This is a genomic window from Corynebacterium curieae (assembly GCF_027570035.1).
GTDB classification, from domain to species: domain Bacteria; phylum Actinomycetota; class Actinomycetes; order Mycobacteriales; family Mycobacteriaceae; genus Corynebacterium; species Corynebacterium curieae.
The window spans coordinates 57,152-114,822 of the sequence record NZ_JAKMUU010000005.1 but is presented as its reverse complement, the minus strand read 5'-3'; the positions used below and the strand labels follow the sequence as shown (position 1 = coordinate 114,822).

General features: G+C 59.8%; 48 protein-coding genes and 1 tRNA gene (2 of these 49 running past the window's edge). 26 read left to right on the top strand and 23 right to left on the bottom strand.

All coding sequences use genetic code 11. The features are described 5' to 3' along the window. The 5 genes from exaC to dnaK form a co-directional block, all read right to left on the bottom strand. Nucleotides 1-233, bottom strand: partial view of an acetaldehyde dehydrogenase ExaC gene (exaC, locus tag L8V01_RS09455; protein ID WP_269946817.1) — the start only. It extends 1,288 nt beyond the left edge of the window; 233 of the gene's 1,521 nt are visible here — the first part of the coding sequence; the start codon lies at nt 231-233; its stop codon lies beyond the left edge, outside the window. A 242-nt stretch (nt 234-475) separates the two neighbouring features. Then, entirely contained in the window at nt 476-925 is a 450-nt protein-coding gene (locus L8V01_RS09450; RefSeq protein ID WP_269946816.1) for a heat shock protein transcriptional repressor HspR, read from the bottom strand. Nucleotides 926-945: 20 nt separating this feature from the next. After that, on the bottom strand, nt 946-2,151 hold the full coding sequence (gene dnaJ / locus L8V01_RS09445; protein WP_269946815.1) for a molecular chaperone DnaJ: 1,206 nt from the start codon (nt 2,149-2,151) through the stop codon (nt 946-948). Nucleotides 2,152-2,249: 98 nt separating this feature from the next. Further along, nucleotides 2,250-2,957, bottom strand: coding sequence for a nucleotide exchange factor GrpE (grpE, locus tag L8V01_RS09440; protein WP_269946814.1), 708 nt, complete (start codon nt 2,955-2,957; stop codon nt 2,250-2,252). Then, complete coding sequence (gene dnaK / locus L8V01_RS09435) at nt 2,957-4,807, bottom strand: molecular chaperone DnaK (protein WP_269946813.1); 1,851 nt, start codon at nt 4,805-4,807, stop codon at nt 2,957-2,959. Before dnaK ends, grpE begins: the two co-directional genes overlap by 1 nt. Nucleotides 4,808-5,254: 447 nt before the next feature. On the opposite strand from dnaK, the gene L8V01_RS09430 reads away from it, so the two are divergent. The 5 genes from L8V01_RS09430 (at nt 5,255) to L8V01_RS09410 (ending at nt 13,204) form a co-directional block, all read left to right on the top strand. Then, nucleotides 5,255-5,431 carry a hypothetical protein gene (locus tag L8V01_RS09430; RefSeq protein ID WP_162837062.1) on the top strand — a complete coding sequence of 59 codons (177 nt, stop codon included), beginning with the start codon at nt 5,255-5,257 and terminating at the stop codon, nt 5,429-5,431. Between the two features lie 192 nt (nt 5,432-5,623). Next, entirely contained in the window at nt 5,624-6,802 is a 1,179-nt protein-coding gene (locus L8V01_RS09425; RefSeq protein WP_269946812.1) for a sensor histidine kinase, read from the top strand. A gap of 227 nt (nt 6,803-7,029) precedes the next feature. Further along, nucleotides 7,030-7,716: a response regulator transcription factor gene (locus L8V01_RS09420; RefSeq protein WP_269946811.1), complete on the top strand. Its 687-nt coding sequence runs from the start codon at nt 7,030-7,032 to the stop codon at nt 7,714-7,716. Nucleotides 7,717-8,282: 566 nt separating this feature from the next. Then, nucleotides 8,283-11,726, top strand: a complete 3,444-nt coding sequence (locus L8V01_RS09415; protein ID WP_269946810.1) for a bifunctional proline dehydrogenase/L-glutamate gamma-semialdehyde dehydrogenase — start codon at nt 8,283-8,285, stop codon at nt 11,724-11,726. Between the two features lie 104 nt (nt 11,727-11,830). Beyond that, nucleotides 11,831-13,204, top strand: a complete 1,374-nt coding sequence (locus L8V01_RS09410; protein WP_269946809.1) for an AI-2E family transporter — start codon at nt 11,831-11,833, stop codon at nt 13,202-13,204. Between the two features lie 53 nt (nt 13,205-13,257). Here the strand turns inward: L8V01_RS09410 and L8V01_RS09405 are convergent, their stop codons facing one another. Both L8V01_RS09405 and L8V01_RS09400 read right to left on the bottom strand, forming a co-directional pair. Then, complete coding sequence (locus tag L8V01_RS09405; RefSeq protein ID WP_269946808.1) at nt 13,258-13,848, bottom strand: nucleosidase; 591 nt, start codon at nt 13,846-13,848, stop codon at nt 13,258-13,260. Between the two features lie 23 nt (nt 13,849-13,871). Then, on the bottom strand, nt 13,872-14,435 hold the full coding sequence (locus tag L8V01_RS09400) for a hypothetical protein (RefSeq protein WP_269946807.1): 564 nt from the start codon (nt 14,433-14,435) through the stop codon (nt 13,872-13,874). A 149-nt stretch (nt 14,436-14,584) separates the two neighbouring features. Between L8V01_RS09400 and L8V01_RS09395 the strand changes: the two genes are divergently transcribed. After that, on the top strand, nt 14,585-15,352 hold the full coding sequence (locus L8V01_RS09395; protein ID WP_269946806.1) for an LppP/LprE family lipoprotein: 768 nt from the start codon (nt 14,585-14,587) through the stop codon (nt 15,350-15,352). A 388-nt stretch (nt 15,353-15,740) separates the two neighbouring features. Here the strand turns inward: L8V01_RS09395 and L8V01_RS09390 are convergent, their stop codons facing one another. From L8V01_RS09390 to L8V01_RS09380, 3 genes are read right to left on the bottom strand one after another with little or no spacing between them, the layout of a single operon-like run. Then, nucleotides 15,741-17,024 (bottom strand): sulfate adenylyltransferase subunit 1, encoded by a 1,284-nt coding sequence (locus tag L8V01_RS09390; RefSeq protein WP_269946805.1) that lies wholly within the window; start codon nt 17,022-17,024, stop codon nt 15,741-15,743. Then, nucleotides 17,024-17,923: a sulfate adenylyltransferase subunit CysD gene (gene cysD, locus L8V01_RS09385; RefSeq protein WP_086588811.1), complete on the bottom strand. Its 900-nt coding sequence runs from the start codon at nt 17,921-17,923 to the stop codon at nt 17,024-17,026. The genes L8V01_RS09390 and cysD overlap by 1 nt, the downstream gene beginning before the upstream one ends. Next, the gene (locus L8V01_RS09380) at nt 17,923-18,708 is read right to left on the bottom strand and encodes a phosphoadenylyl-sulfate reductase (protein WP_269946804.1); all 786 of its coding nucleotides are present in this window, start codon (nt 18,706-18,708) and stop codon (nt 17,923-17,925) included. Before L8V01_RS09380 ends, cysD begins: the two co-directional genes overlap by 1 nt. 172 nt (nt 18,709-18,880) lie before the next feature. On the opposite strand from L8V01_RS09380, the gene L8V01_RS09375 reads away from it, so the two are divergent. The 3 genes from L8V01_RS09375 to L8V01_RS09365 all read left to right on the top strand — a co-directional run bounded on the left by L8V01_RS09375 (nt 18,881) and on the right by L8V01_RS09365 (nt 23,065). Beyond that, nucleotides 18,881-19,300, top strand: coding sequence for a methylenetetrahydrofolate--tRNA-(uracil-5-)-methyltransferase (locus tag L8V01_RS09375; RefSeq protein WP_269946803.1), 420 nt, complete (start codon nt 18,881-18,883; stop codon nt 19,298-19,300). Nucleotides 19,301-19,385: 85 nt separating this feature from the next. Beyond that, on the top strand, nt 19,386-21,128 hold the full coding sequence (locus L8V01_RS09370) for an ABC transporter ATP-binding protein (RefSeq protein ID WP_269946802.1): 1,743 nt from the start codon (nt 19,386-19,388) through the stop codon (nt 21,126-21,128). Beyond that, nucleotides 21,128-23,065: an ABC transporter ATP-binding protein gene (locus L8V01_RS09365; RefSeq protein ID WP_269946801.1), complete on the top strand. Its 1,938-nt coding sequence runs from the start codon at nt 21,128-21,130 to the stop codon at nt 23,063-23,065. The genes L8V01_RS09370 and L8V01_RS09365 overlap by 1 nt, the downstream gene beginning before the upstream one ends. A gap of 18 nt (nt 23,066-23,083) precedes the next feature. Here the strand turns inward: L8V01_RS09365 and L8V01_RS09360 are convergent, their stop codons facing one another. The 3 genes from L8V01_RS09360 to L8V01_RS09350 are packed head-to-tail and all read right to left on the bottom strand — an operon-like array spanning nt 23,084 to nt 24,703. Further along, a complete protein-coding gene (locus L8V01_RS09360) occupies nt 23,084-23,677 on the bottom strand; it encodes a hypothetical protein (RefSeq protein ID WP_269946800.1) in 594 nt (197 codons plus the stop codon). Then, on the bottom strand, nt 23,674-24,138 hold the full coding sequence (locus L8V01_RS09355; RefSeq protein ID WP_269946799.1) for a DUF6114 domain-containing protein: 465 nt from the start codon (nt 24,136-24,138) through the stop codon (nt 23,674-23,676). Before L8V01_RS09355 ends, L8V01_RS09360 begins: the two co-directional genes overlap by 4 nt. Beyond that, on the bottom strand, nt 24,128-24,703 hold the full coding sequence (locus L8V01_RS09350) for a DUF6230 family protein (RefSeq protein WP_269946798.1): 576 nt from the start codon (nt 24,701-24,703) through the stop codon (nt 24,128-24,130). The genes L8V01_RS09355 and L8V01_RS09350 overlap by 11 nt, the downstream gene beginning before the upstream one ends. Nucleotides 24,704-24,952: 249 nt before the next feature. Between L8V01_RS09350 and L8V01_RS09345 the strand changes: the two genes are divergently transcribed. From L8V01_RS09345 to L8V01_RS09325, 5 genes are all read left to right on the top strand, one after another. Continuing rightward, nucleotides 24,953-27,646: a (Fe-S)-binding protein gene (locus L8V01_RS09345; protein ID WP_269946797.1), complete on the top strand. Its 2,694-nt coding sequence runs from the start codon at nt 24,953-24,955 to the stop codon at nt 27,644-27,646. A gap of 34 nt (nt 27,647-27,680) precedes the next feature. Next, the gene (locus L8V01_RS09340) at nt 27,681-28,955 is read left to right on the top strand and encodes a cation:proton antiporter (RefSeq protein WP_269946796.1); all 1,275 of its coding nucleotides are present in this window, start codon (nt 27,681-27,683) and stop codon (nt 28,953-28,955) included. Nucleotides 28,956-29,051: 96 nt separating this feature from the next. Next, complete coding sequence (locus tag L8V01_RS09335; protein WP_274707421.1) at nt 29,052-29,654, top strand: DUF1707 domain-containing protein; 603 nt, start codon at nt 29,052-29,054, stop codon at nt 29,652-29,654. A gap of 55 nt (nt 29,655-29,709) precedes the next feature. Then, entirely contained in the window at nt 29,710-30,939 is a 1,230-nt protein-coding gene (locus tag L8V01_RS09330; protein WP_269946794.1) for a pyridoxal phosphate-dependent aminotransferase, read from the top strand. Between the two features lie 49 nt (nt 30,940-30,988). Next, nucleotides 30,989-32,251 carry a YibE/F family protein gene (locus L8V01_RS09325; protein ID WP_269946793.1) on the top strand — a complete coding sequence of 421 codons (1,263 nt, stop codon included), beginning with the start codon at nt 30,989-30,991 and terminating at the stop codon, nt 32,249-32,251. Nucleotides 32,252-32,338: 87 nt separating this feature from the next. On the opposite strand, the gene L8V01_RS09320 is transcribed toward L8V01_RS09325, so the two are convergent. Together L8V01_RS09320 and dcd are read right to left on the bottom strand one after the other, a co-directional pair. Beyond that, entirely contained in the window at nt 32,339-33,667 is a 1,329-nt protein-coding gene (locus L8V01_RS09320) for a UDP-glucose dehydrogenase family protein (RefSeq protein ID WP_269946792.1), read from the bottom strand. A gap of 42 nt (nt 33,668-33,709) precedes the next feature. Next, nucleotides 33,710-34,273, bottom strand: coding sequence for a dCTP deaminase (gene dcd / locus L8V01_RS09315; RefSeq protein WP_269946791.1), 564 nt, complete (start codon nt 34,271-34,273; stop codon nt 33,710-33,712). A 65-nt stretch (nt 34,274-34,338) separates the two neighbouring features. Between dcd and L8V01_RS09310 the strand changes: the two genes are divergently transcribed. Continuing rightward, nucleotides 34,339-34,412 (top strand) — tRNA-Gly (locus L8V01_RS09310). Nucleotides 34,413-34,446: 34 nt separating this feature from the next. On the opposite strand, the gene L8V01_RS09305 is transcribed toward L8V01_RS09310, so the two are convergent. The 3 genes from L8V01_RS09305 to L8V01_RS09295 are packed head-to-tail and all read right to left on the bottom strand — an operon-like array spanning nt 34,447 to nt 37,643. Then, nucleotides 34,447-34,746, bottom strand: coding sequence for a hypothetical protein (locus L8V01_RS09305; RefSeq protein ID WP_269946790.1), 300 nt, complete (start codon nt 34,744-34,746; stop codon nt 34,447-34,449). Nucleotides 34,747-34,759: 13 nt separating this feature from the next. After that, nucleotides 34,760-36,448: a VanW family protein gene (locus tag L8V01_RS09300; protein WP_269946789.1), complete on the bottom strand. Its 1,689-nt coding sequence runs from the start codon at nt 36,446-36,448 to the stop codon at nt 34,760-34,762. A 34-nt stretch (nt 36,449-36,482) separates the two neighbouring features. Beyond that, complete coding sequence (locus L8V01_RS09295; protein WP_269946788.1) at nt 36,483-37,643, bottom strand: glycoside hydrolase family 3 N-terminal domain-containing protein; 1,161 nt, start codon at nt 37,641-37,643, stop codon at nt 36,483-36,485. Between the two features lie 58 nt (nt 37,644-37,701). Between L8V01_RS09295 and L8V01_RS09290 the strand changes: the two genes are divergently transcribed. The 3 genes from L8V01_RS09290 to L8V01_RS09280 are packed head-to-tail and all read left to right on the top strand — an operon-like array spanning nt 37,702 to nt 41,499. Further along, on the top strand, nt 37,702-38,208 hold the full coding sequence (locus tag L8V01_RS09290; RefSeq protein ID WP_269946787.1) for a universal stress protein: 507 nt from the start codon (nt 37,702-37,704) through the stop codon (nt 38,206-38,208). A gap of 22 nt (nt 38,209-38,230) precedes the next feature. Further along, nucleotides 38,231-38,428: a DUF2613 domain-containing protein gene (locus L8V01_RS09285; protein ID WP_005325448.1), complete on the top strand. Its 198-nt coding sequence runs from the start codon at nt 38,231-38,233 to the stop codon at nt 38,426-38,428. Nucleotides 38,429-38,430: 2 nt separating this feature from the next. Next, nucleotides 38,431-41,499, top strand: coding sequence for an alpha-(1->3)-arabinofuranosyltransferase domain-containing protein (locus tag L8V01_RS09280; protein WP_269946786.1), 3,069 nt, complete (start codon nt 38,431-38,433; stop codon nt 41,497-41,499). Here L8V01_RS09280 and L8V01_RS09275 read toward each other — a convergent pair. Beyond that, a complete protein-coding gene (locus L8V01_RS09275; protein ID WP_269946785.1) occupies nt 41,420-42,580 on the bottom strand; it encodes an acyltransferase family protein in 1,161 nt (386 codons plus the stop codon). The two genes, L8V01_RS09280 and L8V01_RS09275, sit on opposite strands and share 80 nt — an antisense overlap. A gap of 9 nt (nt 42,581-42,589) precedes the next feature. On the opposite strand from L8V01_RS09275, the gene L8V01_RS09270 reads away from it, so the two are divergent. Beyond that, on the top strand, nt 42,590-43,744 hold the full coding sequence (locus tag L8V01_RS09270) for a PorA family protein (RefSeq protein WP_269946784.1): 1,155 nt from the start codon (nt 42,590-42,592) through the stop codon (nt 43,742-43,744). Beyond that, nucleotides 43,704-45,152 (top strand): MmpA family trehalose lipid delivery protein, encoded by a 1,449-nt coding sequence (locus L8V01_RS09265; RefSeq protein WP_477100059.1) that lies wholly within the window; start codon nt 43,704-43,706, stop codon nt 45,150-45,152. Before L8V01_RS09270 ends, L8V01_RS09265 begins: the two co-directional genes overlap by 41 nt. On the opposite strand, the gene L8V01_RS09260 is transcribed toward L8V01_RS09265, so the two are convergent. Next, entirely contained in the window at nt 45,067-46,176 is a 1,110-nt protein-coding gene (locus tag L8V01_RS09260) for a glycosyltransferase family 4 protein (protein WP_269946782.1), read from the bottom strand. The genes L8V01_RS09265 and L8V01_RS09260 overlap by 86 nt on opposite strands. A gap of 24 nt (nt 46,177-46,200) precedes the next feature. Between L8V01_RS09260 and L8V01_RS09255 the strand changes: the two genes are divergently transcribed. Then, nucleotides 46,201-46,944, top strand: coding sequence for a class I SAM-dependent methyltransferase (locus tag L8V01_RS09255; RefSeq protein WP_269946781.1), 744 nt, complete (start codon nt 46,201-46,203; stop codon nt 46,942-46,944). Between the two features lie 45 nt (nt 46,945-46,989). On the opposite strand, the gene L8V01_RS09250 is transcribed toward L8V01_RS09255, so the two are convergent. Beyond that, on the bottom strand, nt 46,990-48,813 hold the full coding sequence (locus L8V01_RS09250) for a phosphoenolpyruvate carboxykinase (GTP) (RefSeq protein ID WP_269946780.1): 1,824 nt from the start codon (nt 48,811-48,813) through the stop codon (nt 46,990-46,992). A 348-nt stretch (nt 48,814-49,161) separates the two neighbouring features. Here L8V01_RS09250 and trmB point away from each other — a divergent pair, with 348 nt between their 5' ends. The 5 genes from trmB to L8V01_RS09225 are packed head-to-tail and all read left to right on the top strand — an operon-like array spanning nt 49,162 to nt 54,041. Beyond that, nucleotides 49,162-49,938 (top strand): tRNA (guanosine(46)-N7)-methyltransferase TrmB, encoded by a 777-nt coding sequence (gene trmB, locus L8V01_RS09245; protein ID WP_269946779.1) that lies wholly within the window; start codon nt 49,162-49,164, stop codon nt 49,936-49,938. Beyond that, entirely contained in the window at nt 49,939-50,532 is a 594-nt protein-coding gene (locus tag L8V01_RS09240) for an NYN domain-containing protein (protein WP_269946778.1), read from the top strand. 12 nt (nt 50,533-50,544) lie between these two features. Continuing rightward, nucleotides 50,545-52,698, top strand: coding sequence for an MMPL family transporter (locus tag L8V01_RS09235; protein ID WP_269946777.1), 2,154 nt, complete (start codon nt 50,545-50,547; stop codon nt 52,696-52,698). Continuing rightward, entirely contained in the window at nt 52,699-53,715 is a 1,017-nt protein-coding gene (locus tag L8V01_RS09230) for a lysylphosphatidylglycerol synthase transmembrane domain-containing protein (protein ID WP_269946776.1), read from the top strand. Next, nucleotides 53,712-54,041, top strand: a complete 330-nt coding sequence (locus tag L8V01_RS09225) for a DUF3054 domain-containing protein (protein WP_269946775.1) — start codon at nt 53,712-53,714, stop codon at nt 54,039-54,041. The genes L8V01_RS09230 and L8V01_RS09225 overlap by 4 nt, the downstream gene beginning before the upstream one ends. 188 nt (nt 54,042-54,229) lie before the next feature. Here L8V01_RS09225 and L8V01_RS09220 read toward each other — a convergent pair whose 3' ends face one another. Then, the gene (locus tag L8V01_RS09220) at nt 54,230-55,786 is read right to left on the bottom strand and encodes an acyl-CoA carboxylase subunit beta (protein WP_269946774.1); all 1,557 of its coding nucleotides are present in this window, start codon (nt 55,784-55,786) and stop codon (nt 54,230-54,232) included. Then, a protein-coding gene (locus tag L8V01_RS09215; RefSeq protein WP_269946773.1) for a type I polyketide synthase crosses the window boundary here: on the bottom strand, nt 55,761-57,671 show its end. Its footprint extends 2,799 nt past the window's final position; only the last 1,911 of its 4,710 coding nucleotides appear in the window; the start codon falls outside the window, past its right edge — the gene reads right to left on this strand; it ends in the stop codon at nt 55,761-55,763. The genes L8V01_RS09220 and L8V01_RS09215 overlap by 26 nt, the downstream gene beginning before the upstream one ends.

Below are 57,671 nucleotides of genomic sequence, written 5' to 3'. Positions count from 1 at the left end.
GGGCTGGTTTTACCGAAGGTCTCGAAGGCCTTTTCCGCGGCGTCGATAGCCAGGTTAATATCGGATTCTTTGCCGCGAGCTACCTGGCAGAATGCCTCGCCGTTGACCGGGCTGATGTTGTCCATGTATTCACCATCGACGGGCGCCACCCACTGGCCGCCAATGTAGTTGTTATAGCGTTCACGGTAGTCAACGATGGAGCCTTCAGTTCCCGGGGCTGCATACAGGGTCATGGTGCGTGTCCTTTCTGGAGATAATACAGGGAGGGGTGTTGTGTGGCACTATCGCTAACTTATGTGCTGTACATCACCCTCTTGCTAGACATCCTAACCCCAGACTTTGCAACGCGCACTGATTACGGTTACCCCCTTCGCAAATATTCACATGGCACCACCAGTATGCAGGCAGAAGAAAACCCCGCATCCAGCGAGAAACTGGTTGCGGGGTTGGGTTGTACTCGTCTGCAGAGCGAGAACTAGTCGAGCCCTTGGCCACGGCCGCGGGCGCGTTTGCGCTCGCGAGCGGTACGCGGGCTCCACATAACCACGGAGGTGGACCGTGGGACATGAACAAGCTCACCGCTGCGCTGGGAGCGACGGCCGGCGGCCTGTTCACGCAGGGCCCGAACTTCCTCGGCTAGGGCATCGCGCTCGGCCTCGAGCCGGTCACGCTCTTCGGTCAGCTCAATGATGGACTTGATACCGGCAAGATTGACGCCATCGTCTTGGGATAGCGCCTGAATCTTGCGCAATAACTCGATGTCCCGGTCGGAGTAGCGGCGGCCGCCACCACGGGTGCGAGCCGGGGAAACCAAACCCATGCGGTCATAGGTTCGCAGGGTTTGGGCGTGCATCCCGGATAGCTCCGCCGCTACGGAGATGACGTAGACCGCGGTGCCGGAATCTTCTGCCTTTCCAGTGCTCATTTCTTAACACACCTCCTGCCTTAAGCATTCTCGGCTCCGGCCCACCCCGCACGCGGGTTGAAGCCGGAGTCCTTTTCCGCTTGAGCATAGGTGCGCAGGGCGCTGGAAGCAGCGGCATCGAGCTTGGTGGGCACGGTTACCTGAACGCTAACCAGCAGGTCCCCGGAGGTGCCACCGCGCTTGGCGATGCCCCTTCCGCGCACCCGCAGCGTGCGCCCATCCGGAGTGCCAGCCGGGATCTTCACGCGAACCGGGTTATCCAAGGTAGGAACCGTGATGGTATCGCCCAAAGCGAGCTCCGTGAAGGAAACGGGAACGGTGACATGGAGGTCATCGCCTTCGCGGGTAAAGACCTTGTCCGGCTTGACGGTCACTGCAACGAAGAGGTCTCCGGCCGGGGTGCCGTTGGGGCCTGCTTCACCTTGGCCGGCGAGGCGTACCTTTTGGCCATCGATAACACCGGCCGGGATGCGAACGGTGATATTGCGGGTGCGGTGGACCGTACCGGTGCCGTGACAATCCTTGCACGGATCCGTGATGCGGCGACCGGTGCCATCGCAATCCTTGCATGGGGCGGAAAATCCAAAGACACCGCGGTTTTCAGACGTATAGCCTGAACCATTGCACGTGCCGCAGGTGGAGGTTTTACCGGAAGCAGACCCTGAGCCGTGGCACGTTGTGCACGGTGCGTTGCCGCTCAGTGCCAAAGGAATGGTGGTTCCCTTAGCGGCCTCACGGAAGTCAAGGGTTATTTCCGTTTCGACGTCGGCCCCCCGCGACGGTTTAGCTGAGTGGCCAGCACCACCGCCGCGGTTGAAAACGCTACCGAAGATATCCCCAACACCGCCGCCTTGAGCCGCTCCTCCAGCGGATCCTCCGAAGAGGTCCGAGAGGTCGAATTCTTGCGCACCTTGTCCACCCATGCGCGTGGATCGAAACCCGCCGGGAAACCCGGCGCCTCCCATCCGTCCAAAGCCACCGCCATTGCGCAGCATTGCCTTGAACTGGTCGTATTCCTTGCGCTCAGCGGCGTCGGAAAGCACGTCGTAGGCTTCCGCAACCTTTTTGAACCTTTCCGCTGCTGCGGGGTCGTCCGGGTGGGTATCGGGGTGGTTTTCGCGGGCTAGTTTGCGGTAAGCACGCTTGATTTCGTTCTGTTCTGCGGACGAGGAGACCCCCAGATCCGCATAATAATCTTTGTCTGCCCATTCGGGTTTAGCGCTCACTGGGCATCTCCTCCTTTCAAAGAGAATCGATAGAAGTTAAGTAAAAAGGGCGCCACGGGAAGGTAAAAGTTAAGTTCCCAGGGCGCCCTTTAGGTTAATTATTCGGAAGCTTCCGAGCTGCCGGCCTCATCGCTGGGGTCCGCGATGATGACCATGGCATTGCGTACCAACCTCTCGCCCACGCGGTAGCCCTTGCGCAGCACGGTGCCGAGCACCTGCTCATCACCGGTGGACAAGTCCTGCACGGCCTCATGAACCTCGGGGTCGAAGGCATCGCCTTCCTCACCAAAAGCGGCGAGGTCGTGCTTTTCCAACGTGCCGTGGAGCTTGTCCGCGAACGCCTTGAGCGGGCCCTCCAAGTCACCGTGCTCACGAGCCAGCTCCAAGTCATCAAGGACAGGCAGGAAATCTGCGATGACCTTGGCCTTGGCGGTCTCGATTACGGCTTGGCGGTCGCGCTCGGTACGGCGGCGGTAGTTGGTGTATTCCGCATTCAGACGCTGGAGGTCTTCGGTGCGTTCTGCCAACTGTGCTTCCACGTCGCTGGCGCCAGAACCGGCGGGCTCTTCGCCCGCGGCTTCGGCGTCTACCTCATCAGCGTTGACATCTGCCAGTGCTTCTTCGAGGTCAGCATCGAGAGAGGGATCCAGCTCGGCTTCTTCGGTGGCGTCAGCCTGCGCTTCTTGCGCGGCCTGGGCCTCCTCAGCCTGCTCGGCGGCAGCCTCAGCGCGGTCAGCCGAGGTAGCCTCCGGATCCGTGTTTTCCGGGTCGCCTGGGTTTTGCGGCATTCCGCTGTCCTGAGTCATTACTTGTCGCCATCCTTGTTCTCATCTTCGTCAACGACCTCAGCGTCGACGACATTCGGATCGCCCTGAGCAGCGCCTGCATCGGCAGCACCTTCGGCGCCGGCCTCAGCAGCCTGTGCCTCGTAGATCTGCTTGCCCATCTCCTGGGATTCGGTGGACAGCTTCTCCACTGCGGACTTGATGGCCTCGAGGTCATCGCCCTTCAGGGCTTCATCGACGGCGTCAGCAGCCTCGGTGACCTTGGTCTTCACGTCCTCGGATACCTTGTCAGCGTTGTCATCCAAGAACTTGCGGGTCTGGTAAGAAGTGGACTCTGCGTTATTGCGCAGCTCCTGCTCCTCGCGGCGCTTCTTGTCCTCTTCGGCATGCTGCTCGGCGTCCTTGACCATACGGTCGATCTCTTCCTGGGACAGGCCGGAACCATCCTGAATCTTGATGGTGTTTTCCTTGCCGGTGCCCTTGTCCTTTGCGGTCACGTGGACAATGCCATTGGCATCGATGTCGAAGGTGACCTCAATCTGCGGAACGCCACGCGGTGCCGGAGCGATGCCGCCAAGCTCGAAGGAACCGAGCAGCTTATTGGCGGTAGCCATCTCGCGCTCGCCCTGGAAGACCTGAATCTGCACGGAAGGCTGGTTGTCTTCCGCGGTAGTGAAGGTCTCGGACTTCTTGGTCGGAATGGTGGTGTTGCGCTCGATGAGCTTGGTCATCACGCCACCCTTGGTCTCAATGCCAAGGGACAACGGGGTGACGTCAAGAAGCAGCACGTCCTTAACCTCGCCGCGCAGCACGCCTGCCTGCAGGGCAGCGCCCACTGCAACAACCTCGTCTGGGTTAACACCCTTATTGGCATCCTTGCCGGTCAGTTCCTTGACCAGGTCAGATACGGCCGGCATGCGGGTAGAACCACCAACGAGAACAACGTGGTCGATATCGCCAACGGAAAGGTCAGCGTCCTTGATGACCTGGTTGAACGGAGCCTTGGTGCGGTCCAGCAGATCCTGGGTGATCTTCTGGAACTCGGTGCGGGTCAGGGTCTCATCCAAGAACAGTGGGTTCTTGTCGGAGTCAACGGTGATGTACGGCAGGTTGATGTTGGCCTGCTGGGAGGAGGACAGCTCAATCTTGGCCTTCTCTGCAGCCTCGCGCAGACGCTGCACGGCGCGCTTGTCCTTGGTCAGGTCAACGCCCTGGGAGGTCTTAAAGCGGTCTACCAGCCAGTCAACGATGCGCTGATCCCAGTCATCGCCGCCCAGCTCGTTATCGCCGGCGGTTGCCATAACCTCAACCACACCATCGCCGATTTCCAGCAAGGAGACGTCAAAGGTGCCGCCACCCAGGTCGAATACCAGGATGGTCTGCTCCTGCTCGCCCTTTTCTAGGCCGTATGCCAAAGCGGCGGCGGTTGGCTCGTTGACAATACGCAGCACGTTCAGGCCTGCAATCTGGCCGGCTTCCTTTGTGGCCTGGCGCTGTGCATCCTCGAAGTAAGCCGGGACGGTAATAACGGCGTCGGTAACGTCCTCACCCAAGTAAGACTCCGCATCGCGCTTCAGCTTCATCAGCGTGCGAGCGGAGATCTCCTGGGAGGTGTAGTCCTTGTCATCAATGTTGATCTTCCAGTCAGTGCCGATGTGGCGCTTGACGGAGCGAATGGTGCGGTCAACATTGGTCACCGCCTGGTTCTTAGCGGACTGACCGACTAGGATTTCGCCATTCTTTGCAAAAGCAACAACGGAAGGCGTGGTGCGGGAGCCCTCAGAGTTTGCAATAACGGTGGACTCGCCACCTTCCAGTACGGAAACGACGGAGTTCGTCGTACCAAGGTCAATACCTACTGCGCGTCCCATGATTTCTTCTCCTTTTATCTTGGGGTAATTAATAAAGTTGACTGTCAGTGACTCAACTTCTCGTTGTGTCCGAGCGCTACTGTAACAGAATTTCCACGTCCGGTCACACAACCTTGAGTCTGTGTCACTCAATCCTTACAACCGGAAGCCTACAAAAGTTATTCCCCGCGACTCAACTTTTCTCAACATTCCTTCTTTTGCCCAGCTCAGCACAGCTCTTTCCGACGCCCCCTTGCCCACCCTCTGCAGATTTACCCCCGCGGCCCAGCCCGTACCCAAATGGAGTTCCTTAAATATTACTAAGAGGATCCAAAAGTTACCTCAGAAAGGATCCAAAAGAGGATTGGCAGCCCGCTTCCGCTACCGCATACTAGGAATCACAGCAGCCAAGAGCTGCTGCCCCAGAGAGAGATTGTAGTTTACTCCGCCTATTCGAAAGGAAAATATATGTTCGATTCCCTCGCAGACCTCAGCTCCGCCATCGACTTCGAGGCACTCGTAAAGGGCATCAAGGGCCTCATCGAGACCTCCTCCGAGTCCAACACCGATTCCGAGGGCCTGTCCTCCGTATTCGAGGGCCTGTCCTCCAAGGATGACGCAGAGGCTGCTGCAGAAGCTAAGTAATTAGCAATCCGCACTCCTTCATGAAGACCAGCTAACCCCCTCACCTTCTTTTCCGCCCGGAATCCACCTAAGGACCCGCGCACGAAGGTGCGGGGGTTTGGCTGTTTTCAATGGCTACTCCGCGGCCGTTGTACTTACACTAAGGAGACAAACCCCATCAATCTTTAGCAACCAGGAAGCGTGTGCCGCACCGTGCCTAAACTTTCACAGCCGCATATTTACCAACGCATTCGCGCGGCCATGACCTTGCAGCGGACAGCTGCTCTTACTGCGGTAATTTGTGTAGCGCTCACTCTTCTCGGCGCGTTTTTCACCCCTACAGAACACCAGCTTTCGGCCGCCGTCTTGGGTCTTATTTTGACCGTCACTACTATTTTGGCATTCCGCCACCCGCTCCTGATGTCGGTATTTTTTGTGGCGGTGTGGATGGGGTCTACTTTCGCCGTAGGTACTCCCTACCTCTGTTACATCTTTTTAACCCCAATCTTTATCGCCGTGATCGCGTATCACGGTAAGAATTGGCAGACATTTGGAATAGGCGCCGTCTTTTGGGCCGCAGGCCTAATCGATCCCAGCACCGCACAAATCAGCGTAAATCCTGCGCCAGCCTTTGCATGGGCAATGTTCATTGGAGTCGGCGCGGTCATCGGAGCGACTTTTGCCCATTCTGCTCAGCGATACAAGACAGCCATGGTCGAGTGGAACGCCGATGTTCAACGGAGACAATCAGATCTCGCCGAAACACTGCATAACTCCGTAGTCTCCAGCCTGACGGTTAACACCATGCAGCTAGAAGCCTTAAGTCTCGAGTATTCCAAAAACCAAGAACTTGCTCGACGCCTGGATGAACTCAGCGATTCCATGCGCTCCTCCATGTCCGAGGTTCGCGCGCTGACTAAGGTTCTCCGAAACAACATCGAAGGCATTAACGACGGCATAAGCTTCGGTTCCACAACCAAGCCAGATACTTTTGCCCAGCTTCTTTCCCGAGAAGAAAGCCGTCTATCTAAGTTAAACCGACAACCAGTAATGGAGGTGAGTACCGAAGAGGTCGCCCCACGTTTTCCTCCAGAAACGCTAAACTCCATTGCTGCAATCACTACCGAAGCCTGTTTAAACGCAGTCAAGTACTCTCCACCAGGCGCGGAAATCGTAATCTCGGTGCGCCCACATTTGGGATGGACTGTCATAACAATTTCCAATCCCGTTTCTAAACCGACTAGTACAAATGCCGATATGTCATCGGGCATTGGTATGGCATCAATGTCACGAATAGCCGCAACAATCGACGCCCGCGTTGATACCAAATTTGAAAACAATCGGTGGGAACTTTCGCTTTCGCTTCCACCCTCCGCCCAAAAAGCACGTTAAGTGCAACACGTCTCCTAGCAAACCTGGAAAGCATACACTAAGCTATCGCTTGTTTCTGACTAAAACAGTTTTTATTAAAGGACCACGCATATGCAGGCCGCACTTGCTAGTTTTCTCGCGCCATTTTTGTTGTCATCCTCCCTCCTAGGGGGACTGACCCCTGGTGATCTATCCCCACACACGGAATATCAATCGCCGGTCGAATTGGTCTTTGGCTGCCCATCACCATGGTGCGTGAAGTAAAGACTTCCCTTCTGGTCGTCGATGACGACCCACTTGTCCTCGAAGCCTTGGGGCGCTACTTCGCCTCAGCGGAGGACATGGAGGTGCGCGCTACCGCAGAAAATGGCAAGGTCGCCCTCAAATTACTGCAAGAGCAAGAATTTGATGTCATTGTCGCGGACATCCATATGCCTGAAATGGATGGCACTACCCTCTTGCGCGAGGTCAATAAGATGGATAACCCACCCGTCTTTGTCGCGATGACCGCAATGGACAATGATGAGACCCTCAAAGAGGTCATGTCCAATAAGGCGGCGGCCTATATTCTAAAGAGCTCAAAACCGGTCTATATCTTGGATACCGTGCGCGAGGCCGTGCGCGGTGGCACGGTTGTTACCCCACAATCCCTCACCCGCCTTTTTGAGCAGCTTCCTGGTTGGAACTCGGAGCAAAGCAGCACCAATAGGGCGAGTGATGCCGCTAAGCTCAAGGACAATCATCACATTTCTCCTGCTTTAGAGCAGGTCCTAGATTTAGTCTGCCAAGGAAAGTCGAACGAAGAGATTGCCAAGAGCACACATTATGCACCGGGCACGGTGAAGAAATATGTTTCCACCCTCCTTAGCGAGTTTCACGCTAAGTCCCGTCTTGAGCTGGCGGTAAAAGCCTTGAAAGCCGGCTACGGTTCCTAGGCCTTGGTTGTTAAACAATCTCGGGGGGTAGGCACCCCCGGTTGCGTCAATACCCCCTCTAAACCCCACATGCTGGGGTTTATTTTTTGTTTTTCTACCCCCGTAGACCATTTTCCAAAAGAGACTAGCATCACGTTTATTGCTTTCCTATAATTGCGACAACACACAAGTTCATAGTATTTCCCAGGCAACATTAGGGACCTGCCCAGCAGGGATGCCGCACGTCAGAGCGCTACAGTGCCCCGCATCCCCCCTTCCCATAGTCACGTCATAGAAAGCAGGTGAGTGTTGAAAACCAACCTGGCGCGCGTTCGTCGCAGCAGCGATAGGCCTCCCGTCCGCACACGGCCCGTATAACGGCCTGCTGAAAATCGAACTATTACCTGCGAACCCCACACTGCGTCGCGCCACTGCGTGTTCGCTCCTCACCCGACTGCACCCCTGCAGCACCACATAGCTCACCGCTTACGCCCCAGACGCCGAATCGGCCGGCAGCCCACTGTCCGGCACAAATACTGCTAGCGGCTACTGGGATGTGACCCGTTTGAAGAAGAGGTAGACCCCATATGACTTCTCTTGCTAATACCCGCTTGCCCATCTCTGATGATGTGGAAGCAGTCCTGCCTGCTGCCATCAGCCGCGCACACGACTGGTTGAAGTCCACTGCGGACGAAGAAGATAAGGCCACCGAGCAGCTCGCAGACCTGCTGCGCGATGAAGATGGCGTCAAATTCACCATGGACTTTGTGGACCGCGTTATGCGCCCAGAAGATGACAAGGTTGCCGCGCACGCGCTGAAGGATATTTCTTCTCACTATGACCCGTCATTCCTGGGCAGCATCAATGGTGCGCTCGTTGGCGCCGGTGGTTTCTTCGGCCCCATCCTGCCGAACCTGGTCATGCCGGTGGCCCGCCTATACATGCGCAAGATGGTAGGCCACCTAGTTCTGGACGCCGAGTCCGATGCCCTCAACAAGATCCTGGACAAGGCCGCCGAATCCGGCGAGCAGCTTAACCTCAACCTGCTGGGTGAGGCTGTGCTCGGTGAGGCTGAAGCAAAGTCCCGTGCTGAGCGCACCCTCAAGCTCATCCAAAACCCACGCGTGACTTACGTATCGGTCAAGGCTTCTTCCATGGTCGCCCAGCTCAACCAGTGGGATATCGATGGCTCGGTAGAACGCCTCAAGGAGCGCCTGCGCCCGCTGTACCAGGCTGCGGCGGACCGTACCGACAAGGTCTTTATCAACATGGACATGGAGGAGTACCACGATCTCCACCTGACCATCCGTCTTTTCAAGGAGCTGCTCAGCGAGCCGGAATTCCTCACCCTGGATGCCGGCATCGTGCTGCAGGCTTACCTCCCGGATACCTTTGATGCGCTCAAAGATGTCGCCGACTTTGCCAAGGAACGCGTGGCTAAGGGCGGCGGCAAGGTCAAGGTGCGCATTGTAAAGGGCGCGAACCTGTCCATGGAGACCGTGCAGGGCGAGGTCCACGATTGGCCGCTTGCTACCTACACCAACAAACTCGATGTGGATGCTAACTACTATCGCCTGCTGGATTTCATCCTGCGTGAGGAGTACGCCGATAGCGTGCGCATCGGTGTAGCCACCCACAACCTCTATACCGCCGCAATGGCCTACGAGCTGGGCAAGAAGCGCGGCGTGCTGCACATGATGGACTCGGAGATGCTGCAGGGCATGTCCCCAGCCCAACAGGCTGCGGTACGCGAAGTCTTTGAAGGCCGACAGATCCTCTACACTCCCGTAGTTCATGCGGAGGACTTCGACGTCGCCGTGTCCTATCTAGTGCGCCGTTTGGAAGAAAATTCTGCACCGCAAAACTTCCTCTACGCCCTCTTTGCCCCTGGCGAAGAGCCGTTGGCGGACCAGGAAGAGACGTTCCGTCGGGCCGTCGCCAAGCGCTGGGAAACCTTCGCTGGCGCCCGCCGCACCCAAAACCGCCTCGAAGAGGAAGGCCGCCAGGCACCCCGCACCGGCCGCTTCACCAATGAGGCCGATACTGACCCAGCACTCGCGGCCAACCGCCAGTGGGCGCAGGAGGCTCTCAAGCGCAACCCTGGCGAGCACGGCATCGCTGAGGTCACCGATCCGGCCGCTGTGGAAAGCCACATCGCCCGCGCCAAGGAACTAGGCACCGAATGGGGCAAGCGTCCTGCCGCCGAACGCGCTGCAGCCCTGGAGGCCGTGGCAGACCAGATTGCCTCCCAGCGCGGCAAGTTCATCTCCGTGGCTGCGTATGAGGCTAATAAGACTGTCACCCAGACCGACCCAGAGGTCTCTGAGGCGATTGACTTCTGCACCTACTACGGCCAGTCCGCCCGCCTGCTCGAGGAATCCTACTCCAAGTTCACCCCGCACACCGTCACCGTGGTGACCCCACCGTGGAACTTCCCCATTGCTATCCCTACTGGTGGCATTGCGGCGTCCTTGGCGGCGGGTTCGGCCGTCATCGTCAAGCCAGCCCCACAGGTGGTTCACTGCGGCAAGCTCGTGGTGGAAGCCTTCCGCACTGCCCTGGAGGCGCAGGGACTGGACCCGGACTTGGTCCAGCTCGTGCTTACTGATGAAGGCGACGCCGGCAAGGCCCTGCTTTCCCACGACGACGTGGATAATGTCATCCTCACCGGCGCCTCCGATACCGGCGCGCTATTCCGTTCCTGGAAGCCGAAGATGAATATCATGGCGGAGACTTCCGGCAAGAATGCGCTCATCATCACCCCAGCCGCGGACCCGGACCTGGCTATCGATGATCTCTACAACTCCGCCTTCGGCCACTCCGGCCAAAAGTGCTCGGCGTCCTCCCTGGTCATTTTCGTCGGTGCGGCCGGCAAGTCCGAGCGCCTGCGCAACCAGCTGCTGGATGCCGTCAAGACCCTCAAGCCAGGCCCTGGTTTCGACATCACTACCACCATGAATGGCTTGGCAGAAGAGCCGAGTGAAAAGCTCCTGCGCGGCTTGACCCAGCTTGAGCCGGGCGAGAAGTGGCTGCTCAAGCCGGAAAAGCTCAACCAGGAAGGCACCCTATGGTCCCCGGGCATCCGCGATAACGTGCAGCCGGGCTCCTGGTACCACAAGAACGAGTGCTTCGGCCCCATCCTTGGCATCATGTACGCCGATACCTTGGAAGAGGCCATCGCTTGGCAAAACGACACTGGTTACGGTCTGACTGGCGGCATCCACTCGCTTGACGACGCCGAAATTGAGTACTGGATCGACAATGTCGAGGTCGGCAACGCCTACGTCAACCGCGGCATTACCGGCGCGATTGTCCAGCGCCAGTCCTTCGGCGGTTGGAAGAAGTCCGTCATGGGACCTGGTGCCAAGGCCGGCGGCCCGAACTACGTGGCGCAGATGGGCGAGTGGGCCGATGGTGAGCTCAAGCCACGCAATGTGGACATCGCCCCAGCTAGCCTCGCCGCACTGCACCGCCTGCGCGATAACCTTTCCGGCAAGCTCTCCGAGGACGATATCTCCTGGCTGTGGCGCGCCGCTGAGCTAGACCAGGTGGCCTGGCAAGAGGAGTTTGGGCGCAACCACGACCGCACCGGTTTGGTCTCTGAGGCCAATATCTTCCGCTACCGCCCGCTGTTGAACAAGCTGCGTGTGCGCGTGGGCGAAGGCTACGAGCTGCGCGAGGTTGCCCGCCAGGTGCTGGCTGCCGCAATCACCGGCACCACCACGGAAATTTCTGCCACCCCGGAGGTAGCCACTCAGCTGCAGGACCTCGGCTTCGACGTTAAGGCAATTACCGACGAGGCCTTTGCCACCGCCGTGGCTAATGACCAGTCCTCGCGCGTGCGTGCGCTGGGCACCGTGCCGGATTCCATCTACGAGGCCGCGGTGCGCTCCAACTCCGTGGTGCTCGACCAGCCCGTGCTTGCCGATGGCCGCCGTGAGCTCATCCCTTACCTTCTTGAGCAGGCAGTCTCCGTAACCATGCACCGCTTCGGCATCATCCGCAACGTGGGCAACCTACGCGACGAGTAATATCCAGCCGCGCAAAAGCACCAATAGAGGTAGCGCCTCCTTCCTAGGGCGCTACCTCTTTTTCGTGTATGCGCTGCGGGTTCTATGTGGCATAGTGGTAGGCAATGTCTACATCACATGATTCGTCTTCTCGCGACGAGGCCCATCACCCGTCCGCGCAGGAAAAGGGAACCGCAACACAAATCCAAAAACCCGGCGAGGAAGATGCGCACACCCTCGTCTCTTATGATGACGCGCACCTTGGCGCCGAACTCGCCAATGAACACCCCGCCGAGCACGATAATAAATCCGCCATCTTGGCCAAGGACTTTCGTTCCATGGCTAAGATTTCGGTAACCTTCATCCTCATCGTCGCCGGCTTGGCGCTTGCCGGCTACCTGCTCAAATTCATTTGGGTAGGTCTACTGCCGGTCTTGCTCGCCGTTTTGGTATCCACAGTGCTCTACCCGGTCAGCGCTTGGCTGCGTGGTAAGGGATTCCCGCGCTCGCTTGCGGCCGTGAGCACCTTGCTCGGTCTCATCATTATTTTCTGCGGTGTTTTCGCCGCCATGGCCCCGGTTGTCACCAACCAAAGCCAAACTCTCATCGACCAAGCTGAAGATGGCATCAATCAACTCACGGACATGGTGGAAGAGTCCCCCATCGATATCCGAAGCGACCAGCTGCAATCCGTGCTGCAAGATGCGGTTAAGTTTGCCAAGGGCCAAGCATCAACCATTGCCACCGGCGTCATTTCCGGCTTTTCCATGGCCAGCTCCATCGTCGTGGCCGCACTAATCATGCTCTTTGTCACCTTCTTCATTATCAAAGACGGCGACAAATTCTTGCCTTGGCTGCGCAAGTACACCGGAAATTCCACCGGCTGGCACGTCACGGAACTCAGCTCCCGCATCTGGAAGACCTTGTCTGGCTTTATCCAGGCGCAGGCCGCGGTGGCCATGGTGGACGCAGTCCTCATCGGCCTTGGCCTGTGGGCGCTGCAAGTTCCGCTTGCGCTCGTCATCGCCGTGGTGACTTTCTTCGCCAGCTTCATCCCTATCATCGGTGCCGTCACCGCTGGTGCTTTGGCAGTTATTATCGCCTTGGTATCCAATGGCCTGACCAATGCACTATTGGCCTTGGCCCTTATCATCATCGTCCAGCAGGTTGAAGGAAATCTCCTACAACCACTGCTGCAATCCAAGGCCATGGGACTGCACGCGGCCGTCGTCCTTCTTTCCGTCACCGTCGGCTCTACCCTGGCAGGCATCGTCGGCGCCTTCCTCGCCGTTCCCGTGGCCGCCACCATTGCCGTTGTTGTGCGCTACCACGCCGAGATGGCCGCTCTTCGCTCCGGCGAGGTTGAGCCCTCCCATATAGACATCATTACTGGCTCCAAAGACGACCCCGAGGACGTCAGCGACGTCGTCCACGAACACGACGAGACCCCACGCGACAAGGTAGAACAGCTCTACCAGTCAATGAGCCCGTTGAGCTAAACACTCAACCACATAAACAAGCGCGCCGGCGCAAGCCGGCGCGCTTCTTTTTTCTAGCGTAGGAAACCAAGGTCCGTGGCGGCCGAGGCCAGCTGGCGCGCGCCTCGGTCGAGGACGCCAGCCCAGGTGCCCATCGATTCCTCATTGGCGGAGTCGGATACCTGCTTGAGCAGGGTGCAAGGCACGTCGAAGCGCTGGCATACCGCAGCGATGGAGTAGCCTTCCATATCGCAAAGCTGAGACTTCTTGGCCAGCTCGGTACGCAGGGCGGTATCGGAGACGAACATGTCCCCCGTGGCCAGTCCGCGCACCGGCAGGCGGCCGGAGGTCTCAAGTTCGATGGTCTCTGGCAGCAGATAGCGGTTGATATCGGTAAGCACCTCTAGCTTGAAATCGTGCTTGGTGACCTTATTGACTTCGAAGACACCAGCCATGCCGTCGACAAGCGCGCCCGCCGTGCCAATGTTGACAACACGATCGGGAAGGGCGCCGTTAGCGCGGGCGTCGGCAAGAGCTTCCGTTAAGGCAATGGCCGCCGGAACCGTACCGATTCCGGTAATGAGCAAAGGCTCGCCTTCCGGAATATGGGCGGCTTCCGCATCCACAGCGGCGACGAAAAGGGTGCGTCCGTTGAGATTATCCATGCCTGCGAGAATACCTGCCCGCCCTAGTCAAAGTTCAACGTGCGGTTCTTTTGGCGCAGGCGAATCGTAATATTCTTCTGGCCGGCGCCCAAGGCGATGATTCGGCCGGTAAGTGTGCGCGCAACGGCTAAGTCTTCCTCCGTGGGCGCTTCGCCCGCCACCCGCGCCGTGGGCAGCCAAGCATCATTCGGATCCGGGGCACCGAGGTGGATGAGGCGTTCGCGCTCCACATCTATCCAATAGCCTTCCGTAGCCATGAAACGATCATGGCTCCCCTCGAAGGAATCGCGGCGCCATCCGCCCTCGGCCACGCGGAAGACAAAGGGGCAATAGCCAAAGCGCGAGGGCACGATATAGCGCGTCTGTGGGCTTACGCGCCATTGGCCGCGCGCGGAACTCCACACTTGGCGGTAGGTATCAGCCAGGCTCATGCCTAGCCGCAGGCGCTGCTGCCTATCCTCACCCAATCCGGCACCTTCTACCTGGGTGTTTAGCTCGCCGAGCCGCGTGGCATCGGCCACGTACATCCCCAACCACGCCTCCTCCGGCGTGGTGTACGGACCGGTGATATCGCGGTGACTTATCACTGGCCAGGTGAAGGCAATGCCAACCGCTCGGGTACGACCAATGCGGGCTTGCGCTGGGATGAAGGCCAGCAGAAAGTCATCATGTTTAGAGACGTTCCGCCGACTGGATAAAGTGCGCTCGCAATCGTCATTTCGGCATCTCTTGGTAGATGCTGTTGCTGCTCTCGGGACTAACCCGACTTCCTTCTAAAAGCTCCATGAAAGGAAACTCGACCATGCAAAACATCCGCCACCGTTTCTTGCTTCCTCTGCGTTCCGCAGCAGCAGTGACTAGCGCCGGTGTCCTTTGCCTGTCCTTAGCAGCTTGTGGAAGCGATTCTGCGGATTCAGGAGATTCACCTTCTTTTTCTGCCGCTAAGGAAAGCACTCCAGAAACGAATGAAGCTACCCCTTCCTCTGATAAAAGGACCGAAGAAAAGCCCGCGCGAAAGACCACTACAGTAGTCGAAGCTCCTCCAGAGAAGAAGCAAGAAGAGAGCACACTAAGCCGCGGTAAAGACAATGGTGGCTCTTCTGAGTGTAACTCTGACAATGACGAAAGTGCCTATGAAAAAGCAATCGCTCAGGTCGAACCATATCCAGGACTTGATAGACCGTGGAGGCCTTTTGACTCCAATTTCGACCCGTGCGCAGCTCTTTCATGGATAACCGTCACCCTTGAAGGAGCGACCGCTTCCTCGCCTTACCACATCCTGCTTTTCCACAATGGCGAATACCTAGGAACGGCCACCGCCAAGGCATACGGGTTTGCGCCAAAGGTCAGCCGAGTGGATAATTCCGAGATTGCAGTTACCTACCGCTGGCCAAAGGAGGGTGAGGGCAACGCTGAAGCATCGGGGACAACACAAGCCGGTTTCCGTTGGGATGAAGATGCACAAAAGGTAGTCATGTCCGGCGACGTTCCACCGATGCAGTAGGTCGATGTAACACAAGCACGTTTCGCTAAAATGTCACCAGCTTGGCGGCGAAACGTGCTTGTTTTGCGCGCTCTGTGTGACGCCAAGCGGCGGTGGGGCTTCAAGGTGCGCGCGGAAGCCAAGAAATAGCCGCGTTCTGGGCATTCGCGGGGAGCCAGAGGCGGCTATCGTGGCCACAACGTAGCCGAAGGAAAGATAGGAATGAGCGAGAAGACGTTTCAACAGAAATTCCGGGCTTTCGCGCTGGTGGCGGCGGTTGTCCTGTTGATCGTGAACCTGACCGTAGCGGAAGCTACAGTGCTGGCATAACTTCGCCGCTGCTGCTCGGCGTCACCGGCCTCATTACGATGCACGGCGACAAGAGCTACAGCAGCGGCGCGAAGAATAACTACCGCAGGCGGTGGCCCACGAAGCCGGCGGCGAGGGTGTTGCCGGTGGATTGGTCGATGAGCAGGAAATTGCCCACCGCGCCGCGGGCGGCGTAGTCCTCAACGGGGAGCTCGGCCTGGGTCTGGATGGTGATGTGGGCGATGTCGTTCATGGCGACAGATTCGGGGTCTTCCACATCGGAAACGCCATCCAAGTCCAAGGTGCGGGTGACGGCGGCGACGCGGGCCTTGACCAGGGAGGAACCGTAGCGCAGCTTGAGCATCTGGCCGGGCTTGATGTCCTTTTCAGTCAAGCCTACAACGGTGGCGTCGAATTCGCGGGTGGCCGCGGGGCGTTGGGGGCCGGCGAGGAGATCGCCGCGGGCGAGATCGATGTCGTCGGCAAGCAGGAGCGTGACGGAGTCACCGGTAGCGGCGGAGTCGGCTGGGCCGTCGGCACTGTCTATCTGGGTGACGGTGCTGGTGCGGCCTTCGGGCAGGCGGACCTCGTCGCCCACGGAGATTGATCCCGCCTTCACGCGACCGGCGTAGCCGCGGTAATCGGAAGCGTGCTCACGGATGACGTACTGGATGGGGAAACGGAAGTCCAGCTCATCGGCGCGGCCGGAGGCCACGGGGACGGTCTCGAGAACCTCGAGGACGGTCGGGCCGGTATACCACAGCATATTCGCTGAACGCTCAACCACGTTATCGCCCTTGAGCGCGGAAATCGGCACAACGGTGGTATCGGTGATCCCCAGGCGCGCGGCAATCTGGTTGAACTCGGACTCGATATCGCGGAAGACCTGCTCGTCATAGTCCACCAGGTCAATCTTGTTCACCGCGAGGACCACGTGGCGCACGCCGAGGAGGGCGGCCACGTTGAGGTGGCGGCGGGTTTGTTCGACAACGCCATGGCGGGCGTCGATAAGAAGCACCACCACCTGAGAGGTGGACATGCCGGTGACCGTATTGCGGGTGTACTGCACGTGGCCGGGGGTATCGGCGAGGATGAAGGTGCGCTTATCCGTAGCAAAGTAGCGATAAGCCACGTCGATGGTAATGCCCTGCTCGCGCTCGGCACGCAGGCCATCAACAAGCAAAGAGAGGTCCATGCCATCGAAGCCGCGGTCGGTGGAGGTGCGCTCCATGGATTCGACCTGATCCGCGAGAACGGACTTGGTGTCATAGAGCAGGCGGCCGACGAAGGTAGACTTGCCGTCATCGACGGATCCGGCGGTGCACAGGCGCAGGGTATCGCGCTGCTTGAGGGCGCCGACATTCGGCGCGAGGGTAGTCGTCATCAGAAGTAGCCTTCCTTCTTGCGGTCCTCCATGGCGGACTCGGAAAGTTTGTCATCGGCGCGGGTGGCGCCGCGCTCGGAAAGGGTGGAAATGGAGATCTCCGCGAGCACCTCGTCCGGGGTCGATGCGGTAGATTCCACGGCGCCGGTACAGGACATATCGCCCACGGTGCGGTAGCGCACGGTGCGGGTTTCCAGCTCCTCCCCCTCAGCGGGGCCGCCCCATTCACCAGGCGCTAGCCACATGCCATTGCGCTTGAATACCTCGCGCTCGTGGGAGTAGTAAATGGAAGGCAGCTCCAGTTCGCGGGCGCCGATGTATTCCCAAATATCGGACTCGGTCCAGTTGGAGATAGGGAAAACGCGAACGTTTTCGCCGGCCATCTTGCCGCCGTTGTAAAGATCCCACAGCTCGGGGCGCTGGCGGCGGGGATCCCAGCCGCCGAAGGAGTCACGGATGGAGAAGATGCGCTCCTTGGCGCGGGCGCGCTCCTCATCGCGGCGGGCGCCACCGCAGACGGCGTCATACTCGCGCTCGGCGATGGTCTCTACCAGCGGCACGGACTGCAGCGGGTTGCGGGTGCCATCGGGGCGCTCTTGCAGGTCGCCACGGTCGATCCAGTCCTGAACGCGGGCGACGTGCAGGCGGGCGCCGGATTCTTCCACGAGGCGGTCGCGGAAGTCGATTACCTCGGGGAAGTTGTGCCCGGTATCGACGTGGAGCAGCTCGAACGGCACCGTGGCCGGGGCAAAGGCGCGGCGGGCTAGCTCGAAGACAACGACGGAGTCTTTGCCGCCCGAAAAGAGGATGCCTACCTTGTCGAACTGCCCGGCCACCTCGCGCAGGATGTGGATGGACTCGTTTTCTAGGTCTTTTAAGTGTGGAGAAAGTGTGCTCATTATTCGTGTAACCCGCATTCTGTCTTGCCGTCTGCAAATACGCGCCCGGACCGGGCATCGTCGCCTTCACCAACCGGGAAGGTCAGCGGTGCGCAGCCGATGGAGCGGTATCCCTGCAGGGTGAGTGGGTGGATGATGAGGTCGTTGTCCTCGATATAGCGGTCCGTATCGTCGAGATCCCAGGTAATGATGGGCGAGATCTTCAATCGGCCGGTGCGGTCGAGGCTCAGCGCCGGGGCGGTGGCGCGGTGCTCGGAATCGGCGCGGCGCAAGCCGGTAACCCAGCCGGCATAAGGGTCCATGGCCATGTTCAGCGGCTCGACCTTGCGCATGCGGTTATAGGCCGCGGTATCGCGGGCGTAGAGGCGCGGGCCGTACACCTCGTCTTGTTCTTCTGGGCTGAGCAACGGGAGCACGCGCACTAGGGGCAGATCCGGGTAGCGCTTTTCTACCTCGTCGGCTACCTGCAGGGTTTCCGGGAAGTTCCAGCCAGTGTCGATGAAAAGCAGGTCTGCATCGAGCCCGGCGCGGTGAGCGAGCTCGGCCAAGACTGTGTTCTCCATGGACATGGTCACGGCCAGGCGGCCGGGGGCGTGCTCGGCGGCCCATTCGGTAATGGTTTCCGCTGAGGCGTCATAAAGCTTATCCGCCCACTGGTCCACCAATTGCTGGTTGCGCGCGGCTACCTCGGCGTCCAGCGGCACAGTATCGCGCGTGCCTTCCGGGGAGATGCTGGGGTCGCGGTAGTTCTTGCCGCCGTCCAGCAGGTTCGTCGTTGGGTTCATGCCGTCACACATTAGGCAAAACACCTTGGCGCCGCAGGAGATTATGTGCGAAAAGCCGCTGAGCTTGGCGGGAGCTGCGAATAAAAAGTTTCCAATCCGTACCAAGCGGACTAGATTTACAGACAAGATAGTCTATTGTGGGCATCTGCACCCCGCACGAGGAGGAACTTTCATGCAGCGTATAGCCATCATCGGGGAGGGGCCGGCAGCCCTATCCACCGCCGAGAAGCTTATCAGCGCTGGCATGTGTGTGGACCTTATTACCCAATGCACCGCACCATTCGGTCTACTCCGCCGCTTTGCAGGTTTGGCCGGTGTGCTTGGCGATGCCGTCTCTGCCGCCCACTGCGGCCCCGGAACCACTCCCCGGCTCCGCCTTATAGGCAATGTCCATGTGGGCGCCGAAGGCGATATCACGCATAACGAGATCCATCGCCTTTCTGCCGCCGGTGACCGCGAGCTGCTCATACTCGAGCTCAAGGCCCGCGGCGTGGCCGTAACCACATGGGAGGGCCTGTGCACCCCACTGCAGAATTTTGAGGACTGGAACAGCGTCATTACCCGCGCGCAGCTGGCTCACGTGGGGATTTAACAGGTCTCTCGCACTAGCGCCCCGCCCACCACAGGTATAAACTTGCACGGCTACCCAGCCACGGCAAGGAAAGGGGCGCGAGTCCATGGATCTGGTCCGCATTCTCATATCACGGTCGGCGCCGTATACGCCGTATTTCATCGCGGTACTCGTATTGCAGGCCTTATCTACGGCCGCCACACTGTACCTCCCATCGCTTAACGCCAAGATCATTGATGAAGGCGTGGCCCAAGGCGATGTCAGCTTCATTTGGCGCACCGGTGGGATCATGCTCGCCGTTGCGTTTGCCCAAGTCATCACCGCCATTGGAGCGGTATGGTGCGGCAGCCGCACCGCCATGGGTGTGGGCCGAGACCTGCGCGGCGAGGTTTTCCGCCACGTAAATTCCCTGTCCACTGAGGACATGAGCCACTTTGGCACGCCTACGCTAATCACCCGTGGCACCAATGACGTCCAGCAGGTGCAGATGGTCTACATGATGATGCTGAACTTCATGGTGACCGCACCCATCATGTCCATCGGCGGCATCATCATGGCCGTGCGCGAGGACGCCGGTTTGTCCTGGCTGGTATGGGTGTCCGTGGCAGTTTTGCTCGGCGCTATCTCCGTTATTATCTCTCGCCTTATGCCGCTGTTTCGCATCATGCAGGACAAGTTGGATTCCATTAATGGCACATTGCGCGAGCAGATCACCGGTATTCGCGTGGTGCGCGCCTTTGTGCGTGAGGCCTATGAAACCGAGCGTTTTACGCAGGCCAATAAGGAAATTACCCGCCTGTCCTTGAACATCGGCCGACTTTTTGTGGTCATGTTCCCGCTTATTACGGTGATCCTCAATGTGGCCACGGGCGCGGTGCTGTGGTTTGGCGGCCATCGCGTGGATGATGGGTTGGTCAACGTCGGCTCGCTCACGGCTTTCCTACAGTACCTGCTGCAGATTCTGGCGGCAGTCATGATGGGCACTTTCATGGCGATGATGCTGCCGCGCGCTATCATCTGTGCGCGCCGTATCACTGAGGTGCTCCGCCATGAACCATCCATTACCCCGCCCAGCACCACGACCACCCCAGAGACCTCTACGGGCACGGTGGAATTCCGCAACGTGGGCTTTTCCTATGCCGGTGCGGATGCGCCGGTGCTAGAAAATATCTCCTTTACCGCCCAGCCCGGCACTACTACCGCCATTATCGGTTCGACGGGCTCGGGCAAAACCACCCTGGTTTCCCTCATCCCGCGCTTGTACGTCCCCACCGAAGGCCAGGTGCTTATCGACGCCACCCCTACCACCTCCCTTGCGCGCCAGGACATCGTCCAGCGCGTGTCCCTTGTTCCACAAAAGGCCTACCTATTTAGCGGCACGGTGGCCTCCAACCTGCGGCTCGGACGGCCCGAAGCCACCGATGAAGAGCTCTGGGAGGCACTGCGCGTGGCCCAAGCTGACTTCGTTGAGGACCTAGATATGCCTATCTCTCAAGGCGGCACGAATGTCTCCGGCGGCCAGCGCCAGCGCCTGTCCATCGCGCGCATGCTTGTCGCCCAGCCTCTGATCTACCTCTTTGATGATTCCTTTTCCGCGTTGGACGTGGCTACCGATGCCAAGGTGCGGGCGGCAATGCGCGCCTCGTTTGCCGAGCGCGAAAAGCCGGTGACCAGCATTATCGTCGCCCAGCGCGTGGCATCCATCCGGGATGCCGACCAAATCCTGGTGCTGGACGCCGGCCGCATTGTTGACCGCGGCACACACGAGGAGCTCCTCGGCCGCTGCGCGGTCTACCAAGAAATCGTTGATTCCCAAGAAACCGCCGGTGTTGCAGGAGGCGAAAACTAATGGCTGAGAACACCACTTCTACTGCCGAGTCCGCTGATACCGGTTTTGATCCCATGGGCGGCTCTGCACCCCATCAGGCCAAGAATTTCTGGCCATCTACCAAGCGACTTTTCTCCTTGCTCGCCCCCTTTAAGCGCCGCCTGTGGGCCGTAGCAGCGATGAATATCGTCTGCATTTTCCTCGCCGTTGTGGCCCCGAAAGTCATGGGTAAGGCCATGGACGTCATCTTTGCCGGCGTCATTTCGCGCAATCTGCCCTCTAATATCTCCGCAGAGCAAGCGATTGCGGGCATGCGCGCTCAGGGCCAGGACCGCTTTGCGGACATGGCCTCTGCGATGGATTTCATCCCCGGTGAAGGCATTGACTTTAGCCGCCTGGGCACGCTCATCATCACGGTGATCGCGATGTATATCATTTCCTCCGGCTTCCAGTGGTGGCAGGGGGCCATTCTCAACAAGGTAAGCATGGATACCGTGTTTGACCTGCGCGAGCGCGTGGAGGCGAAGGTGAACTCGCTGCCGCTGAACTACTTTGATTCGCAGCAGCGCGGCGATATCCTCTCGCGCACCACCAATGACATCGACAACGTGCAACAGGCCCTGCAGCAGGCGCTATCGCAGCTGTTTTATAACGCACTCTTGATCATTGGCATCACCGTCATGATGTTTAGCGTCTCCTGGCAGCTTGCGCTGGTTGCGCTCCTGTCGTTGCCGCTTACCGGCTTGGTCATCGGTGTCATCGGCGGGCGCTCGCAGCGCCAATTCAAAACGCAATGGCGCTCCACCGGCCAACTCAATGGCCAAGTGGAAGAATCCTTCTCCGGCCACGACCTAGCCATCGTCTTTGGCCGCACGGAGGCCATGACGGAGGAATTCGACAAACGCAACGAAGAGCTCTACCACTCCGCTGCAAAGGCACAATTCCTCTCCGGCATCATGATGCCGATCATGCAGTTCCTGTCCTACTTGTCCTATGTAGCCATCGCGGTTTTAGGCGGCCTGCGCGTGGCCAATGGCCACATGACTCTGGGCGCTGCCACTGCCTTCATCCAGTACTCCCGCGAGTTCAACCAGCCGTTAGGCCAGCTCGGCGGCATGATGCAGCAGGTCCAATCGGGCGTGGCCTCGGCCGAGCGCGTCTTTGAGCTTCTCGACGCCGAAGAGCAATCCCCCGATACCACCGACGAGGACCTTCCCGGCCGCGCTCAGGGGCTCGTAGAGTTCCAGGACGTTGACTTCTCCTACTCGGAGGACAAGGAACTCATTACTGGTCTCAACCTGCGCGTGGAGCCCGGCCAGACCGCGGCCATCGTCGGCCCCACCGGTGCTGGCAAGACCACCCTAGTCAACCTGCTCATGCGCTTCTATGAGTTGAACGGCGGCCGGATTCTCATAGACGGCCACGATATCGCCCGCATGCCCCGCCAGACGCTGCGCTCCCAGGTGGGCATGGTGCTCCAAGACGCCGTGCTCTTCAAGGGATCGATCATGGAAAATATCCGCTACGGCCGCTTGGATGCGACGGACGAAGAGGTCATCGCCGCTGCAAAGGCAACCTATGTGGACCGCTTCGTCCACGCCCTGCCCGATGGCTACGACACCATCATCGACCAAGACGGCGGCGCAATCTCAGCCGGCGAGCGCCAGCTCATCACCATCGCCCGCGCCTTCTTGGCCCAGCCTGCGCTGCTCATCCTGGATGAAGCCACTTCTTCGGTCGATACCCGTACCGAGGTGCTCGTCCAAGAGGCAATGAACGCGCTGCGCGCGGATCGCACTTCCTTCGTCATTGCCCACCGCTTGTCCACCATTCGCGATGCTGACCTCATCCTCGTTATGGAAAGCGGCACCATTGTCGAACAGGGCTCGCACGATGATCTTCTTGAGGCCCAAGGAGCATACTGGCGTCTGCATCAATCCCAGTTCGCCCAAGGATAAGCCTTGCTTGACGGAGAGTTATTCTAGACCTATTGATACGGTGGGCGCACTGAAATGCGCCCCGGTGAGATTCACCAGCTCAAGTGTGACATCGCGCAGCTCGAGATGGTCCATGACTACGTCTGGCACCTCGGCATCGGGGACGGGGTGCGGCTCTGGAACCCCGAGTTTATCCAGCACCGCATTGATATCGTCGCGGCTTAAGTCAATATCTGCTGGGGGTGCTGAAACATCGCCAACCGCCGGGGTGGCTTTAAGCTCGGTGGCCTTGATGGTCACCGGTCCGCCACGTACCTCGGTGGTATCCCCACCCGTGGTTAACATGCCATCGCCATAGCGGCCCGGCAGCGTGATCCCGAGGTTATCAATGTCGAGGTTGTCGCCTTTTAGCTCCAGTACCCGCACATCGCCAGTGGCGGTGGGAAAGGTACCCAACGACACAGTGACATTCTTCCTCAGCGTCACCTTATCCGCGAATACAGTGCTGAAGTACGGAACCGCTGGAGCGTCTTGCGCATTAACCCGCTCGGAACCGCTGGCACCAGCAACCACCAGCGCACAAGTCAGCACAATTAGGCAGCCGCGCGCCGTTCGAGGCAACGCCCTCATCATTGATCCGCTGCTTCCTTAGTACGGCGCTTCTTCTCCCCTGGCTGCCACGCAAAGGTAAAGGCCCCGCCAATGATGCCGAAGAGGGAGCCGATGACAAAGCCGCCCAGATTGGACGTCGGCAAGGCAATAATGGCCACAATGATGCCCAGCACGCCGACATAATTCGAGGTTGCCGGCTGGAACCACGCGCCGAGGCCGAACATGACCAGCAAGACGCCAATAAGCAGCGTAGATACGCCAGAGATGGTGGAAATCATGACCAAAAGGTCAGAAATGTGGATGGTGATATAGGCCGGCGCGGCGATAATAATTCCGGAAAGGATGAGCAACAGCGCCGGCACAAAGGGCCGGCCAGAACGCCACCGGCGGAAGCGCCGCCACACGCCAGGCTTAGATTCTTCACCCGCTGCCTCTGCTGCTGGAAGGGTCCGGGTTTCTTCCGCTGTAGACTCAGCAGCCATTTTCGGAGCCCTTCCGCACCGTTACTCCCACATTCTTGGCGGAAAGGCGTTGCGCGCCTACGGAGGTGGCCTTCACATCATCCGCTTTGAGGGAGACCTGCTTTGAGTACAGGCCCCACGCGCCGGGATCGGCGGTATCGCTCAGCTGATTTGCATCGATGCCCACGTTGACATCCTGCATCACCAGGGAGCCATCAACGTCGGTCGCACCGACCAGCAGGCTATCGGACTCTGTACTGCCCTCGCCTTCCGCCTTGAGCGCGAGCGTCGCCTCCCCCACGCCGGGCACCTTGGGGACAGTCACCGAAAGACAAAGGTCAGAGACCTTGGCATGGTCCAGTTTGATACGCGCGACGGGAAGGTGTTCTTCGCCCTTTTGATCATCATCGACAAACAGCGAAAAGCCCTCGCCATCTAGGTGCCCCATGGTGATTTTGAAGAAGCTACCTGAAAGCGCCAGGTTGGCAGTCAAGCCGCCCTGGGCCACGGCGAATCCGGTAACGCCAAAGGTGGCAAGGCCTGCGGTCAAGGCCACCGCGGCCTTGGTGATATTGGTTTTGCCCATGACGGTCTGCCCTTTCTGCGGCGGTGTACTTCTCATCTTGCCAAGCTCGCGCGTCCTGCGGCCACTGGCATTGGTCCTACTCCACCGTCTTTTACAGCGCGTTTAGGTGGATTAGGCGGCCGAGTTCTTCATTTTGACAGTCTACAGCCCACCCCACCGCGATACCGCACTGAATGCAGACTCTGGGATTTTCACCCCAAGGCCTTAAGGTAGATAGCAACGTGGAGCATCAGTAATAAAGGAGCACGCATGACCACCGTGTTCGGTTGGATCGCTATAGCCGCATCGATTCCGGTGTGGCTGTACTTTTTCACCCGCGTATGGGCCCTCTTTAAGTTCATCCGTTCGGGCGGACCCACCCAGCTCAAGCGCACCGATAGCCTGGGCAAACGCCTATGGCGCGTTATTGCAGAGGTCTTTGGCCATTCCCACTTCAAGGGTAAACCGCTGGTCAATGCCGCCCACTGGCTGGTGATGGTGGGCTTCCTCTTTGGCATCTTGGTGTGGTTTGAGGCCTATATCCAAACCTTCGCGCCGGATCAGGGTTGGCCGTGGCTTAGCCATTGGTCGGTGTACCACTTCATTGAAGAGGTTTTAGGCATCGCGACGGTCCTAGGAATCGGCTTCCTCATCGGCGTGCGCCTCAAACTCGGCGATACCGAGCGCGGCAGCCGCTTCTTCAATTCCCAGACCGCCTCGGCGCGCTGGGTAGAGTTCATTGTCTTTTCTGAGGGACTCGGCATGATCTTGGTGAAGTCCACCAAGATCGCCACCTACGGCGGTGGTTCCGCTTGGGCAGATTTTTTGAGCATCCACTTGGCCAAGCTCTTCCCCGAGTCACCGGCGCTGGTGAGCTTCTTCGCCCTCTTCAAGCTGCTTTCCGGTCTGCTGTTTATCGTCTTTATCTCCCGCAAATTCCAGTGGGGTGTCATGTGGCACCGCTTCACCAGCTTTTTCAATATCTTCTTCCAGCGCAACGTCACCGGTGAGAAGGCACTACAGTCCTTGCCCACCCCGGACTTGGAAGAAGACATCACACCGGGCAGCTGGAAGATGCTGCTGGATTCCACCTCGTGTACCGAATGTGGCCGCTGTCAAGAACTATGTCCTGCCTGGAATACCGAGAAACCGCTAAGCCCCAAAAAGGTCATGATGGACCTGCGCCAGGGTGCACTGGATAATTACAACCCACACGAGGGCCTAGACGTGCTGTCTATGGCCGGCGTTATCGATGATGACGTGTTGTGGTCCTGTACCAACTGCGGTGCGTGCGTGGATCAGTGCCCTACCGATATCGAGCACATCGATCACATTGCGGACCTGCGCCGCTTTAAGGTGCTTGCGGAATCGGACTTCCCTTCCGAGCTCACCGGCCTGTTTAAGAATATGGAAAACAAGGGCAACCCGTGGGGCCGGAATAATTCTGAGCGCCGCGCCTGGATCGATGAGGCCCGCGCCGATGGCATCGACGTCCCCATCATCGGTGAGGACGACGCCGACTTCTCCGATATGGAATACCTGCTCTGGGTCGGCTGCGCTGGCGCCTATGATGACGATGGCCGCCGCACCACCCGCGCGGTAGTGGACCTGCTGCATACAGCAGGCGTGAAGTTTGGCGTGCTCTCCACGGGTGAGACCTGTACAGGTGATCCTGCCCGCCGCGCCGGCAACGAGTTCCTCTTCCAGATGATGGCGCAGCAAAATGTGGAGACCCTTAACAACGCATTCGACGGCGTGCCGGAGGGCCAGCGCAAGATCATCACTACCTGCCCGCACTGCTTTAACACCATACGCAACGAGTACCCAGACTTTGACGGGTATTTCGACGTATTCCACCACACCCAGCTGCTCAACCGCTTGGTCCGCGAGGGATTGCTCAAGCCGGTTCCGCGCACACCGGAGAATCGCAAGCCAATTACCTACCACGATCCGTGCTTCCTCGGACGGCACAATAAGGTCTTCGATCCCCCGCGCGAGCTGCTCGAGGCCACCGGCGTGGAGCTGCGCGAGATGGACAAGAACCGCGACGAGGCCTTCTGTTGTGGCGCCGGCGGCGCCCGCATGTTCATGGAGGAAAAGCTCGGCACCCGCATCAATGACTTCCGCACCGAGCAAGCCCTAGAGACCGGTGCTGAGGAAATCGCCACCGGCTGCCCCTTCTGTAATGTCATGATGACCGGCGGCGTGAAGTCCTTGTCGCAGGATTCTACGCCCACCACCAAGGTCAATGACGTGGCGGTTATGCTGCGCAATTCCATTTCCCTCGACGAGTCCGGCACCCTGCCGGAGCCCAATCCCAAGGCCTTCCTCGCCACCCCGGTGCGCCACCAAAAGTCCGCGGGCACCAATGAAGCCCCGCTTGCCGACGCCCCCACTTCCGGCGCCCCAAGCACCACCCCCGCCCCGGCCGCATCGGCACCAGCGCCAGCCCCCGCCGCTCCCGCGGCACCGAGTGCGCCCACCCCTCCGAGTACTCCAGCAGCTCCTGCGCCAAAGGCACCCACGGCACCAACACCGTCAAGCGCACCCGCGGCACCGGCAGCCCCAGCAGCTCCTGCACCAAGTGCACCTTCTGCTCCTTCGGCACCAACGCCGCCTGCAGCCCCAGCCGCTCCGACGCCACCAAGTGCACCCGCGGCACCAGCTGCTCCCGCGGCGCCAAACGCCCCTACTCCTCCGAGTGCTCCAGCAGCTCCTGCGCCAAAGGCTCCCGCCGCTCCAAATCCTCCAAGCGCACCCGCAGCACCTGCGGCACCGGCCGCTCCTGCTGCGCCAACGCCGCCTGCAGCTCCGAAGCCGCCACAGGCACCCGCTTCGCCCGAGCCGCCAAAGGCTGATCCGCCGAAGGTTGAGCCGCCATCCGCGCCTACCCCACCAGCACCTCCGGCGGCTCCGGCACCGCCGGCGTCGGAAAGCGTGCCAAAGCCGCCTGAATCTGAGTAGGCGCGCAAGGGCATTGGTGCGTACGCTGTAGTCCATGCATTTTCATGCGGCACTGCCCACCGATGCCCTGCTGCTGGCGGCGGGATCTACCGAAAACACAAACTCTCTCGTCTCTTTCGCTTGGATTATGGCCGCGGCGCTACTCGCGCCGCTGGTCTCTTATATGCTGGGCTACCGTTTGCCCTCGGTGGCCCTGCTGCTGATTTTCGGCATGATTATTGGTCCTTCGGTATTGGACGTAGCTGCCGAGGATGAGGGCATAGAAATGCTTAAGGAACTCGGCGTGGGTGCGCTGTTCCTCTTAGCAGGCTTCGAAATTCAAATTTCCACGCTCAAAACCAAAGAAGCCGGAACGGCACTATCCACGTGGGCCATCTGTGCCCTCGCCTGTGGAGTGGGTGCCTACTTTTTGGTAGATAACGTGCCAGGTGCCATCGTGGTTGCCTTGGCACTAACATCAACGGCGCTGGGCACTCTGACACCGATGCTGAAACAGGACCGCATTCTGGGCACCAAAGTTGGCAATTCGGTGATGATTCATGGTGCCATCGGTGAGGTCGCCCCCATTACCGCTATGGCGCTTTTGCTAGGTACACGTTCCACGCTGACAACGATGATCATCTTGTTGCTCTTCATCATCATCGCTGTAGCCGTTGCCATCATGCCGGGCGCCATCGCTACGACGATTCCCTGGGTGAAGGCAGCCTTTATCTCCGGCGCAGGTTCAACCAACCAGACGATTCTGCGCCTTATTATTTTGATTCTGGCCATCCTCATGGCCGTAACCGCAGTCTTTGAACTCGATATCGTGCTCGGCGCCTTTGCCGCCGGCATTATCTTGAATCGCATCATCCCAGATGAATTCCACCGCCGCCTAGAGCACCGCCTTGATGTGGTGTTTTATTCCATGCTCATCCCAGTTTTCTTCGTGGTCTCTGGCATGAGCATTAACTGGGATACCATTGCCAATAATCCGTGGAAGGTGCTGGGCATTCCAGCCCTCATCCTGGTTACGCGTGGCCTGCCAGTCTTCCTGCGCGAAAATGTAGCGCATACCGGCTCCGATATTGAAACCTTCCGCGAGCGCCTCCAAGTGGGCTTGTATTCCGCCACCGGTCTGCCCATCATCGTGGCGGTGACCACCTTGGCGGTGAACTCGAAGATCATGGAACCGGAAAATGCATCCATCTTTGTCTCCGGAGGCGCGCTCACCGTCGCCATCTTCCCGTTGCTAGCCAGCTTGGTTGGAGGAAAGAAGTCCGAGAAAAGTGGAGAGGAAGACCCACAGGAAAACGCCAAGGAACTCTAGGAAGCGTTCGCTAAGAGCACGTCCCTAGCAGGGCAGAATTTTCCTAGACTGTAAAGCGTGAGTAATAACTTTGGTTCTTCCCCCATCGATCGGACCATGCGCCTGTCCGATTCCGAGCGCAACGATGCCATCAATGACCTCGCCCGCGCCGTAGGTGAAGGCCGGTTAACCATGGAGGAGTTCGAGGATCGCTCGGATGATGTCTTGCGTGCTAGCACCCACCAAGACCTCGTGCCCGTCTTTCGAGATATTCCGGCGCGTGGTTCCCACGAGGTCAAGATTTATTCTCGGGGTGAAGTCACGCGCGCTCATAATGCAAGCAAGAAGCCAAAGTTTGCGACCGCACTTTCCGGCTCGGTGGTGCTTGCGGCGGCAAGCCCTACGCTAATCGTGTTGAGCGCTACCATGAGCAACCCTTGGTTGCTGCTTGGTGGCGTGGCAGCAGCTGCACTTATTCCGATTTTGTGGATCCTGCTCTATGTAGCCAAAGTTGGTCCATCCTCGTGGCACGCACCGTCTGTTCGCCAGATTGAGCGCCAACAATTGCGCGAAATACGTGCACTGACGGCACACGAGCGCGCGCAACAAAAAATGATCGAAGAGAAAATGTGGGCGGATCGTCGCATGCAGGCCGGCGAAATTACCGGCCAAGCCATGGATTTAGCAAAGCGGAAGTTCAACGAGTGGAATAAGAAATAGTCATCGCCGCCCTTAAATCATGTCGCATGGCTGTGAATCGTGGCACAATGACCCCATGACTTCTCCGAAACACCGCATTTTTGACCAATCTGACAAGCTCAAGGGCGTCGCGTATGACATTCGCGGCGAGGTCTCTGCGGAAGCGGAACGCATGGAGCTCGATGGCCACACCATCTTGAAACTCAACACCGGAAACCCAGCCGTCTTCGGCTTCGAGGCTCCCGATGTCATCATGCGCGATATGATCGCTGCCCTGCCTACTTCCCAAGGCTATTCCACCTCCAAGGGGATCATTCCGGCTCGTCGGTCCATCGTTACCCGCTACGAGCTGGAGGACTTCCCGCCCTTTGATATCAACGATGTTTTCTTGGGCAATGGCGTCTCAGAGCTCATCAGCATGACCACCCAGGCGCTGCTCAATAACGGCGATGAGGTGCTCATCCCGGCCCCGGATTATCCGTTGTGGACTGCAGCTACGTCTCTGGCGGGCGGCACCCCGGTGCACTACCTATGCGATGAGGAGGATGACTGGAATCCATCCATCGAGGACATCGAGTCCAAGATTACGGATAAAACCAAAGCCATTGTGGTCATTAACCCTAATAACCCCACTGGTGCGGTCTACTCGCGCGAAGTACTGCAGAAGATAGTTAATATCGCCCGCGAGCATAACCTGCTTATCTTGGCCGATGAGATCTATGACCGCATTCTTTACGATGGCGCGCAGCATACCTCCATTGCTTCGCTCGCCCCAGACCTGTTGACCATTACGTTTAATGGCCTGTCCAAGGCCTACCGCGTGTGTGGCTACCGCGCTGGTTGGATGGTCCTCACCGGCCCCAAGCATCACGCCCGTGGCTTCATCGAGGGCCTTGAGCTCCTCGCCGGAACGCGCCTGTGCCCGAACGTCCCAGCGCAGCATGCCATCCAGGTGGCGTTGGGTGGCCGGCAGTCCATCTATGAGCTCACTGGTACTGGCGGGCGTCTGCTGCGGCAGCGCAATATTGCCTATGAAAAGCTCAACGAGATTCCGGGCGTTTCCGCGGTAAAGCCCATGGGCTCGCTCTACCTCTTCCCGCGCTTGGATCCGAATGTGTATGAAATCCATGATGATGCCAAGCTCATGCTGGATATTTTGAAGGCAGAAAAGATCCTCATGGTGCAAGGAACCGGCTTCAATTGGCCCAACCCAGATCACTTCCGCGTGGTCACGCTGCCGTGGGCATCCCAGATTGAAAACGCCATTGAGCGCCTAGGTAACTTCCTTGTGAGCTACAAGCAGTAGTTTTCCCGCCAGTTGCTAATGATAGTGATAATCCCTCACAATAAGGTGCATGGGAAGACATTCTGCAGCAACCAAGCCCCAGCCGGCTTCCGCCTTGTGGAGCCGGCTTTTAACTTCGATAGCTCAAAATCCTTGGCGGATAGGCCTTCTTGGCGCGCTCGCCGCAGCGCTCATAGCTACCGTTGCTGGCTTGGTAATACTTTGGCCCAATAGCCCTGCTAATGAACACACCTCCGCAGAATTTCAGCAAACCTATACGTTCAATCACCCACAGGTAGAGGGCACGGTAGACACGGCCGACCATTCGGCCTGTCAATCAGAACAAACGGGACAGGTCTTTGACACTCCTCCCCTTATCCCCGGCACGGAAGAGATACATTGCGATCGCGCGCTAGTTAAAATCACCTCTGGCGAAGATGCAGGGCACATGACCCAGCTGGTCACCTATGGCAAAGCTGGCGATCCGCAGTTGGAAACCGGCGACAAGATCGTCTTATCCAAGGCTACTGATCCGTCCGGGGCGGTTACCTATGCTTTTGCGGATTATCAGCGCACCGGCAGCCTAATCCTGTGGGCGGTAATCGTCGCCATCGTCGTAATTGCCTTCGGCGCATGGCAGGGAGTACGCGCCATCATCGGCTTGGCGTTTAGCCTTGGCGTAGTCTTTGCGTTCCTTTTGCCTGCGCTTATCGACGCCCATAGTCCCCGCTGGACCGCCCTCGTTTCCTGCGCCGCCATCATCTTGGTCGCCGTACCACTCGTGCACGGGGCAAATTGGAAAGCAGCTTCAGCGGTAGGTGGGTCGCTGCTTGCTCTCATTATCGCGGCATTCCTCGCCTGGGCCACGATTGATACCTCGCAGTTGCAGGGCTACAGCTCCGAAGACAACCTAAAGCTTTTGCTCTACATGCCGGGCGTTTCCATCCTTGGAGTACTCCTGTGCGGTTTCGTGGTCGGTTCCCTTGGCAGCCTCGCCGATGTCGCCGTGGGCCAAGCCTCCACAGTCACCGAGCTCCACGAAGCCGACCCAGACGCGCGCCCAAGAGAACTGTTTCTTTCAGCAATGAAGGTAGGCCGGGATCACATTGCTTCGATGATCTACACACTCATCCTCACCTATACCGGCGCCACGCTTCCGCTCCTTTTGCTCATTACCGCAGCGCAGCGTCCCGCCAGCCAGATGCTTACCAGCGATCTCGTCGCCACCGAGTTACTTCGCTCCGGTGTGGGTGCGATGGCTCTAATCCTCGCAGTGCCGATAACCACGCTTATCGCAGCGTTTACGATTCCGCATAGCCGTGTAGCCGCCTAAAGACGAACTGGCTTAGGCACAAGCGAGAGGGCCGAGCATTGTTCCTAACTGCTCAGCCCTCCGTATCGCTTTTTGGCATAGCCCTAATTAAAGGGTGCGGCCCAAAGCCTCGACCTTCCAACCGGCCTGCTGCCAGTCTGCGACAGGCAGCACATTGCGGCCGTCGATAATGTGCTTATTATCCACGAGCTGGCCCGCTTGCCGCGGATCCAATTCCTTGAACTGCTTCCACTCGGTTGCCAGAATCACCAGCTCTGCCTCGCGCAGGGCGTCGTCAGTGTCTGCAGCATAATCCAGGGTGGGGAATACCTTCTTGGCGTTGTCCATACCCTCTGGGTCATAGACGGAAACTGCTGCACCAGCCAAGGACAGGGAGCCGGCCACGGCAAGGGCGGGCGAATCGCGCACGTCATCGGAATTGGGCTTAAACGCACAACCCAACACGGTTACGCGGTGCCCTAATAGGGAGCCGTTGAAGGCTTCCTTAGCCAAGTCCACCACGCGGTCACGGCGGCGCATATTGATAGCGTCCACTTCGCGCAGGAAGGTCAACGCCTGGTCGGCGCCAAGCTCACCCGCGCGCGCCATGAAGGCGCGAATGTCCTTGGGCAAGCAACCGCCGCCAAAACCGAGGCCAGCACCGAGGAACTTGCGGCCGATGCGCTCGTCGAGCCCAATGGCGTCGGCAAGAGCGGTAACGTCCGCGCCCGCAATCTCGCAGATCTCAGAAACGGCGTTGATAAAGGAAATCTTCGTGGCCAGGAACGCATTGGCGGAGACTTTGACCAGCTCTGCAGTCTGCCAGTCCGTCAGAATAAATGGGGTGTCCTGCGATAGCGGCTTAGCATAGACCTCGCGAGCTACCTCTTCGGCTCGACTTTCATTGTTGGTGTCACCAATGCCGAGGACAATGCGATCTGGGGTAATGGTGTCCTTGACGGCATAGCCTTCGCGCAGGAACTCCGGGTTCCATGCGATTTCCACAGTGGTGCCTTCTGGGGCAAGCTCATTGGCCAGCTCTTGGAGCTCCGCGGCCGTTCCCACCGGAACGGTGGATTTACCAAAGATAATGTGATCACCCTTGAGCTTGGGCACCAGATCCGTAATGACGGCCTTCACGTAGGTCATATCCGCGGCATAGGAACCGCGGCGCTGCGGGGTACCCACGCCCAAAAAGTGCAGGTTGCCGAACTCGGCTGCTTCTTCATAGTCCGTGCTGAAGTCAAGGCGGCCGGCCTCGATATTGCGCTCAAGTACCTCCGGCAAGCCCGGTTCAAAGAACGGAACCTTACCCGATTTAAGAGCAGCAATCTTTTGTTCGTCTACGTCCACGCCTAATACTTCATGGCCAAGCTCGGCCATGCAGGCAGCATGGGTTGCACCCAAGTATCCGGTGCCGATTACAGTCATACGCATAAGACCCCATCTTAGAGGCCCTATGTGAATGCCGGTTTAAGCCTATTGGAAATTCAGGTAAGACTTCGATGGCGTCGGGCCGCGCTGGCCCTGGTACTTCGAACCCAAAGTGCCGGTGCCATAAGGGCTTTCGGCTGGTGAAGTCATCTTGAAGATAGCCAGCTGCCCCACCTTCATGCCCGGCCACAAGGCAATGGGCAGGTTAGCGGTATTAGAAAGCTCCAAGGTGATGTGACCAGAAAAACCTGGATCAATGAAGCCCGCGGTGGAGTGCGTCAACAACCCCAAGCGGCCAAGGGATGACTTGCCCTCTAGGCGGCCAGCCAAGTTTGCCGGCAGGGTGAATTTTTCCAGCGTTGCACCGAGCACGAACTCACCCGGGTGCAGGATGAAGGATTGATCTTCTTCTACCTCCACCAAGGTGGTGAGGTCCGGCATTTCCTCTTTGGGATCGATATGCGTATATCGGGAGTTATTGAAGACACGGAAGTACTTATCCAAACGCACATCTACGGACGAGGGCTGGATGAGCTCGCCGTCGAAAGGCTCGATGCCCAATTCTTCGGCGTCAATGGCGGAGCGGATATCACGATCTGAAAGAAGCACGGCCCCAATTCTACTCATGCCGAGGGCCGCGGTGTATAGTAGGCCGGAGCGCACAAACGCGCAGTGCCGACGTAGTTTAATGGTAGAACTACAGCTTCCCAAGCTGTTGGCGCGGGTTCGATTCCCGTCGTCGGCTCCAAATTTTTTGGGGGAAGTTTCGGGGCACCTTCGTTCTATGCTTTCGTGCTTAGCCACTGGGCAAGTTCTTTTTGTGCCCGTTCTACCCCGCCTGGATAGTGTGCTTCCAACTCTGCGGCGGCTGGTTGAAAGAACTTCTCCGTGAGCGCGGCAAGATCGCGCTCAGGAACAGTGCCGCGGATGTCATCTAGCGGGGCGCGGAACGTCACCCCACAATCGGTGCGGAGCTGATATCCGCGCCAGTCTTCGCTGTAGATGCGAAGCTCTGCCCCACGCAGGTTGGACTCAATGACCACGTTGCCGAATATGAGCGTAGTAAGGGTTAGCTCTTCCATGACGCCGAGTCTACTAGCCGCAGCGGACGATGGGCTGCGGGTCGTAGACCGTGGTGGTGGTCTCGCGGGAGAGCTCCTTGCCGCCTAGGTCCTTGATGATGCGGGTATCGGACGTCGTAAAGCCTGGCGCACCAGAGGAAGGCGAGCAGTCGCTGCCTGGGACGGACATGGGCTGCGGGTCGGTATTGGCCCAACGGCCGTTGTTCACAGACTCGACGTCGACAGTCTTGGTGCCCTTCAGGCGCACGGTAATCTTGCCGCCGCCGAAGTCTGTCTCGATGCGGACCGGGGTATTGAAGGTATTGGTGAACTGCAGATCGATGGCGCCCTCGTACACGGTGGCCTCGCGTCCGGCCGGGTAGCGGGAAATGTAGTACGAGTGCGGGGTGTGGGCGGTATCTTCCATGCCCGCAAAGTAGGCAGCGTTGTACAAAGTGGTGGCGAACTGGGAAATGCCGCCACCCACGGCGGACCCGGAGTGGCCATCAATAATGATGCCGGACTCAACGTAGCCTTGCGCCGTGCCGCGAGGGCCCGTGTAGCCGTTGAGGGAGAAGGTCTCTCCCGGGTTGACCACGGCGCCGTTGACCTGCTGGGCCACCAGCTCGATGTTCTTGCCGGAAGCAGCGGAGTAGCCCTCGGTGGTGAACTCGCCCACGGTGTCGTTGAAGGTCGCCTTCTTGGCATCTTCGGTGGTGAACTCTGCCGGGTCCGGCTTGTAAGTAGCATCCCACTCGCGGTCATCGCTGGTCACGCGCTTGTCAAAGTCCTTCATGGTCGGTCCCCAGTCGATGATCTCGCCATCCTCGGACGGGGTGACCTGCTTGTCGTTGCCGTTAAAGGAAACCTTGGCGTTCACGCCGGGGACATCGGCACCCTCGGAGCGCTCGGCTAGTAGCTCCTGCGCGCGGTTGGTATCCACGGCGAGTTTGAGCTTGCCGTCCTTCTTTTCAATGCTGGTGAACTGGGAAATCTCCGGCTTATTCAGGGTAGCGGTGACATTATTTTTGGCTTTCAAGGTAATGGGATTATCCAGCGCCTTGGCGGCATCGCCGGTGCGCATGGCCTCGATGGCCGCATCATTGATGGCTGGTTCTACCTCTTCTGGGTCCACTTTCACGCCCTCGGAATCGAGCCAATTATCCGTGACCGCGTTGTGCAAGGAGCCGGCATCTACGGTTTGGCCAAGCTTAGGGTCGGTGACCTTGAGTTCGCCGTTGTTGAGCTCCAGCATGCCATCGACAGGCTCGGTGGATAGATCCTTCTTCACGCGGTCCAAGGCCGGCTGCAGCTGGGCCTCGTCCACGTTGGTTTCTACCGGAATGTCCCGGGTGGAACGGAAAAAGCTATACAGGCGGGTGAAGGGATTGAGGGAAGGCTCCGCAATATTGTCCACGGCGCGCTGGTTATCCAGCGCAAGGCCAGACTCGGAAGGAACGAGTTCTGTGTGGAGGTCGCCGGAGGTGACGCTCACAGGCTCGGTTTCTACACCCGCGAGCTCGTCTTCGAGCTTCTCCACGGCTGCGGTGCGATCCATGGCGGAGATGTCCACGCCGTTGACGGAGACGGCGCGCGGAATCTTGTCCTGGTTTGCCGCGACATCCCAGGCATAAGCAATGCCCGCGATCAGGACAAGGCCGACAAATACACCAAGCGCGATGAGCCAGCCTTTAGCACCGTTTTTTCCTTCTGCCTTCTTCACGCCTTAAAGGTTAACGGTTTTAGTAGCACTTTTCCTAGTCGTGTGCAGCCTCAGGTACAGCATCGGTGGGTGGAACGCTGACATGGCGGGCCGCGTCCTCAAGGCGTTCGAGCGGCAGGCGGCCCTCGTCGACGGCGCCGACGACGGCGTCGATCACCGCGTTAATGTCGCCGTCGGTGGACCACAGGGGCATATCGGCGCCGGCATTGAGGGAGGTCACGACGGCGTCGGCAAGCGGGAGCGAATCCGCAATTGCCTTCATACCGCCAATATCATCTGTATAAATAGGGCCGTCGTAGCGCAATACATCGCGGGCCAAGCCATAAGCCTCCGGCAGCATGGATGCGGGCGTCTGGCCATCGCCGAGGCTGGGTACGGCAAGGTGCCCCATCATGAGGGCGGCATTAGGCGCTTGGGGAAGAGCGGTCTTAAAGGGAATGAACTCGTGTCCTTCTAGTTCTTCTAGCGGCGGGGTAACGGCCTCAGCAAGGTGGGTATCGCCAGAGGCGCGGCCGTGACCCGGGAAATGCTTGAATACGGCCTTGACCCCGGCGGAATCCAGCCCGCGTGCAAAGGCCGCGCCATACTCGCCTGCTTGGGCTGGATCGGTGGAAAAGGAACGATCGCCCACAACTTCCAGGCCGTTGCCATCGACGTCGAGCACCGGCGCGAAGTCCACGTTAATGCCATGCGCCTTAAGGCTCGTACCAATCTCGTGCGCGAGCTCCTCCACTTCTTGCGGAGAGCGCTCGGCCGCCATCTGTTGTGGTGCGGGATACTCGCCCAAAATCTCCGAGAAACGTTGCACGCGCCCGCCCTCAAAATCGATAGAGACCGCAAAGTCGCGGCCTACTTCCTGACGCAGGGCATTAATATCGCGGCCCTCTTCTTGGAGCAGGTTTGGATCCGCCCAGCTAGGGATAAAGATTCCGCCCACTCCGGCATCCAACTTGGCCTTAGCATCGTCGTAGTTGGTGACTGGGGGCATCAGCACGGAAGCAGCCATGGCGTGGATGTCCTGCTGCGGGACTTCTTCCTGCGACGTCTCTTCTTGCGTCTCGTGCGTCGCGGCAGCTGAGCTCGACGTGGCCGCGGTGGTGGAGTCCTGGCCCTCATTGTCCTTCTGGGCGGAGGTGGAGCAGGCGCCCAGGGCCGTCACGAGGGCGAGGCTGGCGAGAATGCGCGGAGTTTTCATGCCTTCTAGTGTGCAATATTCCTCGCGTTCTGTCTGAAGCGGTGGGTAGACTAGTGACATGAGTAACGGCGAGACAATGCTAATTGCCTACGATGGCACCGAACGAGCCGGCCGCGCCCTCGAGTACGCGGCCCAGCTGCTGCGCCCTACCACGGTGGAAATCCTCACCGCCTGGGAACCGGTAGCCCGGCAGACCGCACGCACCGTCAGCCGCACCGGAATGCACCAGTCCACCGTCTCCCCGGACCGCGTCGAGGAGGATCCGGCCTATGAGGAGGCTCTGAAGATTTGTCGCCAAGGCATCGAGCTGGCCGAAAGCTTGGGCCTAGCCGGCCGCGCCCACTTGGTGGAATCCGCTACCACCATCTCCTCCGCCATCATTGATGCCGCGCACGAGCTGGACGTGGACGTCATCGTCACCGGCACCCGCGCCCTGACCGGCTTCCGCGCCTGGTGGACCAACTCCACCGCAGACCAGATTGTGCGCAATGCCGGCCTCCCCGTCTTTATCGTGCCGCAGGAAAACGAAGATGACGCGGACGACGATGAGGCCGAATACTTCTAAATAGCTGCTAATATCTTTAGCCATGGCTCTGGAAACCGATTCTTTGAACAAGCGCACCCTTGGCCCCGCCATCGGTAGCGCTGTTGTGGGCATCGCGCTCGGCGTCATCACCATCATCGGCATCGCACAATTCTCCGGCACCGATACCGTGCCGGAAGGCAATGCGGTTTCTGCCTCCGATGCGGTTTTGGGCGGCCCTGAGTACGGATCCCGCAACTAGGTGTGAGTACCCTCCGCGGGCGGCTTGCCCGCCCCTACCCGCTGGGGATTCTTGCCCTAGCACTCATCCTCCTCGTGCAGCCGTGGGGGCTGACGGCGGCCGATACCAAGCATGATCTGGCGGCCGATCCGCTGCACTTTCTCCGCGGGGCGCTAAGCGCCTATACGGATACCTTTACCCTGGGACAGCTGCAGAATCAGGCCTATGGCTACCTCTTTCCCCAGGGCCCATTCTTCGTTTTAACCCAGCCCCTGCCCGATTGGGTGGCCCAGCGCTTGTGGTGGTTGCTGGTATTGGGCGTCGGCTTCACCGGCTTCCATAAGCTCGCTTGCAAGGTGGGCCTGCGTGGCTGGTGGGTCTGGGTGGCAGCGATGCTCTACGCGCTCTCGCCTCGCGCGCTTTCTACCCTGACCGCCATTTCTTCTGAGACCTGGCCGGTCATGCTCGCTCCCTGGGTTATCCTGCCCTTCCTCAATGCCAAGCTCACGTGGCGCGATGCCGCCGCGGCCACCATCCCCGTGGCGCTGATGGGGGCGGTCAATGCCACGGCCACCATCGCGGCGTGTATCCCGGCCGCAGTAATCCTGCTCTACCGCCGCGCCTTCAAACCGGGCGCGGCCTGGCTCTTAGGGTGCCTGGCGGTATCGGCGTGGTGGATCGGCCCGCTCGTCGTGCTTGGCCGCTATGCCCCGCCGTTTACGGAATTCATCGAATCCGCCCGCGTGACCACGCGCTGGCTTAACTTGCCAGAGATCCTGCGCGGAACCACGAGTTGGACGCCGTTTGTAGATACCGAGCGCGTGGCCGGCTACGAGCTAGCCACCGAGTCCTTCTTCGTGCTCGTCACCATGGGCATCGCAGCCGTGGGCATGTATGGGCTCACCAAGCTGCCGCGCGTGTGGTCCATAGTCTTGGTGGTGGGCATCGCAGTGCTGGGCTGCCAGGCGGCGTGGTATCTCGATGCGCTCGATGGCCCGCTGGCAGCGCTGCGCAACCTGCATAAATTCGATCCGCTGGTGCGCATCCCCCTGCTTTTGGGCGTGGCGCGCGCCTGCGCGAACCTGCCGCTGCCAAGAAACTTGCGCCCCAGCAAGAAGCAGACGCTAGGCGCACTGACGCTGCTGTTGTGCATCGCAGTGGTTTCCCCGGCGTGGTCGCAGCGCTTACTGCCGCTGGGTGCTTATAAGGAGGTGCCTTCCTACTGGCAGGAGGCAACGGACTTTATCAATACCCACGCCGCCGATACCCGCACCCTTATCTACCCAGAGGCGTCCTTTGCCCGGCAGACCTGGGGATGGACGCGTGACGAGCCGGCCCAGCCGCTGCTCGATGTCCCCTGGGCCGTGCGCGATGCCATTCCACTTGTGCCCCCAGAGGCAATCCGCGGGCTCGACGGCGTAATGGCCGCACTCAAGGAGGATCCGGCCACCGGCGTGCGCTCCCTTCAACGCTTGGGCATCGGCGCGGTCATGGTGCGCCATGATCTCTTCACTGGGGAGGACGATGCCCTAGCCAGCGAGTTTGGCGGCGAGGTCCATCGCTTCGGCGAGGTCGATGTCATCCTGCTCAACCACACCGGCATGTCCTTAGGGCCCACGGACCCAGTGCGCGTGGCCGGCGGCGGGGAAGCCTTGGCGCTTCTCGACGCCCACTCCACCCCCACCACCCGACAGCTCGTCGATCGCGACGCCGATATCGTCACCGATACCCCGGCGCTCACGGACCGCAACTACGGCACCCTCGATGGCCCCATCTCCGCGCCCTTGGCGGCAGACGATCCCCGCCACGTGAATAACCGCCTGCGCGATTATCCCTCCGCTGGGCCGCTTACCCAGGTGGAAACCCACGGTGGTTCCGTGGCGGTTTCTTCCTCGGCGGCCGATGCCACGGCCTTTGGCGGCGCGCAGCCGCAAAAATCCGCCACGGCCGCGGTGGATGGGGAAAACTCCACCGCTTGGTGGCCCGCGCCGGGCGATGACTCCGGGTGGATTGAACTACGCGGCTCTTTCACTCAACCGCGTCTCAAGCTCATGGCCACCAGCGCCACCACGGTGACCGTGCGCTCTGGCAGCGCCGCAGTAGACGTGGACTTGCAGGCCTTCCGTTCACATGAGGTCCGCGTTCCCGGCGGCGATACCGAGGCCATCCGCGTGGAGCTATCCCACCGCACCGGCATCGCGGAGCTAGGGGTGAAGGGTCAACCGGTTGAGCGCGTGGTGACCGTGCCGGATACCTCCCCTGACGTGCACCAATTCTTCTTCCAGCACATGCTGCAGGATACCGGCGTACTCATCCGCGATTTCACGGCACCGCGCCCGATGCGGGTGACGGTGGACTCCACCAAGCCCGTGCTTATCGACGCCCACCGCTACTCCCCCGGCGATTCCCTCACCCTTACTCCTGGCACGCACCGCGTGCGCACCACTGGGCCGTGGGTAAGCCTGCGCGAGGTGGGGTGGCAACCTGCGGGTTCCTCCGAGCCCACTGGGTACTCGATCGAGGCCGCTGACGAAGATCGTCTCCTGGTCACCGGTCGCGCCTTTAATAAGGGACTGCGCGGATATCTGGGCGAGGAAGAGCTCGCCTCGCGCGAGATCGATGCCGCCACCCAAGCTTTCGTCGTCCCAGCCGGCCGCTCCGGCGACTTCCGCCTGACCTTTGCCGCCCAGCCGATCTACCGCGCCACCCTCCTCTTCGGCGGCGCGCTCGGGCTACTTGCCCTCGGCCTGTGCATCTTGGCGGCCATGCGGCGCCCGTCCCGGCCCACTTGGCACGCGCCGCGCGGCGGCGCAGCCTCGGCCGTGGTTGCACTCGGCGCGCTGGGCCTGACCGGCTGGCCAGCCGCGGTGGCGGCCGTGGCCACCTGGTTGGTGGTGCGTTGGACTACCATTCCGCGCGCCTACCTCGCGCCCGGTGTCGTGGCTGCGGCCGGGGCCATCCTTGCCCGCGCGCCGTGGACATCAGGTTCCTATGCGGGCGATTCGCTCCTGCTTAGCTGCTTGTGTGCCGCGGGCGTGGCCTGTCTTTTCGTTTCCGACCGAGGAGAAGATGCCGGCCGGGACGCTCAATGAGCGTATAGCTCGCGGCCGAGACCACCACGGTGGCCGCCACTGTTACGGCCAGAATCACCCAAAAATCCAGTGGCTTTCCGCTAAAGAGCGGTACCCCGGTAAGGGGGAAAGCCAGCCCCAAGATGGCCACATGCCACAGGAAAATGGAATAAGACCACGCGCCCAGTGCCTGCATAAGCGGACTGGTCAGCCAGGACTTGTCCCGCGGAGCAAGCGCTACTGGCACCACTACACATGCGGCAAAGGCCGCACCCGCAATGATGCGGCGGGAAAATTCCGCGGGTTCTGGATGGATGAGTCCCTGCGGCCCAAACCACTCACGGCTAGCAACCCACAGCACGGCCACGGCCGCAAGCCACCATGCCCAACGTGGTTGCAGCACGCGCTGCACGCGCCGGCCGATTCCGGCTTCTTCGCATTCGGCGGCCACCATTCCCACGGCAAACCAGGAGGCGTACGCCGGCGGCCAAATCTGGGAATTGACCTGATCCTTGGCGTAATCGGCCACAAAGGGTACAAATCCCCACGCCCAGCTGACCACTCCGCCCAGCACGATGACTGCTATCCGCCAACGCCGCGGTAGCGCCCCAAGAAGCCACACCAGCAAAGGCAAAGCAAGGTAGAAGAAAAACTCCACGCACAGCGACCACAGGTGGGTAAGCCCTGGTGCTAACCCGTCCACCACATAAATCTGGGTGGAGGTGAGGTTGCTAAACAGCTGGGTAAGGGTGAGCGAGTGGGCGTCGGGAAGCAGGAGCATCACCGCCACCACGCAGGCATAATAAGCCGGCAACAGACGCGCCACGCGCGAGCGCGCGTAGCCGGATAAGGTGTGCAGGCCGCGGCGGCGCCACAGCAGGAAGGCGCTGAGGGCAAAGAAAACGGCGACAAAATAGTCGAAGCGCCCCGCAAAGCCCCACCCAGTTCCGGTCTGAAAAGACACGTGGGTGACAATGATTCCAAGGGAGGCGACCGCGCGTAGACTGTCTAGCTCCGGCAGATGCTGGGGTACGCTTTTCACAGATGCCTGCGGCTGCACGCTTGCTCCTAACCCCGAATCGACCTGAAACTGATTGGACATATTACTGCAATGAAACGCTACCTTTGGCCACGCTCGCCACTGGCGTGGGTTGTCATTGCCGCCGTCATTTTCTTAGTGCTGGGCACCGTAGTGCCGCCACTGTATAACAATCAGACTCGCCCGCTCGCCTTCGACCAAAACATCAATACCGTCACCGCGCCGTCTGCCGGCGTGTGGATGGAAGCGCCCGAGTTCATCGCCGGCGCCAAAGCTACTGGCGATAGCCAAGACCCACAGTGTCAGGAAAAGAAGGCACCCATCTGGTGCTACCTGCACCATGACCTTCTCACTTTCGAGCGCAACACCACTACCTCTGAAGTGGCAGAAGATGATGCGCTCGCTCAATCCGATTCTCTATCTCGCCTGCTCGCCGGCGATACTCCCCTCGCCCAAATCACCGAGCACTCCGTGTTGAACCGCGAATCCACCTACCCGGTGGCTGCCCCGAAGGATAAGTGGGAATTCATCCTGCCGGCCTTAGATACGGGCATGGCACGCACCGATTTCGAGCGAGATGGAATTAACTACTTCTTTCCCTCCGGAACCGAGCAACGCTCCTATCCCTTTTTCGATCTGGCCGCGCAAGCCTCTACGGCGGTGGACTTCACCACCACGGAGAAGCTCGACGGTATTCCTACCTATTCCTTCCACCACGATATCCAGCCGCTTTCCTTGGCTGATATGCGCAAAAATATCACCACCGAAGTCGATACCGGCACCGGAAATCAGCAACTAACGGTCGAGGACTTCCGCTTGTCTGGCCCGGCTAAGCGTTTTTACGATGCCGAATCGCGCCAACTTTTAGGCCTCGACGCCAACTCCCGAGTAACGGTAGAGCCTTTCTACACCGTCGGCCGCGATATCTCCGTGGAACCCACCACCGGCACCATTGTGGACATGCGGGAGAATATCAAGATTTTCTTCGCCGCCGACGAAAAACAAGCCGGCACCATGGTGGCCAATGACGATACGGAGGATCGCTCCCTCTTCGCCGCTGATATGCGCTGGTCCGATGACACCCGTGCAGAGCGCCTCGATGAGGTGCGCCCCGTGATTCGCACCATCCGTGCCCTGATGGTAGTTGGCTGGGCAGGCAAAGCCATCGGCGTTGGTCTATTGCTCTGTGCCGCCTATATGTACATGCGCCGTCATCGTGAAGGCTAGGAGTCTTTTCCTCCTCGCATGGGGCGTAATACTCGTGGGCGCGGTGTGTTGGCCTTTCGTCCTGCCCGGCGAGTTTCTATGGCGCGATATGGCGCTGCTTGACCATCCGGCGCTTTCCCCTTCTGCTTTTGGCGGCGGGAGTTTGCCCGCCCGCAACGCTCCCCAAGACGGCTTCTTGGCCCTGGTAGGCGGTGCGTGGGCGGCAAGGGTGTTGATTTTTACCGCCGCCGCGTCCTCCGCGCTCACGGCGGCGCATTGGGCGCGATCCACGGCCTCCGCGGTGAGCGCGATGGCGGTGGGGGTGGCCAATCCCTTCGTCATCGAGCGCCTCCTGCAGGGCCAGTGGTCACTTGCGGTTGCTGCGTGGCTACTGCCGGTCATCGCGTGGGCCGGAAAGCAGCGCAGCTGGGTGGCATGGCTGGCTATGTGGGCAGCTTCGCTTACCCCCACGGGTGGACTCTTTGCCGTGGTGACCGCGGCGATAACCTGCCGGAAGCGGGTGGCGCTTGGCGGCGCGATCTTGTGCTTGCCGTGGGCCATTCCGGGTATCTTTCATCCCGCTGCTCCTGGCGATACTGCGGCGGCGGTAGCCGCGTTTAGCCCGCGCGCGGAAGGATACGTAGGCACCGGCGGCGCGCTGCTGCGCCTGGGCGGCATCTGGAATTCGGAGGCTGCAATCGGCCTAGCGATATGCGGCGTCATCGTGGCGGTCATCGCCCTACTTGGGGCGTGGCGGGTTCCCGTGCGGTTAAGCGTCCTCGCGGCGATTGGTCTCGGCGGGGCGATGTTCTTCTGGCTGGTTCCCGGCGCGCTGGTGTGGTCCATTGATCACATACCGGGGGCGGCGCTGCTGCGCGATAGCGGGAAGCTGACTATGTTGGCGTTGCCGCTCTATGTGGCCTCACTAGGCGCGCTGCCGAACCTGCCGACGGCGCTGGCAACCGTGGCCGCGGCCGTACAACTGATTCCGGTTCCAAGACAGCTTGCGGTGCTCGCGCCGCGGGATACGGGAGTAGATAAGCAACTAGTGCGCGAGATCGACGGCCGCGTGGCCTTCTTCCCGGACCGCGCCAACCTCGTGGAGGTTCCCGGCGGTGTGGCTGTAGATCCCTATTCCAAAGCGGTGGCCATGGTGGAATCGGGGGAATTAAGCGTGGATGGCACTGTGGTGGACCAAGCCTCACCGCAATACCGCGCGGCGCTGCGCGCGTGGAATGCGCACGATATGGACCGGCTGGCCGAAATCGGCGTCGGTGTGGTCGTGGTGGACGGTGCCATTGCCGCGGAAACGGGCGCGCCGCGGCCGCAGGTTCCGTGGGCTCTTACCGCGCTGTGGATGGCTGGTCCGCTACTAGCCCTTGCAGCAATTCCGCGAATTGCTCGCCGGTCTTCTCCCACGAGAAGCTAGCGGCAAAATCGTGCGCGTTGGAGCCGAGGGTGTGGCGAAGTGGGGCGTCGGCAAGCAGCTGCTTGGTGGCCGCCACGAAGTCTTCCTCGCGCTCTACCAGGATGCCGGTCTCGCCGTTAATTACACTATCTCGCAGGCCAAACGTATATCCAACGGCGGGAACTCCATGTTGGGCCGCCTCCATTACTGCTAGTCCCCACCCCTCTTTGCGCGAGGGCATGAGCAGGGCATCGGCACGGGCGAGCAATGCGTGCTTATAGTCCTCGGTCACCTGGCCGCGGAAGCGCACGCGATCGCTTACCCCATGCTCCTCGGCATAGGCACGCAGGTTAGCCTCCCACCAGCCGGAGCCGATGACGTCCAGGACCGCGCCCGGGGTCTGCGCCACCGTATCCATGGCATGCTCAATCTGTTTATGAGGCACCAGGCGCGAAAGCGTGACCAGGTGCACCTCGGACTCTCGTTCCAGGGAAGGAACGTGGTCCGGAACCGGGTCCAGGCCATTGGCGATGATGTGCGCGCCCTTAATACCCAGCGCCTCCAAATCCTCGCGGGAAGCCTCGGACACGGTGACATAGGGCGCGCCGCGATAGACCCGCGGGGCCACGCGGGACTCAAGGAACCAACCAAGCCGACCCAAGAGGGGACCCGCCACCGGCCACTGCTCGCGATGGCAGTGGTGGGTAAGCAGCACCGTCGGTGCGCCAGAAACCAAGCGAGCAAAGAAAGGGATGCCGTTTTGGGTATCGATTACCGCATCCACACCGCGCAGATCGCCCAGTCCTAGGCGGCCAGCCAGCATCGCCGCCCAGGCACGCGGATACACGCCGAACTTGGCGCCACCGCGGCTATAGCGCACGCCGTCGCGCACCTCACGGTGGGCGGCATTCATGTGCTTGGAGGTGCGAAAGACCACCTCGTGGCCCTGGGCTGCCAGGTACTCGCCCACGCGCTCCAAATAGCGCTCCGAGCCACCACCCTGCGGGTGGGTGGAATCGCGCCAGCAAAGTAAAAGAATCTTCATCGTGAGGTATTAGCCTAGTGGGTTATGAGACATACCCGTGAGATGGCCACGCTGCGCCGCTCCTTTCGGCTGCTGCGTTCCTTCCGCTTTGAGCAGACGCGCCCCGAGATTTTCTACGGCGGGCTAGCGGAAGATACGGCCGCCCTGGTAAATAGTCTCGGCCGCGACTTGGGCGTGCAGCTTCCTGGGGCACGGGTGCTCGATGTGGGCGGCGGACCGGGCTATTTTGCGGATGCCTTTGCCCGCCGCGGTGCCCGCTACGTGGGATTGGAGCCTGATGCCGGCGAAATGTCTGCGGCCGGCATCCACTTAAGCAATTCTGTGCGCGGAGACGGCACCAACCTGCCCTTTGCCGATGACTCTTTTGACGTAGTCTATTCCTCCAACGTGGCCGAGCACATCCCCAATCCCTGGGATATGGGCGAGGAGATGCTCCGCGTAACCCGCCCCGGTGGGCTCGCCATCCTGAGCTACACGGTATGGCTCGGGCCCTTTGGCGGCCACGAGACCGGCCTGTGGGAGCACTACATAGGCGGCGAGTTTGCCCGCGATCGCTATACCCGCCGCCACGGGCATCCGCCCAAGAATGTCTTTGGCACTTCGCTTTTCGACGTCCCCTGCTCCGCCGGCCTTGCCTGGGCGCAGAGCACCGGCGCGCTCCAACTCGCCTTCCCCCGCTACCATCCCAGCTGGGCTTGGTGGCTCACCCGTGTGCCAGGGGTGCGGGAGTTTGCGGTGTCTAACCTGACGTTGGTGCTACAAAAGTAGCCCCCAGCAACAGTGATGTTGCTGGGGGCTAGCTAGGCCTAGTTCTTAAGAGGCGTTCTCAACACGCTCCTTCAGAGCATGGAACTGGTCCCATACCTCGGACGGCACGCGGGAGCCCAAGAAGTTGAGGTAGCTGGCGTTGTCCTGCATATCGCCTTCCCATTCCTTGGGGTCGACGGCGAGAGCGGCGCGAACATCCTCGATATCGAAGTCGATGCCTTCGAGGTCAATATCTTCGGCGCGGGCGGTGTGGCCTACGACGGTCTCCTCGGCCTCAACATTGCCTTCGATACGGTCAATGATCCACTTGAGCACGCGGGAGTTCTCGCCGAAGCCCGGCCACAGGAAGCGGCCGTCGTCGCCACGGCGGAACCAGTTGACCAGGAAGATAGACGGCATACGGTCGCCGCCCTTTTCACCCATATCGATCCAGTGCTGCAAGTAGTCGCCAGCGTTGTAGCCCATGAACGGCAGCATAGCCATCGGATCGTGGCGCAGGGTGCCGACGTTGCCCTCTGCTGCAGCGGTCTGACCGGAAGCCAACAGGGCGCCGATCATGGTGCCGTGGTTCCAGTCAAAGGACTGGGTGACCAGTGGAACGGTGGTCTTGCGGCGGCCACCGAAGAGGATGGCGTCAATCTTCACGCCCTGCCAGTCGTCGTACTCCGGAGCGGCGCTCGGGCACTGGGAAATCGGCACACAGTAGCGAGAGTTCGGGTGCGCTGCCTTTGTAGAAGATTCCGGAGTCCAGTCTTCGCCGGTCCAATCGATGAGGTGCTCTGGCGCCTCCTTAGACATTTCCTCCCACCAGACATCGCCGTCATCAGTAAGCGCAACGTTGGTGAAGATGGTGTTGCCCGGCTCCATGGTCTGCATGGCAATAGGGTTGGAATCGTAGTTGGTGCCAGGAGCCACACCGAAGAAGCCGTTTTCCGGATTCACGGCGTAGAGACCGTCCTCGCGCAGGTGCAGCCAGGCAATATCGTCACCGACGACCTCGGCCTTCCAGCCAGGGATGGTCGGGGTAATCATGGCCAGGTTGGTCTTGCCGCATGCCGACGGGAAAGCGGCAGCCACGTGGTACTTCTTACCTTCTGGGTTGGTGAGCTTCAGGATGAGCATGTGCTCAGCCATCCAGCCCTCTTCCTTGGCCATCACAGAAGCGATGCGCAGGGCGTAACACTTCTTCGCCAGGATGGCGTTGCCGCCGTATCCGGAACCGTAGGACCAGATTTCCTTCGTCTCGGGGAACTGGGTGATGTACTTAGTGTCATTGCATGGCCACGCCACATCTTCCTGGCCTGGCTCCAGCGGGGCACCCACGGAGTGCAGGGCGTGGACAAAGTTGCCATCGGCACCAATCTTCTCTAAGGCCTCGGCACCCATGCGAGTCATGATGCGCATGGAGAGCACAACATAGGCGGAGTCAGTTAGCTGCACGCCCAACTTCGGTTCCGGATCGCTAATAGGACCCATGCAGAAGGGAACCACGTACATAGTGCGGCCCTTCATGGATCCACGGAACGCCTCCGTCATTTCTTCCTTCATTGCAGCTGGCGGCGCCCAGTTATTGGTGGGGCCAGCGCCATCTTCACTCTCGGTACAGATGAAGGTGCGGGATTCCACGCGTGCAACATCGGAAGGGTTGGAACGAGCCAAGTAGGAATTAGGTCGCTTTTCTTCGTTCAGCTTGATAAGCGTGCCCTTTTCCACCAGCTCGCCAGCCAAACGGTCAGCCTCGTCCTGGGAGCCGTCTACAAAGACCACCTGGTCCGGCTGGAAAAGCTCAACGTTCTCGCTGATCCAGCCGATAAGCTTTTCGTTTTTAGTCGGCAGCTCTCCGACGAGCCCTGGGATAGTGGCGGTCATTAGTAATTCTCCTGAGGGTGGGTGTGAAAATTGGAGTAAGAAACCCCAACTGTGCCTTCCACCTCAAGATTAACGTGCCAATCCGAATAATTTGCGCAGATTTCATCACACCGGTTATATCCACCGCGTTAACCAGAACTTCACCAAGCGCACACGAAGGTGGTGTGGTAAAAATCGCCTTTTTTCATCCCCCTTTCTGGGGGCCTATTACCCTCCCCTACAGGTGCCTAACCTATCGACTGCCACCCCCAACCGGCCCCACTGGTTATACCCAGGATGCCATCGTCACCAGTGCCCCACGGCGCGGCGTATTGCTTGGCAGGGCTAAGCAGGGAAAAATAGGCCGCAATGAATAGCACAAATAACTCTCAAAATGCCCGCGCTGGGGAAATGCCCCCAGGCCGCCCTCCACAGACCGATTTCAACGCCGTTTTCAACAACGAGCTTGATTACCCGCGCCTAGGCAACGTCACTTTCCGCCGCGGTACGCTCACCGAAAACCAGCATGAGCTTTTTGAAAAGCGCTGGCCAGAGCTTGGCCGCGTGCTAGAAGACGAGGTCATTGACCTCGATTCCTGGTTCGGCCGCAGCGGCGCTAAGACCATCGTAGAAATCGGTTCTGGCACCGGCACCTCAACCGCCGCCATGGCGCCGAAGGAGGCCGATACCAATATCATCGCCGTCGAGCTATACAAGCCGGGCCTAGCCAAACTGCTGGGCCAGATTGAGCGTGAGGGTATCGAGAACATCCGCATGATCCGCGGCGATGGCATCGAGGTCATGATGCGCATGTTTGAGCCGGAATCCCTCGACGGCATTCGCGTCTTCTTCCCAGATCCGTGGCCAAAGGCGCGCCACCACAAGCGGCGCATCATCCAATCCGGCACGCTGAACCTATTTGCCTCTCGGTTAAAAAAGGACGGCGTGCTGCACGTCGCTACTGACCACGCCGGATATGCCGAATGGATAGATGAGCTAGTCGAGGTAGAGCCAAGCCTGGATTACAAGGGCTGGCCATGGCCAGAGTGCCCGCAATTGGTGGACCGCCAGGTCATCACCAAGTTCGAGGGCAAGGGCCTAGATAAGGAACACGTGATTACGGAGTACCTCTGGGAGAAGAAATAAATGAGCACCTATTTACTTGTCTGGGATGCACCCAATATGGACATGGGCTTAGGCTCCCTGCTGGGCGGGCGACCCACCGCCGCCCACCGCCCGCGCTTCGACGCTATCGGCCGCTGGCTGGTGCACCTTGCTCAAGATGTCGATGCAGAACCGCGCGCCGATGTCTTTACCAATGTCACCCCAGGTGGCGCCGATGTCATCCGTCCCTGGGTAGAAGCCATCCGCAACGTGGGCTTCGGTGTTTTTGCCAAGCCCAAGATCCACGACGATGATGACGTGGATCCGGATATGCTCGAGCACATCGACAATCTCCGCGCGGATCTAGCCGGCGTCATTGTTGCCTCCGCCGATGGCCAGAACTTCCAAGAGCCTTTGGAAGAACTCATCTCCGAAGGCGTTCCCGTTACAGTCCTTGGATTCCACGAGCATGCCGCTTGGGCGGTAGGCCATGCGGATATCAACTTTGTGGATTTGGAAGATATTGAGGGCGTATTCCGCGAACCGTTACCGCGCGTCAACCTGGATAACCTGCCCGAGGGTGGTGCATGGCTGCAGCCATTCCGTCCTCTGGCTGCCCTGCTTAATAACCGCTAGGAGGCTGCCCCAATGTTTGAGAAATGGGGACGTTTTTCCTACGCACACCGTCGGCTCATCCCTGCTATCATCGTCGCCGCTATCCTTGCGCTCTTTGTGGGCTTTGGATTGCAGCTTGAAGACCGCATGAGCCAGGAGGGCTGGGAGGATCCCAATGCGGCGTCGACAAGCGCAGCGCAGATCGAGCAAGAGGCTTTTGGCCGTGATAACTCCGGCGATGTCATCTTGCTCTTTCACTCCCCCGATGAGAATTTCGACGCCGCCAAGCAGCACTTGGCGCAGCTGAAATCGGAGTACCCGGACCAAATTGACTCGGTGACCAGCTACTTCGATACGAAGAACCCGAACCTGGTCAATGATGATCATTCACTAGCCTTCGCAGCCATCGGGCTCAAAGGCGATGACGAGCAGACGCTCAAGGATTTCCGCACCATCCAGGACGCGCTTACGGATACCTCCGCGCCGGTGGAGATTGCGGGCGCTACCGCGGTTGCTGATGCCCTCGATAACGGCATGTCCCACGATATCTCCCGGGCCGAAAAAGCCGCCCTTCCATTGGTGGGCATCCTTCTGCTAGTGGTCTTTGGCTCCGTCGTCGCGGCCTGCATGCCGCTCATTGTCGGCGGCCTCTCCATCCTGGGCTCACTAGGAATCCTGTCCATTTTAGCGGGATTCTCCCAGGTCAATGTCTTTGCTCAGGCCGTCGTCACGCTGCTGGGGCTCGGCCTAGCCATCGACTACGGCCTCTTTATGGTCTCTCGCTTCCGCGAAGAGCTGGACAAGGGCCGGTCGACCGAGGAGGCGGTGGCGACCACCACCGCAACTGCTGGCCAGACCGTAGTCTTTTCCGCAGCCATGGTCGCCGTGGCGCTTTCGGGGCTCTTCCTCTTCCCGCAAGCCTTCCTGAAGTCCGTGGCCTATGGCTCCATTTCCGCCGTGGGCCTAGCAGCGCTGCTCTCGGTGACCGTCCTGCCCTCCATTTTTGGCATGCTTGGCCCCAAGATCGATACCTGGTCCGTGCGCCGTACCTCGCGGACGGCCCGCACCATCGAGGACACCTGGTGGTACAAGCTGCCGCGTTGGGCAATGCGCCATGCTCGCGGGCTGACCATCGCCGTGTGCGGCCTGCTCATCGCGCTCACCCTGCCTATCATGAGCATCACCTTCGGCGGCATCAACGAATCCTACTTGCCGCCTGACCAAGACACCCGCGTGGCACAAGACAAATTCAACGAGGAATTCCCCACCTTCCGCACGGAGCCAGTCAAACTCGTCGTGGAAAATGCGTCGAACCAGCAGCTTGTCGACGTCGTCATGCAGGTCCGCGGCCTCGACGGCCTCACCGAACCCATGGCGCCGACGACCGCCACCAAGGATGGCACGACCGTTCTTTCCGCTGGCATTGAAGATCGCGATGATTACGCGAAGATCGTCCACGAACTGGAAGACATTAAGGCCCCTGAGGGCGTGAACCTTTATGTAGGAGGCACGCCTGCCATGGAGGTGGAATCCCTCGATGCGCTCTTCCACAAGCTGCCGTGGATGGCGCTCTACGTGGTGCTGGCAACGTTCCTGCTCATGGCGCTGGTTTTCGGTTCCTTCGTGCTGCCACTCAAGGCCATCGTGATGACGCTTTTGACCTTGGGGGCAACGTTGGGGATATTGACCCTGATGTTCGTCGCAGGCCTAGGCGCGGATGTCCTCAACTTCACCCCAGGCCCGCTGATGAGCCCCATCTTGGTGCTTATCATCGCCATTGTCTATGGCCTATCCACCGACTATGAGGTTTTCTTAGTCTCCCGCATGGTGGAGGCCCGCCGGCGTGGTTCCTCAACCGATGAGGCCATTGCTGCCGGTACCGCGCATACGGGCGGCATCATCACCGCGGCAGCACTCATCATGATTGTGGTCTCCGGCGCTTTCGGCTTCTCCGATATCGTGATGATGAAATACATCGCTTATGGGATGATTTTTGCCCTGCTTATCGATGCCACCATTGTCCGCATGCTCCTCGTGCCCGCCGTCATGCACCTATTGCGCGAAGATAACTGGTGGGCACCTAGCTGGCTGCGCCACGCCACCACCACTTTGACCGGTGGCGCTACACACCGCGGCAAGACTGTTCCCTTCTCTGAGCTCAAGCAACGCCTCGAAGGAGATAAATAAGTGAAGAAGTGGCTGCGGCTTATCGCCTCGCTCATCGTCCTGCTTATCCTGATCTATGTCTTCCGCGATGAGTTGGACTTCCTGCGCGAAGGCTTCTCGCGGCTGTCCCACTCCGATCCCGCTGCGGTAGCACTCGTAGTCATCGCCTCCATCGTGGCGGTACTCGCCATGGGCGAGGTCATGCGCTTGCTCATTCGCGCCGGCGGCGTCACGGTACCGGCCTCGGAGACGGCCGCTCTAACACTGGCCGCTAATGCCTGGTCCACCACCCTTCCGGCCGGCCCGGCCTTTTCCGCGATCCTCACCTTCTACGTGCAGCGCACGTGGGGAGCTTCCGTCATGCTGTGTGGGTGGTTCTTTGTCCTGTCCTCTGCCATTTCCACCATGTGGCTCGTGCTCATCGGCTTGGGCGGCGTGCTTTTCCTCAATGCAGATATGGCACTGTGGTCTCTCATCGGCACCCTCGTGCTCATGTTGGCGCTCTCCGGCGGCCTCTTCTGGCTGACCAATCACCCGGATAAAATCATTCGCTGGCTCAACCGCCAAAAGCTCATTAAAGGCTCCAAGCGCGAAGCCATCGTAGACCAGGTCAAGAATCTGGAAGAGGTACACCTTACCCGCCGCCAATTCGCCTGGGTATCTTTTTACTCCCTGGCCAACCGACTGATCGATATGGTCTCGCTATGGGGCTGTGTGTGGGCCGTTACCGGCCACCTACCAGCCCTGCACGCGGGCGAGGACACGACGACTATGGCCGGCGTGGCGCTGGCTTATCTCACCGCCAAGCTGGCCGGCTCCGCTCAGGTAACGCCGGCCGGCCTCGGTACGGTAGAGGCCGCCATCATCGCCACCCTGGTTGCTACCGGCATGACTGCGGTGGATGCTACTAGCGCGGCAATTATCTATCGCCTGATTTCCTTTGCCTTGATCACCATCATTGGCTGGGTAATCTACTTCTGGCACTATGCCCGCAAGGGCATTACCTATGCCGCCTTGAATCGAAAGGAAAACGCATGAGAATCGCCCCCATCATCGATATCATCGCTTTGATGCTTTTTGCTGTGGCCGCCCGCATCGCCCACGGCGGGCTGAGTTTTTCCACCTGGGTGGATGCCTTCTGGCCATGGGCCGTAGGTGCGCTCATCGGCTGGGCCATCATCCTGGCCGCCAAGGTGCAGGGCAAGTGGAAGGAAGGCGGCATCGTCTGGCTAGGCGCCGTCGTGGGCGGCATGGCCCTGTGGATGCTAGTCAATGGCCGCCTGCCGCACTGGAGCTTCCTTATCGTAGCGACGGTGATGTCCGCACTATTTTTCTTTGGCTGGCGGCTTTTCGCCCGCAAATAAAAATAAGGAGGGTTTAACCCTCCTTATTTTTTGCTTCACTTACTTGGAGCTTACCGGTACGCCTGCCTGATTGAGAATGTCGGCGACGAAAGCGATGATCTCGCTGACGATATCCACAGCGCTAGACAAAATCATAGATAACTCCTTCACTAGGATTAGCTCTTTATATGCTATCCAAGCACATGGCGTTACATCGGGGCAATGGTGTGCTTCTTTGGCAGATCGCTTTCCTGCTTAGTGGCCAACTGGCGCAGCGCTTGGCGGAGGGCCAACCGGGACTGATTCGGTTGAATCATGGCATCTAGGTAGCCACGCTCGGCCGCAACATACGGTGCGGTCATGGTCTCATCGTAGAAATCCATGAACATCTTCTTGGTCATCTCGCGCTGCTCAGGGGTCTCGGCCGCCTCCAGCTGCTTGCCTGCAATCATCACCACGGCAGCGGCCGCACCCATCACGGCAATCTGCGCGGTAGGCCACGCCAAGTTGATATCACCGGTCAGATTCTTCGAGCCCATCACGGCATAGGCGCCACCGTAGGCCTTGCGCACGATAAGCGAGACCTTCGGCACGGTGGCTTCTACCACGGCGAAGGCAAACTTGGCGCCGCGGTGGATAAGCCCCACCTTTTCCTGCTCCACGCCCGGCAGGTAGCCCGGAGTATCCACCACAAAGACCAGCGGAATATTGTAAGCATCGCAGATGCGGATAAAGCGCGCGCCCTTATCGGCGGCGTCGGCATCAATGCAGCCCGCAAGGTGCATGGGATTATTGGCAACAAAGCCCACCGTCTTACCATCGATGCGGCCGAAAGCGGTGATCATATTGGGCGCGAAGTTCTCTTGAATCTCAATGATGTCCTCGTCGTCGCCCAGTTGGGTCAACAAATCCATCATGTCGTAGCCGGCATTGGTGTCATCCGGCATGAAGGCGTTGAGGTCTTCGTCTTCTGCCACTTCGGCGTCGGAAGGCGCAGCGAATTCCGGCGATTCATCGAAGCAGGTCAGCGGCAGGTGGTCGAGGAGATCGCGGACCATGTCAAAGGCATCCTCCTCAGAGGGAACGACCGCGGAGACGTTGCCGTTGAGCTCCTGCTGGCGAGCACCGCCCAGCTCGGCGGAGGTAATGTCCTCACCAGTGACTTCGCGAATAACGTTCGGGCCGGTGACATACATTTCCGCTTCCTCATCCACGGCAATGACAAAGTCCGTGGTCACAGGAGCATAGACGGCGCCACCGGCGGATTTGCCCATCATGATGGAAATCTGCGGGCTGCGGCCGGACAGCGGGAGCTGGCGGCGGGCGATCTCGGAATACATGGCCAGCGAGGTCACCGCATCCTGAATGCGGGCGCCGCCGGAGTCCTGAATACCGATGACCGGGCAGCCAATCTTGATCGCCATGTCCATGACCTCGGTGACCTTCTTGCCAAAGGTCACGCCGACGGAGCCGCCATAGACGGTCTTATCGTGGGCATAAATGCACACGGGACGGCCGGAGATGCGGCCATAGCCGGTGACCACGCCATCGGAATAGATGGCGTCGGGGTCACCCGGGGTCTTGCCCAAAGAACCGGTTTCGACGAAGGAACCCTCATCCAGCAGTTCATTGATGCGCTGGCGAGGCGTGGTGCGCCCAGCCTCGTCGCGGCGCTTGCGGGAGCGCTCACTGCCTGGGTCCTGCGCCTTATCTAGGCGCTCGCGCAGGTCAGCGAGTTTCTCAGCGGTTGTCTGCTTGGCCGCCACGTATCTTCTCCTCGATCCATTCGTCCATATGCTTGCCCACGATGCCGATGGCCGGCTCGTCGGGCACTGCAAGGTGATCGCCTTGCAGTTGCACAATTTCTAGATCTTTAACGATAACTCCCCAACCTCCGTCGGGGTCAATCTCAGCGTAGCGCGGCTCCAGCTCGATCGCACCGTCGTGCATGCGCTCGGAACGGAAGAGCAGAACCGGCACGGTCACATCGGCCCAGCGGTGGAAATCGATCTTGGCCAAGATCTGGTTATCCACGAAGGAGGCGCGCTGGTGCTCCAGAACGCCGGCGGCTAGGCCGTGCTCGGAGGCGTCGGTAGTAGCGAGAAACTCCGCCAGCATGGTCATGAGTGCGTCCTCGCCCATGGTCTCGAGCATCTCGTACGGCGGCTCGAAGTCGAGACCGTAGGTCTTTTTGGCAAAGGCCGCGTAGCGCTCCCACCGGGCACGGGTTTCTTCCGGCGTGTCCGGGGCCGGGTGGGATGGCTGGGTGGTATCTAGCAGCGCGATAAACGCCACGTCCACCGAGTCTTGGCCGCGCTGGGTTCGCTGATGTAGCTGGTAGGCCGCCTCGTAGGCCAGCGCGCCGCCGAATGACCAACCGCCGAGTACGACCTTGCGGCCGCGAGCGTAGTGCAGGATGTCCTCGATATAGGCCTCGGCCCGCTCCTCTAGCGAGCCCTCGATTCGCTCTACGCCGTAGACGGCCACATCTTCGGGCAGGCGGCGAGTCAGCGGCTGGTAGACCACAGTGGTGCCACCGGCTGGGTGGAACATGAATACGGCAGGACCCTCAGCCTCGCGCAGGACGCGGATATTGCCTTCTACCTCGGTTTCCAACCCCTCGCGGACTAGGTCGGCCAAGGTCTCTAGCGACTCGGCCTCGTGGACCTGTTCGGCCGTGACCTGGATTCCTGCGCGTTCGGTTAGACGCTCGGCAATCTGGGTGGCAACCTCGTCGCTCACCTCTGGCAGTGCCGAAGTGACACCCGCCGCGGCCTTGCCAGTAAACGTGGCCCATGTACCAAAGACCATGCGCTCGGAGGCATCGCGCGGGGCAACGCCCACGCCTTGTCCGGGCTCGTCTTCTTCCGGTGCAGGAGTATCTTCAGTAGCGATCTCGCTGGTATCCACGCTGCCACCGGCTACAGCCTCTTCCACCATGGAAATAACATCTGCCAGGGAGGCGTCGCGCAGCGCCTGTACCTGTAGCGGCGGAATCTGGAAGTCATTTTCCACACGGTTCTTAATGCGCATACCCATCAGGGAATCCAGGCCCAAGTCAATGAGCGGCAGCTCGCGCGGCAGGTCAGAGACGTCGTAGCCCATGGATTCAGACACGATGAGCGCGAGGCGTTCCTCCACGGTTTCCTCCGTCGGGTCCCAGCGCACGGCATCGACTTCTTCGGTTGCTGCAGGCTCACTCGAGCCTTCAGGCACATCGGCCACGCCCGGGATTGGCGCCGCACCCAAGTCCAAGGCAGAGGCAAAGCCTTCTGCCAAAAGCTCGGTCTGCGCGCCCCGGACAGCGTAGACGGCTACGGACATGCCACCGATGGACTGGCTTACCACCGTGGTGACCTCACCGCGCGGAGGCAGATCGGCATGCTCCTCGGTGGCGATGATGCGCGCTCCAGGCTTGACGGTCTCGGCCGCGGCCTCCACGATGGCCAGCGCAGACGGCGCCTGGTCCGCATTGGTAGAGAAGGCCACCTTGCCCTCTGGCAGGTTGACGCGAGCCCCCGGCAGGCCGGATACGCCGGCCGACGGGCGGGCATTGGTCCAGAATCGCTGGCGGTTGAACTGAGTATAGGGTGCCTCTACGCGCGCACCGGAGCCAAATACCGCGCCGAAGTCCACCGGCATGCCGGTGAC

Bases quoted from the DNA above. Each gene is read 5' to 3' on its own strand.
- L8V01_RS09450 (WP_269946816.1), bottom strand. From the start codon at position 925: ATGAGCACTGGAAAGGCAGAAGATTCCGGCACCGCGGTCTACGTCATC.
- grpE (WP_269946814.1), bottom strand. From the start codon at position 2,957: ATGACTCAGGACAGCGGAATGCCGCAAAACCCAGGCGACCCGGAAAAC.
- dnaK (WP_269946813.1), bottom strand. From the start codon at position 4,807: ATGGGACGCGCAGTAGGTATTGACCTTGGTACGACGAACTCCGTCGTT.
- L8V01_RS09430 (WP_162837062.1), top strand. From the start codon at position 5,255: ATGTTCGATTCCCTCGCAGACCTCAGCTCCGCCATCGACTTCGAGGCA.
- L8V01_RS09420 (WP_269946811.1), top strand. From the start codon at position 7,030: ATGGTGCGTGAAGTAAAGACTTCCCTTCTGGTCGTCGATGACGACCCA.
- L8V01_RS09415 (WP_269946810.1), top strand. From the start codon at position 8,283: ATGACTTCTCTTGCTAATACCCGCTTGCCCATCTCTGATGATGTGGAA.
- L8V01_RS09410 (WP_269946809.1), top strand. From the start codon at position 11,831: ATGTCTACATCACATGATTCGTCTTCTCGCGACGAGGCCCATCACCCG.
- L8V01_RS09405 (WP_269946808.1), bottom strand. From the start codon at position 13,848: ATGGATAATCTCAACGGACGCACCCTTTTCGTCGCCGCTGTGGATGCG.
- L8V01_RS09395 (WP_269946806.1), top strand. From the start codon at position 14,585: ATGCTGTTGCTGCTCTCGGGACTAACCCGACTTCCTTCTAAAAGCTCC.
- L8V01_RS09390 (WP_269946805.1), bottom strand. From the start codon at position 17,024: ATGACGACTACCCTCGCGCCGAATGTCGGCGCCCTCAAGCAGCGCGAT.
- cysD (WP_086588811.1), bottom strand. From the start codon at position 17,923: ATGAGCACACTTTCTCCACACTTAAAAGACCTAGAAAACGAGTCCATC.
- L8V01_RS09380 (WP_269946804.1), bottom strand. From the start codon at position 18,708: ATGAACCCAACGACGAACCTGCTGGACGGCGGCAAGAACTACCGCGAC.
- L8V01_RS09375 (WP_269946803.1), top strand. From the start codon at position 18,881: ATGCAGCGTATAGCCATCATCGGGGAGGGGCCGGCAGCCCTATCCACC.
- L8V01_RS09370 (WP_269946802.1), top strand. From the start codon at position 19,386: ATGGATCTGGTCCGCATTCTCATATCACGGTCGGCGCCGTATACGCCG.
- L8V01_RS09365 (WP_269946801.1), top strand. From the start codon at position 21,128: ATGGCTGAGAACACCACTTCTACTGCCGAGTCCGCTGATACCGGTTTT.
- L8V01_RS09360 (WP_269946800.1), bottom strand. From the start codon at position 23,677: ATGATGAGGGCGTTGCCTCGAACGGCGCGCGGCTGCCTAATTGTGCTG.
- L8V01_RS09355 (WP_269946799.1), bottom strand. From the start codon at position 24,138: ATGGCTGCTGAGTCTACAGCGGAAGAAACCCGGACCCTTCCAGCAGCA.
- L8V01_RS09350 (WP_269946798.1), bottom strand. From the start codon at position 24,703: ATGGGCAAAACCAATATCACCAAGGCCGCGGTGGCCTTGACCGCAGGC.
- L8V01_RS09345 (WP_269946797.1), top strand. From the start codon at position 24,953: ATGACCACCGTGTTCGGTTGGATCGCTATAGCCGCATCGATTCCGGTG.
- L8V01_RS09340 (WP_269946796.1), top strand. From the start codon at position 27,681: ATGCATTTTCATGCGGCACTGCCCACCGATGCCCTGCTGCTGGCGGCG.
- L8V01_RS09335 (WP_274707421.1), top strand. From the start codon at position 29,052: ATGCGCCTGTCCGATTCCGAGCGCAACGATGCCATCAATGACCTCGCC.
- L8V01_RS09330 (WP_269946794.1), top strand. From the start codon at position 29,710: ATGACTTCTCCGAAACACCGCATTTTTGACCAATCTGACAAGCTCAAG.
- L8V01_RS09325 (WP_269946793.1), top strand. From the start codon at position 30,989: ATGGGAAGACATTCTGCAGCAACCAAGCCCCAGCCGGCTTCCGCCTTG.
- L8V01_RS09320 (WP_269946792.1), bottom strand. From the start codon at position 33,667: ATGCGTATGACTGTAATCGGCACCGGATACTTGGGTGCAACCCATGCT.
- L8V01_RS09305 (WP_269946790.1), bottom strand. From the start codon at position 34,746: ATGGAAGAGCTAACCCTTACTACGCTCATATTCGGCAACGTGGTCATT.
- L8V01_RS09295 (WP_269946788.1), bottom strand. From the start codon at position 37,643: ATGAAAACTCCGCGCATTCTCGCCAGCCTCGCCCTCGTGACGGCCCTG.
- L8V01_RS09290 (WP_269946787.1), top strand. From the start codon at position 37,702: ATGAGTAACGGCGAGACAATGCTAATTGCCTACGATGGCACCGAACGA.
- L8V01_RS09285 (WP_005325448.1), top strand. From the start codon at position 38,231: ATGGCTCTGGAAACCGATTCTTTGAACAAGCGCACCCTTGGCCCCGCC.
- L8V01_RS09275 (WP_269946785.1), bottom strand. From the start codon at position 42,580: ATGTCCAATCAGTTTCAGGTCGATTCGGGGTTAGGAGCAAGCGTGCAG.
- L8V01_RS09270 (WP_269946784.1), top strand. From the start codon at position 42,590: ATGAAACGCTACCTTTGGCCACGCTCGCCACTGGCGTGGGTTGTCATT.
- L8V01_RS09260 (WP_269946782.1), bottom strand. From the start codon at position 46,176: ATGAAGATTCTTTTACTTTGCTGGCGCGATTCCACCCACCCGCAGGGT.
- L8V01_RS09255 (WP_269946781.1), top strand. From the start codon at position 46,201: ATGAGACATACCCGTGAGATGGCCACGCTGCGCCGCTCCTTTCGGCTG.
- L8V01_RS09250 (WP_269946780.1), bottom strand. From the start codon at position 48,813: ATGACCGCCACTATCCCAGGGCTCGTCGGAGAGCTGCCGACTAAAAAC.
- trmB (WP_269946779.1), top strand. From the start codon at position 49,162: ATGAATAGCACAAATAACTCTCAAAATGCCCGCGCTGGGGAAATGCCC.
- L8V01_RS09240 (WP_269946778.1), top strand. From the start codon at position 49,939: ATGAGCACCTATTTACTTGTCTGGGATGCACCCAATATGGACATGGGC.
- L8V01_RS09235 (WP_269946777.1), top strand. From the start codon at position 50,545: ATGTTTGAGAAATGGGGACGTTTTTCCTACGCACACCGTCGGCTCATC.
- L8V01_RS09225 (WP_269946775.1), top strand. From the start codon at position 53,712: ATGAGAATCGCCCCCATCATCGATATCATCGCTTTGATGCTTTTTGCT.